Here is a 57,671-nt window from a genome sequence, read left to right as displayed (position 1 = left end):
AGTGCCATGGACAACGCGGTGCTGACCGGTACCGGCTTTTCCGGAGCCCTGCGCGCGCTCGAGCAGTCGTTTGGCCGCGACCCCGAGACGATGATCCCCGACGTCCGCTACACACCGAACCCGAACGATGCGCCCGGCGGGCCGCTGGTGGAAAGGGGCGATAGGAATTGCTGACTCCCTTCATCAAACGCCAGTTGGTGCTGTTCGGCACCCTCACGGTGATCTCGCTGCTGGTGCTGGGCGTGTACTACCTGCAGATTCCGGCGCTGGTGGGTGTCGGTCGGTACACGCTCAAGGCCAACCTGCCCGCATCCGGCGGCCTTTATCCCACGGCCAACGTGACGTATCGCGGGATCACCATCGGCAAGGTCACCGACGTCGAGCCGACCGCGACCGGCGCCCAGGCAACGATGAGCATCGACACCCGCTACAAGATCCCGATCGATGCGACGGCCAACGTGCACTCGGTGTCGGCGGTCGGCGAGCAGTATCTGGACCTGGTGTCAACTGGTAATCCCGGGAAGTTCTTCTCGCCCGGACAGATCATCACCAAGGGCACGGTGCCCAGTGAGATCGGGCCCGCCCTGGACACGTCCAACCGCGGGCTCGCGGTCTTGCCGAAAGAGAAGATCCCGGTGTTGCTCGACGAGACCGCGCAAGCGGTCGGCGGCCTCGGTCCCGCGCTGCAACGGCTGGTCGACGCCACTCAGGCGATCGTCGGAGACTTCCGCAACCAGATCAACGACATCAACGACATCATCCAGCACTCCGGGCCCATCCTGGACAGTCAGGTCAACTCGGGGAGCGCCATCGAGCGTTGGGCGCACAACCTCAACATGTTGGCCGCGCAGACCGCGCAACAGGATCAGCATCTGAAGAGCATTCTGTCCCAGGCCGCTCCCACCGCCGATCAGGTCCACGAGGTCTTTACCGACGTGCAAGATTCGCTGCCACAGACGCTAGCGAATCTTGAGGTCGTGATCGACATGCTCAAGCGCTACAACAAGGGCGTTGAGCAGGTGCTGGTGTTCCTGCCGCAGGGCGCTTCCATCGTGCAGACGGTGGCCGCGCCCTTCCCGAACATGGCCGCGCTCGACATGGCGGTGGCGATCAACCAGCCGCCGCCCTGTCTGACCGGGTTCATCCCGGCATCGGAGTGGCGCTCTTTTGCCGACACCAGCTTGCAACCGTTGCCGAAGGGGACGTATTGCAAGATTCCGCAGGACACGCCGGCCAATAGCGTGCGCGGGTCGCGCAACATTCCCTGCGTTGATGTCCCCGGTAAGCGGGCGGCGACGCCGCGGGAGTGCCGGGACCCGAAACCGTACGAACCCTTGGGCACCAACCCGTGGTACGGGGATCCGAACCAGCTGCTGACCTGCCCGGCACCCGCGGCGCGCTGCGATCAGCCGGTGAAGCCGGGCCTGGTGATCCCGGCGCCGTCGGTAAACAACGGCTTAAACCCGGTGCCTGCCGACAGGCTGCCCCCGGGCGGGACGCCACCCCCGGTGAGCGACCCGCTGCAGCGACCCGGCACGGGTAGCGTGCAGTGCAACGGACAGCAGCCCAACCCGTGCGTCTACACCCCGGGCGGGCCTCCCACGGCGGTGTACAGTCCCCAGAGCGGCGAACTGGTAGGGCCCGACGGGGTGAGATACTCCGTCGAAAACTCGACCAAAACAGGAGACGACGGATGGAAGGAGATGCTGGCGCCAGTCGGCTGAACCCCATCGACGCGGATGATTCGTTGAGCACCGAGGTGACGACCGAGGATTCGTCGGAATCCGAGGTCGGAGCCGACCAGGACAGCACCGAGGTGACGACCGAGGATTCGTCGGAATCCGAAGTCGGAGCCGACCAGGACAGCACCGAGGAAGCCGGCGTGGAGGGTGTCGAGGAATCGGGATCGGAAGTCGGCGATGTCGCCGCGCGGACGGCTGTCGAGCGTCGCCCGCCGCGGCTACGTCGCGGCTGGCTGGTCGGAATCTGCGCCGCGCTGGTACTCGCCGCGGCTGGCATCGGGACCGGCGGCTACCTTGCGCTGCGGTCCAACCAGCAAGGCCAAGCTATCGCGCGCAACGACGCGGCGGCGCTGCAGGCGGCAAAGGACTGTGTCGCCGCCACCCAGGCCCCGGACACCACCGCCATGGCCGCCAGCGAGCAGAAGATCATCGACTGCGGCACCGACCAATACCGCTCCCAGGCGGTGTTGTATAGCAGCATGCTCGTTCAGGCCTATCAGGCGGCGAACGTCCACGTGCAGGTGTCCGACATGCGGGCAGCGGTCGAGCGCAACAACCCCGACGGTTCGGTCGAAGTGCTGGTGGCGCTTCGCGTGCGGGTGTCCAACGACCAAGCGCAAAATCAGGAAACGGGCTACCGCCTGCGCGTGCGGATGGCACCCGTGGAAGGCCAGTACAAGATTTCCAAACTCGACCAGGTGACGAAGTGACGGTGGTGGTCGAGGACAACCAGACCACCGAGCCCGTCCAAGACTCGTCCGAGAAACCCTTGGCCCCTTGGCATGTGCGTGCCGCTGCGTTCGCCGTCGACGTCCTGCCGGGTGTCGCGGTGGTGGTGACCCTGGCACTGGTCTCGTTCACCGTGCCGGCGGGCGGCGTGTGGTGGTGGGTATGCGTTGGCGTGCTCGGGTTTGTCGTGCTGGCAATGTCGGCCAACCGGCTGCTGTTGCCGCCCATCACCGGCTGGAGTTTGGGACGGGGTCTCTGCGGAATCGTGGTCACCCGGGGCGATGGTGCGGCCCTCGGCCCATGGGGGCTGCTGCTTCGAGACCTGGCTCACCTGCTGGATACCGCCGCGGTGCTGGTGGGATGGCTGTGGCCGCTGTGGGATTCCGAACGTCGCACCTTCGCCGACATGTTGCTGCGCACCCAGGTGCGGCGCGTGGCGCCAGACGGGCGGTTGCCCCACGCCCGGCGGTGGACGGCGGTGGCGTTGCTCACCGCCTCCGGGATGTGCCTTGCCGGTGCCGGCGTGAGCTATGCGGCGGTGTACTCCACGGACAGGGCCAGTGACCGAACCCGTGACGAGATCGCGGCGCAGGGGCCGAAAATCGTCGCACAAATGCTGACGTACGACCCAAAAACGTTGCGCGAGGACTTCGCTCGCGCGCAGTCGTTGACGACCGACAAATATCGCAGCCAACTGGCCGCCCAACAGGACACGGTGGCCAAGGGACACCCCGTGCTCCACGAGTATTGGGTGTCGGCGAGCTCGATCCAGTCCGCGACACCGGATCGGGCGACCATGCTGTTGTTCATGCAGGGCCGGCGAGGCGCGCTGCCCGACGTGCGCTACATCAGTGCGACCGTGCGGGTGAGTTTCGCCAAGGACCGGGACAACCATTGGCGCGTTGACGATCTCACGGTGCTGACGAAACCGAAACCGCCCGGGAATGCCCCATGAGTCCCCGTCGCAGGTTTGCACCGGGCGAAGGACGACTGCTCGTCGCGCCCCCACTACCGGCGCGGCGGCGGTGGGGTTTACCGGTTGTTGCCGCCGTCGCGGCGGTGGTCATGGTGGCGGCGATCACGGCATCGAGCCTGATGCTCGTCGCGCACACCTCGCGCGAGCACGCCGCACGGAAGGACCACGTGGTGGTCGACTACGTGAAATGGTTTATGGCACAGTTCACGTCCGTTGATCCCTACCACGCCAACGACTACGTCGAGCGGATATTGGCCCAAGCGACCGGCGATTTCGCCCAGCAATACCGCGAGAAGTCCAACGAGATCCTCCTCCAGGTCGCGCAAGCCGAACCGGCCACCGGCACCGTCCTGGACGCGGGGATGGAGCGGTGGAACGACGATGGCAGCGCCAACGTGTTGGTGGCTACCGAAGTCACCTCCAAGTCGCCCGACGGAAAGCAGGTGTTCGAGAACACCAACCGATGGGCCGCCACGGCCAAGCAGGAAGGGAATCAGTGGAAGATCAGCAACCTGCTGCAGGTGATTTGACCGGCGAGACCCGGTGTGACGAGACGGAGGTGGACGCCGCGGACGCGGCGGCCGCCGCCGCCGATGCTGCGCGGTCGGATGCAGCCGGCGAGACCGACCCCGGGCAGCCGGACGAGGGCGCCGATGACGATGCCCGCGACACCGAGACCTCCCAGGGTGTCGACCCGGCCGCGGGCGCGGGTTCCGAGCGCGGCGCTGCCGCCAAACGACCGGGCGGCACTCGGCTGGCCGCGGCTGCCGTGCTGGTTGCCGCGTCGCTGTTTGTGGGTTCTGCGGCGTTCGCGGGTGCCACCGTGCAGCCGTACCTGGCCGATCGCGCCGTCGTCGCAATCAAGCTGAAAGTCGCGCGGACCGCGGCCAATGCGATCACCACGTTGTGGACCTACACCCCGGAGAACATGGATAGCCTGGCCGATCGCGCGGCGACCTACCTCAGCGGCGACTTCGGCGCCCAGTACCGCAAGTTCGTTGACTCCATCGTGGCGCCCAACAAGCAAGCCCAAATCACCAACAACACCGAGGTCACCGGCGTCGCGGTGGAATCGCTGGATGGCCCCAACGCCATCGCCATCGTGTACACGAACACCACCACCACCAGCCCGCTCACCAAGAACATCCCGGCGTTGAAGTACCTGTCCTACCGGCTGATCATGAAGCGTGACCATGCCCGCTGGATGGTCACCCGGATGACGACGATCACCTCGCTGGATTTGACGCCGCGCCGGTAGCGCGCCCGGCGCCGGACCGCCGAAGGACACCCCATGGCCGTGAGCTCACCGGTGTATCACCGGCTGACGATCGCCGCGCTGCTGCTGCTGACCTTCGCCACCGGCTTGGCCGACGCGATCAGCGTGCTGGTGCTGGGGCACGTCTTCGTCGCCAACATGACAGGAAACGTGATCTTCCTGGGTTTCTGGTTCGTCCCGTGGTCGGGCGTCGACCTGACCGCGGCCGTCGTGGCCTTTGTCGGGTTTGTCACCGGCACCATCGTCGGTGGCCGGCTGACCCGCACGCTCGGTCGCCGCCCACGCCGCTGGATCACCGCGGCGCTGGGATTCGAGGTGTCGATGCTGGTGGTGTTGTCGATGCTGGCCGGCACCGGCGTGTTGCGCTATCACGACAACACCAAGCTCGTTCTGATCGGCGGGCTAGCGGTGACGTTCGGACTGCAGAACGCCACCGCTCGGGAATTCGGCATCCAAGAGCTCAGCACCACCGTGCTGACCTCGACGATCGTGGCCCTGGGCGTGGAGAGCAGGCTTGCCGGCGGCACCGGCCGCAATGAACTGCTGCGCTACGGCGTCGTCCTGGCGATGTGCAGCGGCGCGGTACTCGGCGCGACCATGTCGCGGGTCACCGTGGCGCCGGTGTTCGTGCTGTCCGCGGCCGTGATCTCGGTGAGCATGCTGATCTTCGGGTTCGGCCCGGCCGATCGCACCACGCCGCAGGCGCTGACCAGTTGACCGCGCTCAGTTGAATGCGAGCCAGCTGGGCAGCGCACGCTCGTGGGAGTCGCAGAGGACCTGACGGGTGTCGCAGGATCCCTTCGGCGAACCCGCACCGGCCCACATGCCCCCGGTGTCCCGGCGCAGCACAATCGCCGACGACCCGCCGCCGTCCAGCAGGATCGCCGTGTCGCTGCCCAGACCGCGGAACAGGTCCTGGATGTTGTCGGGGGTGTAGTTGCCGCCTTCGAAGACGTACATCTCGTCCTTCTGCTTGGCGTAGGCCAGCGCCGTGCGCGCCGCGCTGGGACCACCGTCATGAAGTTGTGCGGTGTTGCCGGGCGATAACAGCCCGATCCCGGCCACCGCGACGAACCTCGCATTCTTGTTGAGCAAGTCCTGGATCACCGGGGTGGCGATGTCGTAGTCTTCTCTGCCCTTGGGGCGCAGCACATATGGCGCGCCGCCGACGGGAATGATCATCGTGGTCAACGAGGTCCAGGTCTCGTTTCCACCCGACAGGCCTTGCTTGCCGGGATAGGCGACGGTGCCGGTGACCGCCTGGTTGGCGCGGCCCTGGCCGTGGGTGTTGTCCACAAAGGTGCCCAGCGGGGAGCTGCAGCCGGTCGACCGCCAGCTACCGCCCTTTTGCCCGCGCACGTCGAAGAAGTTGGCGTTGATCGCGATCGTCGGTTGTCCCATCCGCTGCCAGGCCCGCAGCGGCGGGTAGATCTCGGATGCTTGCCATAGCCCTTCGGCGGTACGCGCCCCCGGATTGTTCTCGCAGCGAGCCTGGTCGCCGGTGTGGGTGTCGACCAGCAGGTGCGGTTGCAGCCGTTGGGACGCATTCTTGACGATCATCAGATGGCCGCCGTTGTTCATCTCGTACCAGCCGCCACCGCCGTTGAGCAGCGGCATGGGATGCCCGGAGCCGAAGTTGTACACCAGGTACGAACCCCGGGTGTTGGCGATGGCGTGCTCGAGCATCTCGCGCCCGTCAGCGGCCCGGGCAACCGGCTGACCCGTGGTGCTCGCGAACGTGACGCACACACCCAGGGCAGCGCACCAAGCCGTCAGTCGGCGCAGGCCGGCGGATGGTGTCTGCACGGTAGCCCTTTCGGCCGAGACACGAATGCAACCAACCCAGCATTAGTCACATCAGTCACACTGTCAACTTAAGTAACAGGTCCGTGACGGTTTGGGCGCGCCGGAATTACGTTTGCTCGCTTGACCTTTCGCTCTCGGCTGCCGGCGTGCTGGCGCGCGCCCGCTCGCGCGCCTGGTATTGCGCTTGGTGTTCCACGGCGATCGCCATCTCGACGGCACCCGGTATCCGGTGAAATCCCTTGCGATCGTAGAGCCGCGTGCCGATCCCGCCCAGCAGCAACCCGATGACCAGGCCGACCGACGTCATCGTCAATGCCTGGGATAGGCCAGCGTCCGGGTGAGCGTTGAGATACAGCAGCGAGCGGACGCCCAGAAACACCTGGTGCATTGGCTCGAACTTGGCCAGCCAGCGAAAGAACGGTGGTACCGCTTCCAGCGGTACGGTGGCGCCCGCCGAGGGCAACCCCAGGATCACGAAGATCAGCAGGCTGACCAGCAGGCCCATGGATCCCAGCACCGCGATCAGCGAGCTCGACGTGACACCCACCGCGACAATCGCGAACACCCCGTAGAGCCACACCTGCCAGCCGTTCGGGATGGGCATGCCGAGACCGTGGGCTATCGCCAGGTAGACGGCCGACGTGAGCAGCGCCAGCACCACCATCATCCCCCACTTGACCAACAGGGTGCGGAATCGCGAGATGTTGACCTGCTCGGCAAAGCGGTACACCGGGCCGAACTCGGCCGGCACGTAGCCCAGCATCGAGTCCACCAGCGTGCTGACCACGATGCTGCCGGTAAACCCGGCCAGCAGCAGGAGGAGCGCGTAGTAAAAGGCCGACAGCCCGTTGCCGGTGCCGTTGGGCAGCGGGTTGTACACCGTTGCCTTGACGTCGATCGGACTGGCCAGCCCCAGCGTCGCCGCCCCGGTCAACGGGGCTCCGCCGGCCTGTGCTGTCACCTCCGCTGAAAGCCTTTCGCCCACTTTGCTATTCACCACGGCCATGGCCTGAGTCAGGGTCTGGCCTGCGATGCTGGCGCCCAGCGTGCCCGCCCGTGGGTTGGTGGCGATCGTGATCGTCGGCCGCTCCGCCCGGGTGGACGCCAGCGCGCTCGCCCCGAACTCCCGCAGGCTCGACGAAAAGGTCGGCGGTATCACCAGTTGGCCGTACACCTGGGCCCTGTCGAGCAGCCGCTTGGCCTCATCGCGGGATACCACCCGGATGTCGAACTTGTCCCCGTCCAATCCGGCGCCGTCGAATCCGGCGACCAGACCCTCGACGATCTGCTTGCCCGCGGGCCCGGCATCCTGGTTCACCACGGCGATGGGGAAGTGTCGCAGGTTGGTGATGGGGTTCAAGATGCCGCCCAGGTAGAGCGCGGCCAGCGCGGACATCAGCGCCACCGTGATGGCCAGCGGCGCCGTCCAAAACCTCACGGTCCGAATCGCTTTGATGTTCCGCTTAGGGTTCGGCACCGCGTGCCGCGGCGGTGATTGAGACATGCGGGCTCCAATCTGTCGTGGCCACTCTATGGTGCTGATCCACCCAGCTGTGCGTGCATCTCCCAAAGCAGCACCTCCGATGGCTCGTCGGCCGTCAGCCGCGGGCCGTCGGTGTCGGTGAACCGTACCGCGTCCCCCCCGCACAGCTCGCCGACCCCTTCCAGGGTGAGCCGGCCGCGCGGAACGAACAGGTGAAGGTACGGGGCGGCGGGCAAGCCGACGGAGGCCCCGCGTGACAGCCGCGCACCGTGCAGCGCGGCGGCCCGGTTGTGCACGGTGATGGCGGCGTCGTGCCCGGGGATGCCCGAGGCGATGGTGACCAGGCCGGCGGTCAACAGCTCGTCGTCAATGTGGTGTTGCTGGTAGCTCGGGGGGATGGCGGTCTCATCGGGGACTACCCACATCTGCACGAAATGCACCGGCTCCGTAGCGGAATCGTTCTTCTCCGAATGCAGGATTCCGCTGCCGGCCGACATCCGTTGGGCCAGGCCGGGATAGATGATGCCACGATTGCCGGCCGAATCTCGGTGTGTCAGTGCGCCGCTCAGCACCCAGGTGACGATCTCCATGTCCCGGTGTGGGTGTGTGGCGAACCCTGCTGCGGGCTTAACGATGTCGTCGTTGTTGACCAGCAGCAACCCGTGGTGGGTGTTGTCCGGATCGTAGTGGTCGCCGAACGAGAACGAGTGCCGGGATGTCAGCCAGGAGGTCGTGGTGACGGCCCGGTCGGCCGCGCGCCTGATCTCAGCGGGCATGCGCTCAGCGTGTCACAGCGAAGCCGGCAGGCCGAATCTCGGGAACAAGGTTCCATCCAGAAACGCCACCACATGCGACACCCGGTCGGCGCTCATGTCCAGCACATGCAACTGAAACGGCAGGTGCAGATCGCCGGAACGCAGGTACATGGCCGCGGCGGGCTGGCCGTTGGCGATCAACGGCAGCAGACGCAGGTCGCCGGGGGATTGCGCGGGACACTGCTGGTGAATCAGGGTGATGATGGCCTGCGGGCCCTGATACCAGCCCACGTACGGGGGCATCTCCCAGATCGCCTCCGCGGTGAATAGCTCCACCAGCCGATCGATGTCATAGGTCTCAAACGCCGCGATGTAGCGCGCCAGCAAGTCCTGCGCCTCGGGCGACTCCGGGGCGACCAGCCGGTCCTCGGCGCTGGGCCGGACGGCCTGAAGCTGGGACCGGGCCCGCTGCAGCAGGCTGTTGACGGCGATGGTGGACGCGCCAATCGCGTCGGCCACCTCGGCGGATTTCCATTGCAGCACATCTCGCAACAGCAGCACCGCCCGCTGTCGCGGCGACAGGTGCTGCAGCGCGGCCACGAACGCCAACCGCACCGATTCCCGCGACCCGACGATGACCGAAGGATCGGCCGGATGGTCGGTAAGCTCCGGCAGCGGCTGCAGCCAGGGCAGCTCGGCGCGTTCCTCCAGGTCCGCGGTCGGATCCGAGCTGGGTGCCCCCAGCCCGGTCGGCAACGGCCGGCGCTGGCGGCCTTCCAGCGCGCTCAGGCAGGTGTTGGTGGCGATGCGGTGCAGCCAGGTCCGCAGCGAGGACTTGCCCTCGAAGCGGTCGTAGGATTTCCAGGCCCGCAGCAGCGTCTCCTGCACGAGATCCTCGGCGTCGTGCAGCGACCCGGTCATTCGGTAGCAGTGCGCGAGCAGCTCACGCCGGTAGGGCTCGGCACGGGCGGAGAAATCTCCACCCCGGGCGCCGGCGGGCTCGCGCTCGGAGTTGTCGGCGAGCACACTCACGAGACCGAGCCTACGCAGCGCCGCTGACGGGGCGGCCGCAGGAGCCATTACGCTGCCACGTGATGACTACCCGCACCGAACGACATTTCACCGGCGTCGGCGATGTGCGCATCGTGTACGACGTGTGGACTCCGGACACCCCGCCGCGAGCCGTGGTCGTGCTGGCCCACGGCCTCGGGGAGCACGCCCGCCGCTACGACCACGTGACGCGGCGGTTCGGCGAGGCCGGGTTGGTCACCTACGCGCTTGACCACCGCGGCCACGGCCGCTCCGGCGGCAAGCGGGTGTGGGTGCGCGACATCACCGAATTCACCGCTGACTTAGACACCCTGGTCGGCATCGCCACCCGGGAGAACCCCGGATGCCAGCGCGTGGTGCTCGGGCACAGCATGGGCGGCGGGATCGTGTTCGCCTACGGTGTCGAACGCCCGGACAACTACGACCTGATGGTGCTGTCCGCGCCGGCGGTGGCGGCGCAGGATCTGGTGCCGGCGGTGGTGGCGCTGGCCGCCAAGGTTCTGGGGGTGGTTCTGCCCGGCCTGCCGGTGCAGCAACTCGACTTCGACGCGATCTCGCGCGACCCCGCGGTCGTGCAGGCCTACAACGCCGATCCGCTGGTCTATCACGGACGGGTTCCGGCCGGGATCGGCCGTGCGCTGCTGCAGGTCGGTGAGACCATGCCGCGGCGGGCCCCGGCGTTGACGGCTCCGCTGCTGGTGGTGCACGGCACCGCTGACCGGCTGATCCCCATCGAGGGCAGCCGTCGGCTGGTCGAATGCGTGGGGTCCACCGACGTCGAATTGACCGAATATCCCGGGCTGTACCACGAGGTATTCAACGAGCCGGAGCGCGGCCAGGTGCTTGACGATGTGGTCTCCTGGATCTGCAAGCGGCTGTGAATCGCGAAGGCTTGTCGTAGGGCTGCAGTAGTTTGGCGCCATGACCGACGACAAGACGCTAGCGCGCATCGCCGCCCTGCTGCGCCAGGCCGAAGGCACCGATAATCCCCACGAGGCCGACGCGTTCATGAGCGCCGCACAACGGTTGGCCACGGCGGCATCCATCGACCTGGCGGTGGCCCGCGCGCACGCTGTCACCCGGTCGGCGGCGCAGGCGCCCACGCAGCGCACCATCACCATCGGGACCGCGGGCACCCGCGGGCTGCGGACCTACGTGCAGCTGTTCGTGGTCATCGCGGCGGCCAACGACGTGCGCTGCGATGTGGCGTCGAATTCGACGTTCGTCTATGCCTACGGGTTCGCCGAGGACATCGATGCGACCCATGCGCTGTACGCCAGCCTGGTGGTCCAGATGGTACGGGCGTCGGACGCCTACCTGGCTACGGGCGCGCACCGACCGACGCCGACGATCACCGCCCGGCTCAACTTCCAGCTGGCGTTCGGCGCCCGCGTCGGTCAGCGCCTGGCCGAGGCCCGAGAACAGGCCCGGCGGGAGATCACCGAGGACCGTGCCCGGGCACCGGGCACCGCTGTCGCGCTGCGGGACAAGGAGATCGAGCTGCGCGACTACTACCGCACCGCGTCCAAGGCGCGCGGTAGCTGGCGAGCCAGCAGCGCCACGGCCGGGTACTCGGAGGCGGCTCGGCGCGCGGGTGATCGCGCTGGGCGGCGAGCACGCCTCGGCACAAGCCCCGAGCTGCCCGGGGCACGGGCCGCGCTGGGCCGGTGACCCGGGCGGATGCCCAGTATCTGTCCAGCCGGGATTTCCAGCGGGCCAGGGTTTACGCGGCCGAGGAATTCGTGCGGACACTGTTTGACCGCGCTGCCGACCATGGCTCGCCCAGTGTGGAGTTCTTCGGCACCCAGCTGACGCTGCCACCGGAAGGACGGTTCGGGTCGGTGGCATCCGTCCAGCGCTATGTGGACGAGGTGCTCGCGTTGCCGGCCGTGCGGCGGCGCTGGCCGGCGGTGACGGCGCCGCACGTGCGGGCGCGGCGGGCGGCCACCGCGGCGCACTACGAAAACCACGACGGCGCGGGCATTATCGCCGTTCCCGGCCGGGACGGCGCCGGCTGGGCGATGCGCGAGCTGGTGGTGCTGCACGAGGTGGCGCATCACCTGTGCCGGGTGCCGCCGCCGCACGGACCAGAGTTTGCGGCGACGCTGTGCACGCTGGCGGAGCTGGTGATGGGACCAGAACTTGGTCACCTGCTGCGGGTCGTCTACGCCAAGGAGGGGGTGCGGTGGACGAGGTAGCCGCCGACGTCCGTGCCCGCGAGGTCGAGGCCCAGATGACCGACGACGAGCGGTTTTCGCTGCTCGTCGCCGTGATGGGGGCCGGCGAACTGTGGCCCGTGCGCGATGACCGAATCCCGCCGGGCGTTCCGATGAGTGCCGGGTACGTGCCCGGAATTCCCCGGCTCGGGGTCCCGGCGTTGTTGATGAGCGATGCCGGCCTCGGCGTCACCAACCCCGGATACCGCCCCGGCGATACCGCCACGGCGCTGCCGGCCGGGTTGGCGCTGGCCGCCAGCTTCGCTCCGGGGCTCGCCCGGGCCGCGGGTGAGGTGATCGGTCGGGAGGCGCGCAGCCGCGGGTTCAACGTCGTGCTCGCGGGCGCGATGAATCTCGCGCGCGACCCGCGCAACGGCCGCAACTTCGAATACCTTTCCGAGGATCCACTGTTGAGCGCCACCATGGCCGCGGAGTCGATCATCGGCATACAGCGACAGGGCGTCATCTCGACGACCAAGCACTACTCGCTGAACTGCAACGAAACCAATCGGCACTGGCTGGACGCGGTCATCGACCCCGACGCGCATCGCGAATCCGACTTGCTGGCCTTCGAGATCGCCATCGAACGGGCCCGGCCGGGCGCCGTGATGGCGGCCTACAACAAGGTCAACGGCGACTACGCCGCGGCAAACCCGGCGCTGATCACCGACATCCTCAAAGGCGCCTGGGCGTATCGCGGCTGGGTCATGTCCGATTGGGGCGCGACACCGGGCTGGGAGTGCGCGCTGAGCGGTCTCGACCAAGAGTGCGGTGCGCAGATCGATGCCCTGCTGTGGCAGTCGGAGGCGTTCACCGGCCAGCTGCGCGCCGCCCACCGCGACGGCAGGCTGCCCGCAGAGCGGTTGTCGGACATGGTTCGCCGGATCCTGCGGTCGATGTACGCCGTCGGAATCGACCGGTGGGAACCCGCTCCCGCACCGGATATGGCCGCGCACAACGAGATTGCGTTGCAGATCGCCCGGCAAGGAATCGTGCTGCTGCAAAACCGAGGGTTGCTGCCGCTGGCGCCCGACTCGGCCGCGCGCATCGCCGTCATCGGCGGCCATGCGCAGCTGGGTGTGCCGGCGGGCTACGGTTCGAGCGCCGTCACGCCCCCGGGCGGCTATGCGGCAGTGATCCCGATCGGTGGGTCGGGCCTGGAATCAGGGTTGCGCAAGCTCTACCTCGTGCCGTCGAGCCCGCTTGCAGAGCTGAAAACGCTGCTGCCCCGGGCGCGTGTCGAGTTCGACCCCGGCGTCAGCCCGGCGGAGGCGGCGCGGGTGGCGCGCCGCGCCGACGTCGCCATCGTGTTCGCGGTCCGGGCAGAGGGCGAGGGCTGCGACGGCGTCGACCTGTCGCTGCCGTGGGGTCAGGATGCGCTGATCGCGGCCGTCGGGGCCGCCAACCCGCACACCGTCGTGGTGCTCGAGACCGGCAACCCGGTGACCATGCCCTGGCGAGACGCGGTGAACGCCGTCCTGCAGGCTTGGTATCCCGGCCAGGCGGGTGGGCGGGCCATTGCGGAAATTGTGACCGGCCAGGTGAATCCCTCGGGCCGGCTACCGATCACATTCCCGGTCGATCTTGCTCAGACGCCGCGCCCGGAGTTGCCCGACCCCGCCGCCGGGTGGGGGACACCGACCACGATCCACTACTTTGAAGGAGCCGACGTCGGCTACCGGTGGTTCGCACGGACGGGCCAGCACCCGATGTTCGCGTTCGGCCACGGCTTGTCGTACACCAGGTTCGAATACCGCGACCTGGTCGCGACGGGCGGCGACACCGTCACGGTCAGCTTCCATGTCGTCAACACCGGCGACCGCCGGGGGGCCGACGTTGCGCAGCTGTATCTGACTGGCGCGCTGGGTAAGCCGCTGTTGCGGCTGCTGGGCTTCGAACGGGTCGACCTCGACGTCGGTCAGGGCACCCGCGTGACGATCACGGCGGAGCCGCGACTGCTGGCCCGCTACGACGGGGTGGCCGGCTGTTGGCGCATCGCGCCCGGAGACTACACGGTGGCGGTGGCCGCTTCGGCGGCGGCGATGAAGTTGGCGGCCCGAGTCCAACTGTCCGGCCGTGCGTTCGGGCGGTGAGGCGCCGGGGGCCCGAGCGCACGACCGGCCTGTCACGGTTATTGGACAGGCGTCAGCTCGTCGCCGCAGGTGCAGCGGTAGGGCTGGCCGGCGCCAGCGCAGTTGCAGGGGACTTCGATACGGACACGACACCCGCAGCCTTCGTGGCCGCAGGTCAGCACGGTTCCGGCCGCATGTGTTGCCATTGGTATCACCCTCCTGATCGGGGACCGAAGTCCCGGCGGTCACTTGCACCTCGACTATACCCCATACGGGTATATGAGGGGAACCCGGGCTGGGGTGTCGGAATTCCGATCGGGGCACGTCGGCGTGGCGCGGCGGCCCGGGCCGGGAGGACGTCGCCGCGCGTCGGCATCGGGGCTTTGCGGGCGTTCGCCCAGGCGATCACGGCCGCCCGTGCCCGCGGGCTTGGACCTGCCCGTCGTCGCCCGGCGAGATCCCGGCCGCGGCACGCCGGAAGACCTGTCAAAAGCCCCTGAGAACGGCCTGGAGCACCCGGTGGCTGCCGGCCCGCTCGTCGTTGCTGGCGTCCGCTGAGCGAGCGTAATCTGGGAACAGATGGATGGGTTATCGAGAGCTTAAACCGCTTGCCGCATAACAGAAAGGTTGCAAAATGAGCACAGTCCATTCATCAATTGAACAGCACCCCGATTTGTTGGCTCTGCGGGCGAGTTTTGAGCGTGCCGCCGAGTCGATGAGCGCGTATGTCACCTTCGGCCTGACCCTGCTGGCTGGCCTGTATGTGGCCGCGTCACCGTGGATCGTTGGCTTCCACGCCACGAGCCGGCTTACCTGGTGCGACGTGATCGTCGGGATCGCGGTCGCGTACCTGGCGTACGGGTTCGCGTCGGCGCTGGACCGCACGCACGGCATGACCTGGACGCTGCCGGTGCTCGGTGTCTGGCTCATCTTCTCGCCGTGGATTCTGCGAGGAGTGACGGTGACCGCCGGCATGATGTGGTCGCACATCATCGCGGGGTTGGTGGTGGCTGGCATGGGCCTGACCGCTACCTACTTCGGGATGCGTACGCGCGCAGCGGCTACCCGCTCATAATTGCGAAGTCCGCAAAGCCATAACCGAATTCGGACACCCTTGGTCGCTGGACCGGGCCAGGGATGCGGCTAGCTTCCGGCTAGCCGCAGACCGCCCCGGTCGAGGCCGAGCCGACGAGTTTGACGTACTTGGCCAGCACGCCGGATTTGTAACGCGGCGGTGGAGGGGCGAAATCTTTTCGCCGAGACTCGAATTCAGCCGGATCCGCCAGCACGTCAAGAGTGCGACCGGCCACGTCGAGACGGATCCGATCGCCGTTGCACAGGAACGCGATGGGTCCGCCGTCGACGGCTTCCGGTGCGATGTGGCCCACGCACAGGCCGGTCGTGCCGCCGGAGAAGCGACCGTCGGTGAGCAGCAGCACGTCCTTGCCCAGTCCGGCACCCTTGATCGCACCGGTGATGGCGAGCATTTCCCGCATCCCGGGTCCGCCCTTGGGGCCCTCATAGCGGATTACCACCGCGTCGCCGGCGGCGATGGTGCCGTCCTCGAGCGCATCCAGCGCGGCCCGCTCGCCGTCGAAAACCCTTGCGGTGCCTTCGAACACCTCGGAGTCGAAGCCGGCCGATTTGACCACCGCGCCGTCGGGCGCCAGCGAGCCGCGCAGGATGGTGATCCCACCGGTCGGGTGGATCGGGTTGTTCAGCGCGCGCAGCACCTTGCCGTCTGGGTCGGGTGGGGCGAGGTCGGCCAGGTTCTGTGCCACCGTCTGCCCGGTCACCGTCAGGCAATCCCCGTGCAACAGGCCGGCGTTCAACAGTGCCTTCATCACCACCGGGACGCCGCCGATGCGGTCGACGTGGGACATCACGTGGCGGCCAAACGGTTTGACGTCGGCCAGATGCGGCACCCGCGAGCCGATCCGGGTGAAGTCGTCGAGCGACAGTGCGACGCCGGCCTCGTGGGCGATGGCCAGCAGGTGCAACACCGCGTTGGTCGAGCCGCCGAAGGCCATCACCACCGCGATCGCGTTGTCGAACGCTTCCTTGGTGAGGATGTCGCGGGCCGTGATGCCGCGGCGCAGCAGGTCGACGACGGCCTGGCCGCTGCGACGCGCGAGCCCGTCCCGGCGGCGGTCGGTGGCCGGCGGCGCCGCGCTGCCCGGCAACGACATGCCCAGCGCCTCGGCGGCGCTGGCCATGGTGTTGGCGGTGTACATGCCGCCGCATGCCCCCTCGCCGGGACAAATCGCCCGTTCGATGGCATCGACGTCTTGGCGTGGCATCAAGCCGCGGGCGCAGGCGCCCACCGCCTCGAACGCGTCGATGATGGTGACCTCGCGCTCGCTGCCGTCGGAGAGCTTGGCGACCCCCGGCAGAATCGAACCGGCATACAGGAACACCGCCGCCAGGTCGAGACGGGCCGCGGCCATCAGCATGCCGGGCAGCGACTTGTCGCAGCCGGCCAGCAGGACCGAACCGTCCAGCCGCTCGGCCTGCATCACGGTTTCGACGCTGTCCGCGATGACCTCGCGGGACACCAGGGAGAAATGCATCCCCTCGTGACCCATCGAGATGCCGTCGGAGACCGAGATGGTCCCGAATTCCAGCGGATAACCGCCCGCGGCGAACACGCCCTCCTTGACCGCCTTGGCCAGCCGGTCCAGCGAGAGGTTGCAGGGCGTGATCTCGTTCCACGACGACGCGACCCCGATCTGCGGCTTGGCGAAGTCTTCGTCGACCATCCCTACCGCCCGCAACATGCCACGGGCGGCGGCCTTCTCCAGGCCGTCGGTGACGTCACGGCTGCGGGGTTTGATGTCGGCTTGCGGCATCGTCCAAGTATGACGCGGAACCAGCTGCGCCAAAATCCGGGCTGATACCCTGATGAGGTATAGCAGAGGGTGCGGGCATCGGCGACGGGTCCGGCCCGGTCCGACCGGAGCCACTGCGTCACCCGGGTGGTGGCCGGGGGAGGCGTCGACGCCGACGGCAAGCTCGGGCGGCCACCGCACGCAGCGTTCGCTCCTGATCAACCGCGTGTTGAACCGCGAAAGAGCCCGATCGCCGTCGGGGTGGTGCGTACGGTAGAGGAGCGTGATCGTGCCGTCATCCCCCGCGTTGCCCGGCCGATTCCGCCTCCCACGCCATGACTGCCGAAACCGAAACCACCGCCCCCGCCGCGCGACCGTGGACGCCACGGACCGCCGCACAACTGGCGGTGCTGGCGGCGGCGGCCTTCATCTACGTCACCGCGGAAATCCTGCCCGTGGGCGCGCTGTCGGCGATCGCACGAAACCTGCACGTCAGCGTGGTTCTGGTGGGCACCCTGCTGTCCTGGTATGCGTTCGTCGCGGCATTGACCACGGTCCCCCTGGTGCGCTGGACCGCGCATTGGCCGCGACGCCGCGCCCTGGTGCTCAGCCTGGGCTGTCTGACCGCCTCACAGCTGATCTCGGCGCTGGCTCCCACGTTCGCGGTGCTGGCCGCCGGGCGGGTGCTGTGCGCGCTGACCCATGGCCTGCTGTGGTCGGTGATCGCCCCGATCGCCACCCGGCTGGTGCCGGCCAGCCACGGCGGACGCGCCACGACCACGATCTACATCGGAACCAGCCTGGCGTTGGTGGTCGGCAGCCCGCTGACCGCGGCCCTGAGCCTGATGTGGGGTTGGCGGCTGGCGGCGGTGTGCGTCACCGTCGCGGCAGCCGTGGTCGCCGTGGCGGCCCGGCTGACGTTGCCGCTGATGGTGCTCAGCGCAGACCAGCTGCAACATGTGGGGCCGCGGGCGCGCCACCATCGCAATCGAGGGCTGATCGTGGTGAGCCTGATCACCATGGTCGGCGTCACCGGCCACTTCGTCTCGTACACCTACATCGTGGTGGTGATCCGCGATGTCCTCGGCGTGCGCGGGCCGAACCAGGCCTGGTTGCTGGCTGCCTATGGGATCGCTGGGGTGATCGCGGTGGCCTTGGTGGCGCGACCGCTGGACCGCCGGCCCAAGGGGGCCATCATCGTGTGCATGACGTGTCTGACGGCCGCGTTTGTCCCGCTGACCGTGTTGGCCTTTGGCGGACAGCGCACCGCGACGACGGCCCTGATCGGCACCGGTGCGATCGTTCTGTGGGGCGCCATGGCCACCGCCGTGTCACCGATGCTGCAGTCCGCGGCGATGCGCAACGGCGTGGACGACCCCGACGGGGCCTCCGGCCTGTACGTCACGGCGTTCCAGGTGGGCATCATGGCCGGATCGCTGGCGGGCGGGCTGCTGTATGAGCGCAGTGTGGCGATGATGCTCACCGCGTCGGCCGGCTTGCTGGCCGCCGCGTTGTTGGGCATGGCGACCATGCGCCACCTGTTCGAGGCCGCCTCGGCGAGGTCACAAGAGAGCTAACACTGCAGGTCAGCGGGACGAATCGGGGCGCTGACCGGTCGCGCCGCGGTCGCTGAGGGGGTGACGAGCCGGCGCGCTATGCCACACTGGTGACCGGGAAGTGACGGAGGGATGCACGATGTCGCGCTGGACGAAGGGCTGGGCCTGGGCCTGCAGGACGGGGAGCCTTGTGGCCACTGTGATCGCGGCCGCAACGGTTGCGGTCGTGGTGCTGGGCGCCGGGCCGGCCGTGGCCGACCCGGATCAGGTGCCCAGCGATCCCGGGGCGGTCGCGCCCGCTGAACCGGCGCCGGTGGCGCCGCCCGACGCGGTGGCGCCCCCCGACGCGGTGGCGCCCCCCGACGTGGTGGCGCTGCCGCCCGCGCCCGAGGCGCTCGCACCGCCGCCGGATCCGCTGGCGGTCCCGACGGCGTTGGGGCCCGCCCCGGCCGGGCAGGACCCGACACCGTTCGTCGGCGAACCGCCTTTCCGGCCGCCGACGTTCAATCCGGTCGACGGCGCATTGGTCGGTGTTGCCAAACCGATCATCATCAACTTCCAGGTACCGATCGCCGATCGGGCGATGGCCGAACGGGCCATTCACATCTCGTCGATCCCGCCGGTGCCGGGCAAGTTTTACTGGATGAGCCCGACCCAGGTGCGCTGGCGCCCGCTGGACTTCTGGCCGGCCAACACCGCGGTGAACATCGATGCGGCCGGCACCAAGTCGAGCTTCCGTACCGGCGACGCGCTGGTGGCCACCGCCGACGACGCGACCCATCAGATGACGATTACCCGAAACGGGGTGGTGCAGAAGACCTTCCCGATGTCGATGGGGATGTCGGCGGGCAATCACCAGACCCCGAACGGCACCTACTACGTGCTGGAGAAGTTCCCGACGGTGGTGATGGATTCCTCGACGTACGGCGTCCCGGTGAACTCGCCGCAGGGCTACAAGGTGACGGTCACCGACGCCGTCCGGATCGACAACAGCGGCAACTTCGTGCACAGCGCGCCGTGGTCGGTCGCCGACCAGGGCAAGCGTGACGTCAGCCACGGCTGTATCAACCTCAGCCCGGCCAACGCGAAGTGGTTCTACGACAATTTCGGCAGCGGGGACCCGGTCGTCGTGAAGAACTCCGTCGGGATCTACAACAAGAACGACGGCGCCCAGGACTGGCAAATCTAACGGCTCGGCGAGCAGCAGACGCAGAATCGCCCTTTTTGCCGGCAAAAAGGGCGATTCTGCGTCTGTTCGTGGGTGGATACGGACGCCGGCTTGTCGCGAGCGATTATGTATAGCATCATACATAAAGCCGGTGTGCAGCACCTAGGGAGCGACGATGCCAAGCCCACGCGATCGGATGGTGGCATCCGCTGCGCTGCTGATCAGGGAGCGCGGCGCGCACGCCACCGCCATCTCCGACGTCCTGCAGCACAGCGGCGCGCCGCGGGGTTCGGCATACCACTACTTCCCGGGCGGGCGCACCCAACTGCTCTGTGAAGCGGTCGACTACGCCGGTGAGCATGTCTCGGCCATCATCACCGAGGCCGGGCCGAGCATCGAGCTGTTGGACACGCTGATCGACAAGTACCGTCAGCAGCTGCTGGCCAGCGACTTCCGCGCGGGCTGCCCGGTCGCGGCGGTGTCGGTGGAAGCGGGCCCGGCGGCCGAGCGGGACCGGATGGCCCCGGTGATCGAGCGCGCGGCGGCGGTATTCGACCGCTGGTCCGAGCTGATCGCGCGGCGCTTCGTCGGCGACGGCATCCCGGCGGATCGCGCCGAGGAACTGGCGGTGTTGGCGACGTCGGCGCTCGAGGGCGCCATCCTGCTGGCCCGGGTGCGCCGCGACCTGAGGCCCCTCGACGTTGTCCACCGCCAGCTGCACAACCTGCTGCTGGCCGAGTTGCCGGAAGGAACCCGCGATGACCTCCACTGATTGGCAGCCAACCGCGTGCATCCTGTGCGAATGCAATTGCGGCATCGTGGTGCAGGTCGACGATCGCAAACTGGCCCGCATCCGCGGTGACAAGGCGCATCCGGCGTCGCGGGGTTACACCTGCAACAAGGCGCTGCGGCTCGACCACTACCAGAATAGCCGCGGCCGGCTCACCTCACCGATGCGCCGAGGTCGCGATGGGAGCTATCAGGAGATCGACTGGGACACCGCGATTGTCGAGATCGCCGAAGGTTTCAAACGGATCCGCGACACCTATGGCGGGGACAAGATCTTCTACTACGGCGGTGGTGGGCAGGGCAATCACCTCGGCGGGGCATACAGCGGCGCCTTTCTGAAAGCCCTGGGCTCGCGCTACCGGTCAAATGCTCTGGCGCAGGAGAAGACCGGCGAAGCGTGGGTCGATGCCAAGCTGTATGGCGGGCACACCCGCGGCGAGTTCGAGCATGCCGAGGTGTCGGTGTTCGTCGGGAAGAATCCATGGATGTCGCAGAGCTTCCCGCGGGCCCGGGTGGTGCTCAACGAGATCGCCAAGGATCCGGCCCGGTCGATGATCGTGATCGATCCCGTCGTCACCGACACCGCCAAGATGGCCGACTTCCATCTTCGGGTGCGACCCGGTGCCGACGCCTGGTGTCTGGCCGCCCTGGCCGGTGTGTTGGTTCAGGAAGACCTTTGCGACGAAGCATTTCTCGCCGAGCATGTAAACGGCGCCGACACCGTCCGCGCCGTGCTGCACGGGGTTCCGGTCGCCGAGTACGCGCAGCGGTGCGGGGTGGACGAGGAGTTGCTGCGTGCGGTGGCCCGGCGCATCGGCACCGCCGACAGCGTGTCGGTGTTCGAGGATCTCGGAGTCCAGCAGGCACCCAACAGCACGCTGTGCTCGTATCTGAACAAGATGCTGTGGATTCTCACCGGCAACTTCGCGAAAAAGGGCGGCCAGCATCTGCATTCGTCGTTCGCTCCACTGCTCAGCACGGTCACCGGCAGCACACCCGTTACCGGCGCTCCGATCATCGGCGGGCTGGTGCCGGGAAACGTTGTGCCCGAGGAGATCCTGACCGACCATCCGGACCGGTTCCGTGCCATGATCGTCGAAAGCAGCAATCCCGCGCATTCCCTAGCTAACTCGGCTGCCTGCCGGGAGGCATTCCAGGCGCTGGAACTGTTGGTGGTCATCGACGTCGCGATGACCGAAACCGCCCGGCTGGCTCACTATGTGCTGCCGGCGGCCTCCCAATTCGAGAAGCCGGAAGCTACCTTCTTCAATTTCGAGTTTCCACACAACGGCTTTCAGCTGCGGCGGCCGTTGCTGGAACCATTGCCCGGAACTCTGCCCGAACCGGAGATATGGGCGCGGCTGGTGCGCGCGCTCGGCGTGCTCGACGAGGCCGAGCTGCGGACGCTTCGGGCGGCCGCTCAGCAAGGCCGCCAGGCCTATGCCGACGCGTTCTTCGCCGCCGTGGCGACCAATCCTACTGTGGCGAAACTGCTTCCGTATGTGCTCTACGAGACACTCGGGCCGACGCTGCCGGACGGCCTGGCCGGGGCGGCGGCGCTATGGGGGCTCGCGCAGAAGACCGCGATGACCTACCCCGAGGCGGTGCGGCGTGCCGGCCATGCCGACGGCAACGCGTTGTTCGATGCGATCATCGACAGCCCTTCCGGTGTCACGTTCACCGTGCACAACTACCAGGACGATTTTGCCCTGATCGGCCACGCCGATCACAAGATCGCGCTGGAAATCCCCGAAATGCTGGCGGAGATAAGGTGGTTGAACCGCCAGCCGCCCCAGCTGACCACCGCGGAATTGCCGATCGTGCTGTCGGTCGGGGAGCGCCGCGCCTACACCGCCAACGATATTTTCCGCGACCCGTCCTGGCGCAAACGTGATGCCGACGGGGCGCTGCGGGTCAGTGTGGAAGATGCCAAGAACCTTGGGCTGGTCGACGGATGCCGGGCCCGCATCACCACCGCAACCGGCACCGCCGAGGCCGTCGTCGAAGTGACCGAGACCATGCGTGCCGGACATGCCGCCCTACCCAACGGCTTTGGGCTCGACTACACCGACGACAGTGGCCACTTCGTCGCGCCGGGTGTGGCGCCCAATGAGCTGACCGCCACCCGCTGGCGCGATCCCTACGCCGGTACGCCCTGGCACAAGCACGTGCCCGCCCGCATCGAACCATGCCGAGCAGACACAAAAGCCCCCGTTTAGTGGCGTGTCGAGGGGCTTTTGTGTCTGCTCGCGGGAATCAGTTCCAGATGCGCACCCGGCTGGCCGGATCCAGGTACAGCGCGTCGTCCTCGGCGACGTCAAAGGCTTCATAGAACGCATCGAGGTTGCGGACGACACCGTTGCACCGGAACTCCGGCGGCGAATGCGGATCCACCGCGAGCCGCCGGATCGTCTCGGCCTCACGCGATTTGGTTCGCCAGACCTGAGCCCAGCCGAAGAACACCCGCTGCACCCCGGTGAGGCCGTCGATCACCGGTGCCGGCTGGCCGTTCAGTGACAGCTGGTAGGCCAGCAGCGCGATGGACAGCCCACCCAGGTCGCCGATGTTCTCACCGACGGTGAACGCGCCGTTCACCCGGTGGTCGCCGTCGAGCGCACGCGGCGTATAAGCGTCGTATTGCTCGATGAGAGCTTTGGTGCGGGCTGCGAATTCGGCGCGATCTTCGTCGGTCCACCAGTCGACCAGGTTGCCGTCGCCGTCGTACTTGGCGCCCTGGTCGTCGAAACCGTGGCCGATCTCATGTCCGATCACCGCCCCGATCCCGCCGTAGTTGGCTGCGTCGTCGGCTTCGGCGTCGAAGAACGGCGGCTGCAAAATTGCAGCCGGGAAGACGATTTCGTTCATCCCCGGGTTGTAATAGGCGTTGACGGTCTGCGGTGTCATGAACCACTCGTCCCGATCGACCGGTCCGCCGAGCTTAGCCAGCTCGCGATCGTGATTGACCGCGTGACCACGCTGGCAGTTGCCATAGAGGTCATCACGGTCGATGACCAGCTTCGAGTAGTCCCGCCACGTGACCGGATAGCCGACCTTCGCGGTGAATTTGCCCAGCTTGATCAGAGCGCGTTCCCGGGTCTGCGGCGTCATCCAATCCAGTTCGCCGATGCTGAGCCGATACGCCTCCCGCAGGTTGTCCACCAGGGCGTCGATGCGGGCCTTGGCCTCGGGTGGGAAATGCCGCTGCACGTAGAGCTTTCCGACGGCGTCGCCCATCAGGTTCTCCACCAGCGACACCGCCCGCTTCCAGCGGTCGCGGATCCGCTCGGCGCCGGTCAGCCTGCGGCCGTAGAACTCGAAGTCCTCGGCGACCAGTTCACCGGTCAGCAACGGGGCGCGGGCGTGGATCAAACGCCAGCGTGCCCAGCGCTTCCAGTCTTCGAGCTCAACGCTTTCCCACAGCGCGGCGAAGGCGGTGAGGTAGTCGGGTTGGCGCACAACCAATTCGGAGATTGCCTGCGGCGTGCTGCCCAGTGCGGTCACCCAGCCGGCCCAGTCGAAGCCGGTCGCTTCGGTCTGCAACTGGGCGAAGGTGCGCAGATTGTAGCCAAGCTCGGCGTCGCGACGTTTGACCACGTCCCAGTGCGCGGCGGCGAGCTTGGTCTCCAGCGCCACAATACGGGCGGCATCCTCGGCGTGATCGTCACCGCTACCCCCCAACACCAGAGCGAACATCCGGGCGATGTGCCCCGGGTAGGCCGCCAGCACGCCGGCGTGCCGCTCGTCGCGGAAATAGGATTCGTCGGGCAATCCGATCCCCGACTGAGTGACATGCACCAGGTAGCGGGTGGAGTCCTTGGAGTCGGTGTCCACATAGAGTCCGACGCCGCCGCCCATCCCGGTGCGTTGCAGCGCGCCGATGGTGGCGGCCAGCGCCGCGCGATCGCCGGCGTGATCGATCATGGCCAGTTCGTCGAGCAGCGGTTGCACACCCCTGCGCTGCACGGTCTGCTCGTCAAGGAAGCTGGCGTAGAGGTCGCCGACGCGCTGCTCGTCGGTGCCGCGCGTGGCGCCGGATTCACTGACCTCGGTGATCAGGTCGCGCACCTGCACTTCGGCCCGGTCGAACAGGCCACGGAAGGCCCCGTCGGTGGCGCGGTCCGCGGGTATCTGGTATTCGGCCAACCAGCGGCCGTTGACATGACCGAACAGGTCGTCTTGCGGGCGGGCATCGGTGTCGACATGGCTCAAGTCGATTCCCGAGCGAGTGGCGGCATACGTCACCCCGCCATCCTTCCATCCGATTTCGGGTGCAACGATCGGGCCATGTCAGACGACGACGATTCGACGGGTGACTCCGGGGCGAAGGCCGGGTCACGGTCCGAATCCGCAGGCGGTGCGGTGTTCTCGAGTTACGGCGTCGCGTCGGCCTTTCTTGGCGTGTTGTCCGTCGCTGCGCTGGTGTTCGGTGTGCTCATCTGGTCGGCGCGCCGCGACGACGTCGGCGAGCGTGCCTATCTGACCCGGGTCATGCAGGCCGCCGCCGAATGGGCGAACGTGCTGATCAACATGAACGCCGGCAACGTCGACGCCAGCCTGCAGCGGCTGCACGAACAAACGGTCGGACAACTCAGCACCGACTTCGAGGCTGCCATGCAGCCCTACCGTCAGGTGGTGGGCAAGCTGCAGACGCACAGCACGGGTCGGATCGAGGCGGTGGCGATCGAAACGGTGCACCATGACCTGGACACCCAGCCCGGCACCGTGCGGCCGGTGGTGACCACAAAACTGCCGCCCTTTGCCACCCGCACCGATTCGGTGATGCTGGTCGCGACGTCGGTCGCCGAGAACGCCGGGGCCAAGCCGCAGCAGGTGCACTGGAACCTGCGGCTCGAGGTCTCTGATGTGGACGGCAAACTGATGATCTCCAAGCTGGAGTCCATCCGATGAGGAACGCGTGGCGGGTTGCCGCGTTCGACGTGATGGCACCGGTGGCGACGATTGCCGGGCTGCTGGCGATCGGGGTGGTGCTCGGCTGGCCGCTGTGGTGGGTATCGGTGTGCTCGGTGTTGGTGCTGCTGGTCGTCGAAGCGGTGACGATCAACGTCTGGCTGTTTCGACGCGATGCGGTGACCGTCGGCACCGACGATGACGCCCCCAGGCTGCGGTTGGCGGTGGTCTTCCTGTGCGCGGCCGCGCTCTGCGCGGCGGTGCTGACCGGCTACACCCGCTGGACGACGCCGGACCGGGAGTTCAAACAGGATGCCCGCACGGTGGTCCAGATCGGCTCGGGCATGGCCGAGGCGGTGGCGTCATTCTCACCGGGGGCCCCCCGCGCCGCGATGGACCGCGCGGCGGCGATGATGGTGCCGGAACGGGCGGGCGCATTCCGGGAGCAATACACCAAATCCAGCGCCGACCTGGCGCAGCGCACGGTCACCGCCCAGGCCACCACCCTGTCGGCCGGGGTCGAGGCCCTGGGTCCATCGGCGGCCAGTGTGGCGGTGATCCTGCGGGTTACCCAGACCGTGCCCGGTCAGCCCGCCAGCCAGGCGGCGCCAGCCGTGCGGGTGACGTTGACCAAACGTGGCGGTGACTGGTTGGTGCTCGACGTCACGCCGCTGGGCTCCCGTTAGCGGCAGCGCTCGCCGACATAACCCTGGCCCGGTGGGGTGGATACGTCGTTTCTGCTCGGGGCCAGGCGCCGGCCGCCGCCGGCGGCCACGCCCACTACACCAAACCGTTCGAACCGTTCTGACCGATCAACCGACCTCCAGCGCCGCCCATGCCGACGCTGCCCGGCACGGTGCCAGCGCCGGCGTTACCGCCGTTACCGCCATTACCGATCAACTGCGCGTCGCCGCCATTGCCGCCATCACCGCCGGAGGCTCCTGAATCGGTCTGTCCGCCAGCGCCGCCGTCACCGCCGGAGCCGACGAGCCCGGCCCTACCGCCAGCCCCGCCATCACCCCCGATGTTGAAGCCGGTACCGCCGTTGCCGCCGACCCCACCGTCACCGAGGAGCATGCCGGCGTGGCCACCGGCTCCGCCGCGACCTCCCCCGCTGACGCCGGCCCCGCCGGAGCCGCCGTTGCCGAACAGCAGCCCGCCGGCCCCGCCGGCGCCGCCAGCACCCCCATCTGCGCCGAACGCACCGGTGCTGCCGGTGCCACCGGTGCCGAACAGCCCGGCGCGCCCGCCGGCCCCGCCGGCACCCCCGGCGGAGTCGAGCCCGGAGCTGATTCCGCCGGTGCCGCCGGCACCGCCGGCGCCGAACAGCAACCCGCCGGCTCCGCCAGTCCCACCGGCCCCGGCGGCCACACCGGTAGCGGCGACCCCGCCGGCTCCCCCGGCGCCACCGATGCCGAACAGCCCGGCAGCCCCGCCGTTGCCGCCTTTTTGGCCGGTCGCACCGGAGCCACCGGCACCACCATTGCCGATCAAGATCCCGCCAGGCGCGCCGTCTTGCCCGGTTCCGGGGGCGCCGTTGGCGCCATTGCCGATCAGCGGACGCCCCAACAACGCTTGTGTGGGAGCGTTGACCAGGTTCAGCGCCTGCTGCAGGGGGGCGACGTTGGCCGCTTCGGCGGCCGCATATGAGTCCGCACCGGCGGTCAAGACGCGGACAAACCGGTCATGAAACGCCGTCGCTTGGGCGCTGGCCGCCTGATAGGCGTGCGCATGCACACCAACAGCGCGGAAATGGCCGTCGACACCTTGTCGGCGCCCGCGGCCAACAGCCGCGTCGTTGGGACGGCCGCGGCGGCGTTGGCCGCACTAATCGCCGAACCGATTGCGGCCACCTCCGAAGCCGCCGTGATCAGCGCCTCCGGCGCCGCGATGACAAACGACATATTGCGCACTTCTGAACTCACCGAACCCGGACCACCGACGCGTCAACGCCGATAAATTTCATCAGCGGATGATATCGAGGTCTGATCGGCAGATGCGGTGATTGGCGAAATCTGGGTTGGTTTGATTGATCGCCGACGGAACTGACAATGGCGCCCCGGCCGTCAGGTTCCGGGTAGTTCTGCCACCGTCGGCGTTTGCATGCCAGATCAATGGGATTGTGCCGAACGGGTGTTCTTCACCCGCACGAACCGGTCCGACAGCCGTCGCATCCGGATCATCAACGAGGCCGACGGGCTGAGGGTGCCGTTGAGGTAGGCGGCCAGGTCTTCGGCGCCAACGCCGATCCGGGACGCGAACTCCTGCTGGCCCAGGCCGGAGCGGTCCACGAGCAGCCGAACGTGGCGGGCCACCTCGGCTCGTTCGTCGGCCTCCAGCTGGGCGCGGGCGCGCTCCAGCACCTCCCACAGCGCCTTGGCGATGCCATACCGGGCGCCCTGGATGACCTCCTCGACCTGGCGGGCCGTCCGGCCATACGGGTCGCGTTTCAACGCGGCGGCGATGTTTTTCCAGGTGGCGATGTCGCCGCCCTCCAGCGCGACGCGGACGGCCGCGGTGGACCAGAACTCCACCGGCCGGTCGGGGTCGGGGTCGCCGGGCCGGTGCGGCGACGCGGACCGTCGATCGGCCGCCAACGTCACCTCGCCTCCTCCAGCATCGCTACGGCCACCGACAGGCAGCGCCGCCTGACCCCTTCCCAACCCGCCTTGGCATCGGAGCATTGCTCGTCGAGGTCAACCGGACGCGGATCCGCCAGCCGGCGAACCAGTTGGGTGGCCATCCAATGGCGGTTGGGTGGTTGACAACTGTAATACCTATCCATCCCGGCCAGCACCACCGCGGCGGTCTCGGGTTCCATCGTCTCGACCATGTCGGCGAATTCGGCAAAGTCCCGGCTGCTGTTACGGCACATGATCAGATAGCCCTTGAGGCGAAGCGTTTCCGCGCCGGTCGGAATCAACAGCCGGTCGCCGGTGGGCAGTTGGACGGTGCTGGTTTCCACCGGGCTGCGCCGCCGGCACGTCGAAGCCTCGGTCTGCAGCGCATCCAGGGCGACCGAGAGCCGCTCACGCCACACGGTGACCGGGTGAAGCCTGCGCTCACTCCCCGACAACGCCCGGGCCATCCCCTTGCGATGCGCCAGACCCACGACCTTGCTGGCCAGCGACCGGCGGCCGGTGCCGGTCGGCTCGCCCGCGGGGGCGGAGGCCGGCGCAGCCGCGGCCTCGCGTCGGCATCCGCTGAAAGCAAGCGGATCCGGGACGCAAACGGCGTCCGGCGCCAGGTGTTTGAGCTTGGCCGCCGACTTGAGCACCACCCGCAAATCCGCACCGGGGGCCGGCGCGGCGCGGAGATCGTCGGGAATGACCACCACATCGGCGAGGTTGGCCTTGGGAAGAGGCCGGTCGAAGTCGACCGATGGCAAGACGCGGGCCAGCCATCCCGGCAGCCACCAGTTCCACTTGGCGAACATCGCCATCAGCGCCGGCACCAACACCAGTCGCACGATGGTGGCGTCGACGGCGATCGCGACCGCGCAGGCCACACCGATCTCGGCGACCAGCGGCATACCGGCGAAGGCGAATCCGCAGAACACCGCGATCATGATCAGGGCGGCGCTGGTGATCGTGCGCGCGCTGGTGCTCACGCCATAGCCGACCGCGTCGCGGGTGTGGCCGGTTTGCAGGAAGCGTTCCCGGATTCGGGTGAGCAGAAAGATCTCGTAGTCCATGGACAACCCGAACGTCATCGCCAGGACCAGCGGGGGCACGGTGCTGTCGATCGAACTCAGCATCGGGAACCCGAGCCGCTCCCCCCAGCCCCACTGGAACACCATCACCAGGCCGCCGTAGGCGGCGGCGACCGACAGCAGGGTCATCAATACGCCCTTGAGCGCCAACAGGGCCGAGCGGATCGAGAGCAACAGCATGAGAAAGGCGATCACCGCGATGTAGGCCAGCACCAGCGGCTCGGTCGCCGACACCCGGTCATCGAAATCCTTGATCAGCGCGGTGGAGCCGCCGACAGATATCTGGGCGGAGCCAATGTCGGGAACCCTGGGTAGCTGGGTCCGCATCCAGTCCACGGTGTGCCGGGCGGCCAGGTCCTCGGGGTCCACCGATAGCACGGCGCTGAGCAGGGCGCTGCGGTTGTCGTCGGCGAACTTCGGCGGTGCCACCGAGGCGACGTCGGGTCCCGTCGTCATCAACTGGCGGATCGCGGCGAGGGTCTGGGCGTGTCCGGGCGAGGAGGAGTTGCCGTCGGGGAAGGTGACCAGTACGTGAACCGGACCCAACGCGCCGGGGCCCAGCGCCTGGGCGGCCGCCGCCACCCCGCCACGGATCTCGTGCGACGAGTCGAACTGGCGCAGCAGGCTGTTGCCCAACACCATCGACGTCGCCGGTGTCGCCATGGCGATCAGGATGGTGGACGCGGCGAACGCCGAAATCCAGGGCCGGCGCATGACCCATTCGACCCAGCGCATCCAGAACCGGGATTGGGTGCTTTCCGGCCGTCGCGACCAGTGCAGCAGCGCCGACCTCTGGGCCACCGCCCGGGAGAACGTCGCCAGCACCGCCGGTGTCAGGGTGGCCGACGTCAGCATCGCGACCGCGACCGCGAGAATCGCTCCGGTGGCCATCGACCTCAGGGCCGGGGTGTCGATCAGGTAGATACCGGTGAGTGAGGCGATGACCGTCATGCCGGACAGCACCACGGCGAGTCCGGAGGTGGCCATGGCCGCGTCCGTGGCTTCCGGCGGCTGACGGCCGCAACGCAGCTCCTCCCGGAAGCGCATCAGGATGAACAGCGAATAGTCGACGGCGAGCGCGATGCCGAACATCGACACCGTCGACGTGACGAACACCGACATCGTGGTGTGCATCGACAGCAGATAGACCAGCCCCATGGTGACCGCGACCGTGCACACGCCCAGCGTCAGCGGGATCGCCGCGGCGGCCAGCGAACCGAACACCGCGAGCAAGACGATCAAAATGATCGGCAGATTCCAGCGCTCCGCGTCGGCGATGTCACGCTTGGTGTTTGCCGCCGCCGCGGCCGAAAGGGCACCCTGACCGATGACATAGAGCCGCACGCGTCCGTTCGCCGTCTGCCCGGGCCGTTCACCGCGGACACCGACCCGTTCGCGCAGCTTCTTGGCTACGTCGCTGGTGCCGGCGTTGCGGGCGTCCAGTCGAAGCGACACCACATACGGCCGGTCGGGTTGCGGTGGACGCTGGGTGGGGTTGGGCGCTTCCGAGACGCCGGGTAGTTCGCCGGCGACCCGTCGCAGCTGCGCCACCGCGTCGTTGATGTCCTGGTAGCTGGCGTCGGCGCGGGGGGCCGCCACCAGGGCCAGCGTTGACGCGCCCAGGTCGGGGTATTGGGCCACCAGCTGATCGTGCACCAGCAGCGACTGGGATCCGGCGACCTCGAAGCCGCCGCCGGTCAAATTTCCCGATTGCGTCGCCGCCAAATAGATCGCCGGAACGAGCGCAAGCAACCAGCCTGTGAAGACAAACCAGCGGAACCTGCGCAGGCTGCGGCTCAGGCGCATCATGAACTGCTGGATCTCGTTCTCCCCGGATTCTCACGCAGTGGGCGCTGGCGAGCCTACCGCAGCGTGATGCGGCGTGGGTCGGCTCAACGGTTGCTGACCTGCAACGACTTGTTATCGACGACCGGGTGGATCGCTGGTTGGGAAGATCAGGCCGCGAACACGATCTGGTGCAGCGCCGAGAAGTCCAGTGGCTTGGTCAAGTAGCCATGGGCGCCGAGTTCGGCAGCCCGCCGGGTGTAAAAAGCACTGTCGTAGGCGGTGACGAGGTAGACCCGCATGGTAGGCCACCTGGCTCGCACCCGCTCGAGCAATTCCAGCCCATTCATCTCCGGCATCTCGATATCGCTGAAGATCAGCACGACATCGGGATCTTCCGTTTCGAGCACGTCAAGTGCCGCTCGGCCGGTCACGGCGAACCGCATGATCAGCCGGCCCGACCGGAGTTCACGGCGAAACCGCTGGCGGAACAGCGCCTCCATGTCGGCTTCATCGTCAACGATGAGCACATGAATCGCTTCTCCGGCAACCACCGCAACGTCGTTTCGGTACATACCTGGTCGGGGAACCGGTGTCCGCGGCGGGGCCGGTGCGCCCGTTCTCCTTCCTGATCTGCGATTGCTGGTCTGTGATTGCGACCCCAAAACGCTGGGAGCCGGGTGAGCGAATCGTTTTGCTGATGCGGTCAACCGTGTGCGGCGACGGTTCGGAAAGTGTGCGCCAATCGTGAAATGGCCTAGTCGCCGGCGTTTGGCAACGCGATCCCGAGTCGGCCCGCACCAGCCGGCGGCGGGCTAGCGGCTCGTTCGGTCGTCGCCGTCGCGCTCCGGGTCAGGCGGCCCTAGTGGAGGCAGCGGGCCCTGCAGGGCCGTATCGGCCGGATCACCGGCGGCCTCGCCGTTGGGTTGGCCCACCGGACGCAATCCTGGGTCGGTGGGCGGATCGTCGTTGTCCGAATCGGAGATGCTCTCGGTGCGGAACATGACGAAGAACACCGCCCAGCCAATCGCGGCGATAAACAGCCAGCTGATCAACCGGTAGATCAGCATCGCCGAGATGGCGTTCGGCAGGGCCATGCCGGCCGAAACCAGGCCCGGCACCAGCACCGCCTCCACCACCAGCAGACCGCCCGGCATGAGCGGAATGGTGCCGACCGCGCGAGCGGCCGCATAGGCGACGGTCAACCCGGCGACCGAGGCATGGTCGCCGGCGGCGTAGGCGGCAAAGCCTAAACATGCCACGTCGGCGATCCAATTGAACAACGACCAACTGAACGCCACGCCCAGGTCACGCCGGCCGAGGCTGACCGACTCCAGCTGAATGAGCGTCTGGCGCCACCTTTCCAGGCCGGTCTCGGCCGCCCTGCCGCGGACCGAGTTGACCCACGACAAGACCCGCCGGCCGATCCCTTCGATCAACTCCGGCCGCGACGCCACCGCCTGGGCCAGCAGCAACAAGGCGACGAACCCGCCCAGGGTGAACAGCAGCGAGAACGGGTTGTTCTTCGCGCCCAGGAAGAACGCGCCCCCCAACCCGAGCAGGGCCAATCCCACCGCCTGCAGCACACCCGACATCACCAGCTGCCAGGACGCCACCACCGTCGAGGCACCCCAGAGGCGTTGCTGACGCAGCAGGAACGTGGCCGACAACACCGGCCCACCGGGCAGCGTGGTGCTCAGCGAGTTGGCGGCATAGAAGGCGGCTTCCGACCGGAGTTGCTTGACGTGCACACCCGCGGACTTCAGCAGCGTGCGCTGGATCTGAGCGAAGCTATGCATCGAGGCGGCGGCGGTCAGCGTGGCAGCGACCAGCCACCACCAGTTGGCGTGCCACAAACTCGTCCAGGCCTTGGCCAGCTGGTCCCGCACCAGCGCCACCTCGACCGCCAACACGATCGCGACGATGCCCAGGACCACCCACCGCAGCCACCAATACTTGCCGCGCGGTACCTCCGCGCGCTGGCGCAGAAGTTTGCGGACGGCGGCATCATACGACACGTGGTTCAGGGTAACTGCGCAGGTGGCGCCGCGATCGCCGCGTGTCGCCGACTGTGTCGGCGTCGTGACCGGATTGTGCCAGCCACCGCGAATCCAACCCAGCCTGCCGCGATCCGGCGCCGGTGGTTGAGCCATCCGCGAGGTGCCGACCCCTCCCGGCTACGCTTGCCGGATGTCGATCGGTCTCGACGACGCTTCGGTGTCCCCCCTGGTCCGCAAGACCGCGGCGTGGGCATGGCGGTTACTGGTCATTCTGGCCGCCGTGCTGGCCCTGTTGTGGGTCGTCGACAAGCTCGAAGTCATCGTCGTGCCGGTGTTGCTGGCGTTGATGTTGAGCGCGTTGCTGGTGCCCGTGGTGGACTGGTTGGACCGACGGGGTTTGCCGCGTGCTGCCGCGGTTGCGTTGGTCTTGCTCGGTGGGTTTGCGATCCTCGGCGGGATCCTGACGTTCGTCGTGAGCCAGTTCATCGCCGGGTTACCCGAATTGGTTCAGCAGGTCGAGCACAGCATCGACGCCAGCCGCACGTGGCTGATCGAGGGGCCCGCCCATTTGCGCCGCCAACAGATCGACAACGCCGGAAACGCCGCGATCGCCGCGCTGCGCAACAACCAGGCGAAGCTGACCAGTGGTGCGCTGTCCACCGCGGCCACCATCACCGAGCTGGTGACCGCGGCGGTGTTGGTGCTGTTCACGTTGATTTTCTTGCTGTACGGCGGACGCGCCATCTGGCAGTACGTCGCCAAGATCGTCCCGGCCCACGTCCGGGACCGGGTGCACGCGGCGGGCCGCGCCGGCTACGGGTCGCTGATCGGGTACGTGCGGGCCACGTTCTTGGTCGCACTGGTCGACGCCGCCGGCGTGGGCGCGGGGTTGGCGATCATGGGCGTGCCGCTGGCCCTGCCGCTGGCCTCGCTGGTGTTCCTGGGCGCCTTCATCCCACTCATCGGCGCCCTGGTCGCCGGCTTCTTCGCGGTGGTGGTCGCCCTGCTGGCCAAGGGGCTCGTCTACGCGCTGCTCACCCTAGGTTTGCTGGTCGCGGTGAATCAACTTGAGGCTCATTTGCTGCAGCCGCTGGTCATGGGTCGCGCGGTGTCGATTCACCCGCTGGCGGTGGTGCTGGCCATTGCCACCGGCGGCGTGCTTGCCGGGGTCGTCGGCGCCTTGCTGGCCGTCCCGACGGTCGCGTTTTTCAACAACGCGGTGAAGGTATTGCTGGCCACGGATTCGGCCCCCGCAGCCGAGCGGGGAACGACCCCGGCGGCCAGCGTCGCGGCGAAACCCGACAACGCCGAGGACGCCGCTCGGGCTGCGTCCGAGGACTAGCGGCGCTTACGGGCACCGCTACAGGCGTCCCTCCCGGCGCAGCAGGTCCTGGGCGGACAGGCCGCCGCCCCCGCGGCGGCGCTGCCGGGGGGGCTCGGCCCCGGGGCCACCCGGTCCGCCCCGGGCGTTGAGCTTTCGGGTGGCCGCCTCGGAGTCGTCGTCCTCCGAGCGCTGGATCGGCAGGGCGGCGGTCTTGTCGGCCGGATCCGGTGCGGCGCCGGACTGGTTCCCGGGAAGCGGCATCGCCCGGGTCTGACCGGCGGACGGCGGGGCCGGTGATGCCGGGGGCGGCCCGGGTGGGGCGGTCGGTGGCATCGGTGTCGGCGGCCGCGTCGGAGCCGAGGAGGGCGCCGACACCACGGCGCCGCCCGGGCCGCGAGCTTCCGACGTTGGGGGCCGATTCCGCGCGCCGGGGTTGGCCGGCACCGCGAGTCGAGTGGTCGGCGCCTCGGTAGCGGGGCCGGGCCCGGCCGGGATCTGTCTGGTGTTCGCGCTCGACGGGCCGTTGCGAGCCGACCTGGTCGTCGGTGCGCTGCCCGAGCCGGAGCGGGTCGGGCGCGACGACTCGGGTGCGACCGGGTGAGTCGGGTCGCGCGGTGCCCGTGGGCCTCCGGCGGCAGTTGTGGCCACCAGCCCCGCCGTGACCGGGGGCCGCGCCGAACGCCCGTTGTCCGCGGGCCGCTTGCGTTCGTCGGGCAGGTTGATCTCGCCCAGCCCTATGCGGGTCTGCAGGCGTCGCATCCAGCGCGGCGCCCACCAGCAGTCGTCACCGAGCAGCTTCATCACCGACGGCACCAGGAACATCCGCACCACGGTCGCATCCAGCAGCAACGCCGCCATCAACCCGAAGGCCAGGTACTTCATCATCACCAGGTCGGAGAACACGAATGCGCCCGCGACCACGGCGACGATCAGCGCCGCGGCGGTGATGATGCGTCCGGTGGCGGCGGTGCCGATCCGGATGGCCTCCTGGGTGGACATGCCGCGTTCCCGCGCCTCGACCATCCGGGACACCAGGAATACCTCGTAGTCGGTGGACAGGCCGAAGACCAGCGCGATGATCAGCCCGATCACCGGGGCCGTCAGCGGTGTCGGGGTGAAATTCAGCCAGCTCGCGAAGTGCCCGTCCACGAAGATCCAGGTCAGGATCCCCATGGTGGAGCCCAGCGTCAGCACGCTCATCAGCGTCGCCTTGATCGGCAGCACCACCGAGCCGAACGCTAGGAACATCAACACAATGGTCGTGGTCAGCAGGATGAGCACCATCAGTGGCATCTTGGCGAACAGTCCGTGGATGGAATCCAGCTCCAGCGCCGGCGTGCCGCCGACGAACACCTCGATCCCCTTGGGCGGGGTGATCGCGCGGAGCTCCTCGAGCTTGCGTGCCGCGTCGGCCGGGTTGTTCAGCCCGTTCTGCAGCACGCGAACGGATGGGTCTTTGGACGCGCCCAGCGCGTAGGCGCGCTCCTGCCACATGTTCTCCGGGTTGTTGTCGGGCTCGATGAACCCGCTGATCGTCATCGCCTTGCTGCGGATGTCGGCCAGCTGCGCGTCGGTGACCGGCTGATGGTTGCTGGTCAGGATCACCAGTGTCAGCGGGTTGGTGCGGTATCCGGGGAAGAGGCTGTCGAACTGTTCCTGCGCCTGACGCACCGAGTTGGTCGGCGGCAGGTATTTCTCACTGATCCCGCCCAGGGACAGCTTGCCCACCGGGATGATCAGCAAGATCATGATGATGACGATCGGGGCGGCGAACAGCACCGGCCGCTTCATCACCCGGTTGACCAGCTTGCCCCAGAAGCCGGCCTCCACCTCTTCGCGGGTCTTGGTCCGCTGCAGACGGTCGGCCAGCCAGTTCAGGCAGGTGGCCGAGACCGTCCAGGTGCGCAGGAAGGGCACCCGGAACAGGGTCCGCACGCCCAACGCGTCGACGTGCTTGCCCAGGATCGCCAGGCAGGCGGGCAACACGGTGATGGACAGGATCGCCGACAGCATCACCGACGCGATGGTGGCATAGGTCAACGACTTCAGGAAGCCCTGCGGGAAGAGCAGCAACCCGATCGCCGAGGCGACGATCAGCACCGCCGAGAACGTCACCGTTCGCCCGGCGGTGATCACGGTGCGCCGGACCGCGGTCTCGGTGTCGTAGCCTTCCGCGATCTCCTCGCGGAACCGGCTCACGATGAACAACCCGTAGTCGATGGCGATCCCCAGACCGATCAGCGAGACGACGGGCTGGGCGAAGTAGTGCACCGGACCGAAGATCGCGATGAACCGCATGATCCCCAGCGCGCCGGCGATACACAGCCCGCCGACCATCACCGGCAGGCCGGCGGCGATCACCCCGCCGAACACGAAGAACAGCACAATCGCCACCAGCGGCAGCGCCAGCACTTCCATGCGCCGCTGGTCGGTGGCGATGGTGCCGGTCAGGGCCTCGGCCACCGGCTCCAGCCCGGCAAGCTTCACCGTGCCGCCGTCGAGCCGTTGCAGATCGGGTGCGACGGCCTTGTAGTTGTTGAGGATGGTGTCGTCGTCGTCGCCCTTGAGCGGGATGGACACGAACGTGTACTTCTTGTCCGGGGTGGTCATGCCCTGGACGACCGCGCTGGTGGTGTCGGGCGCCCGGAGGTAGCCGGCCCAGCCGAGCACCTCGTTGGGGTGGTCTTGCTGGAACCCGTTGAGCTCGTCGGTGATCTTCTTCGACCACGCCGGGTCGTTGACCGTCTTGCCGTCCGGGGCCTTGAAGATCGCGACGATGTGACCGGTTCGGTCGCGGCCGTAGACCTGGTCGCCGAGCACCGACGCCTTGACCGATTGACTGCCGTCGTCGTAGAAACCGCTCTGCGTGACGTGCTTGCCCAGGCTCAGCCCGAAAACCCCGCCGCCAAGGCACAGAGCCACCATGACCCCGATCACGATGAACCGGTAGCGGTACACAGTTCGACCCCACCAGGCGAACACGTGAACTCCTTACTGGATCGTTAGCGACCCGCGCAGTGCTGTTCGGTTTTCTCCACCCGTCGGTTGTCACACACGCGCGGTCAGCAGCGAGGACAACGGCCGGAACGGCTGCAGCCACGCCCCCTGCTCAGGTAGCGAATCAAGGCCGATTCGCGGGAGCGGCTCCCGGAAAACACCGGCAATGTCTTCCAGGTCGACGAACTCCAAGCTATCCGACGCTAGCGCCCAACTGGCGTGTTCACGAAATCCAAGCACTTGAACTGGGGTTCCGCCACGAGCGACGTCTTCGAGCGGTTGGCGGAATGCCTGACCGTCGGCTGAGGCCACCACCAGCGCCGCGAGCCCCTCGTTGTACCGCAGTTGGATATGCTGAACCATGTCGCGGTCAACGTCGCTGCCCTCGTCGATCTTCGGTTTGGCGAAAACCGCGAACCCGACGTTGCGCAGCGCGTCCACCCACGGCCGGACCACCTCGGCGCTGCCCGGGGCGATGTTGGTGAAGACGGTGGCCTCGGGTTCGACCGAAACGCCTGGACGGGCGGCCGCGACCTCCGCGGTGCGAGCCAGCAGCCAGCGGCCCAGGGCGTCGAAACGTGGTCGTTCCAGCGCGGTGGGCCGGCGGCCCAGGATCGAGCCCAGGCCCATGTCCAGGTTCGGGGCATCCCATACCAGCAGGACCCGTCCGATCGGAGTGGCGAAGCCGCCCAGGGCGTCCCCGGAAAGGACCGACGGCACCGCCGGTCGGGTCAGCGGGTCAGGGGTCGTGGTCACGTCTTCCGTCAGGCTCATGGGGTCGGTTATTTCTCTGTTCTTTTCCAGATCAACTCGGTGACGACGCTGCCCGCCTCCCGGGCTTTTGTCTCGTACTTGGTAGGGGGGCGGACGACGGAGATCGGCAGCGGCTCGGCTGCTGGGTCGACGCGCACCAACCGGGGCTCGGCGTCGCCGGCGGCGGCGATCTGCTCGGCGTAGCCGGGGTGGTCGGTCGCCGCATGCAGCACACCACCGGGGCGCAGCCGGTCGGCGATCAGCCCGATCGTGGCCGGTTGCAGCAGGCGGCGCTTGTGGTGGCGCGCCTTGGGCCAGGGATCGGGAAAAAACACCCGAACACCGCACAGCGAACCCGACGTGATCAGGGTTTGCAGCACGTCGACCGCGTTGCCGTGGATCAACCGAATGTTGCTCACCTGCTGACTGTCGATGGCACACAGCAGCTGCGCCAGCCCCCGCCGATAGACCTCCACGGCGATCACGTCGAGGTGCGGCTCGGCCTGCGCCATCACCAGCGTCGAGCGGCCGCTGCCGCAGCCGATCTCCAGCACCAGCGGCGCATCCCGGCCGAACCAGGTGCGGGTGTTCAGCGGTCCATCGCCCTCGGACCGGGCCGGCGTCGCGATGCCGAGCTTGGGCCACAGCCGCTGCCAGGTCTGGCGTTGGGCATCGGAGAGAGCGGCACGCCGGGTGCGAACGCTCGTGGTGGGCGGATACCCCGACCTGTCCCCGGACCTGTCGGGCCGAACCGCCATTCCGGGTTGCGCACGCATTGGTCCATGGTGGCCCATGAACGCCGGGTGTAGCCGCGTCTGGTCCAGATTGATACCCAACAGTTGCCTTCGGCTGGTAGCAGATAACTGCCTGGCTCGCGCGCCGGCGAGGCAAGTCCCATCATCGTGAGTGGACCAATCGACCGCCGGGCTGATCGGATGGGAGCGGGCAGGAGAGAGGGGGAGCAGATTTTCGTTGACGAGCTGGCACAGTTCGCCGGCAGGGTCGCTGACCGGCGGGTGCGGGAGCTGGCCGAGCGGGCCGCCGAACCGTTACGCGTGGCGGTTCACGGCCGGCCGGGAACGGGTTGCAGCACGGTGGCGCGCGCCTTGAACGCTGCGGGAACTTCGTCGGGCATCACGGTGACACCGCCTGGCTGCGCAGCCGATGTCGAGGTGTATGTCACCGTCGAGGTGATCAAACCCGAGGACCGCGACGCCGTGGCAGCTATCGCGGGCCAGGCCGGGCATCCCGTGGTGGTGGTGCTCAACAAGGCCGACCTGGCCGGTTTCGCCGGGACCGGGCCAATGGCGGCGGCGCACGCCCGCTGCGCGCGGTTCGCCGCGCTGCTGGGGGTACCCGTCGAGCCCATGATCGGGCTGCTCGCCGTCGCCGCGCTCGACGATGTCGATGGCTGCCTGGGCAAGGATTCGTGGGCCGGGCTGCGGGCGTTGGCCGCCCATCCCGGGGCCTCCGGCTGCCTGGACGGATCCTTTGACGGCTTCCTGACGGCGCAGCTTCCGGTGCCGACCACGGTCCGGCTGCGCTTGCTGGACACCCTGGACCTGTTCGGCATCGCGCTTGGTGTGGCCGCGGTCTGCCGGGGCGGGACCGCCGAGCAGCTGCGGGCGCTGTTGCGCCGGGTCAGCGGTGTCGACGCCGTCGTCGACAAGGTTGTTGCCGCCGGCGCCGAGGTGCGCTACCGCCGGGTGCTGGAGGCGGTTGCGGAGCTGGAGGCGTTGGCGGTCGCCGACCGGCGGCTCGGCGACCAGATCGGCGAGTTCCTGGCCAGCGACGACACCGTGCTGGCCCGGATGGCCGCCGCCGTCGACATGGCGCGCCTGGCGGGGCTGCAGCCCGAACCGGACACGGTGTCCGATGAGCCGGTCGTACATCTGGAGCGGGCGCGGCGATGGCAGCGCCACAACCTGGAAAACGGCGGGAGCGGTCCGGTGAGCGATGTGCGCCGCGCGTGCGGCGCCGATATCACCAGGGGATCGCTTCGGCTCTGGGCGCGGGCCGGCGGGGCCGGCAGGTCGCAGTCGGGGGAGAGGCGGTGATCGGCGCGGACCGTGATGATCCCGCCGCCCGGGTTGATGCGCTGGTGGCAGCGGTCGGGCCACGGCTGGGTGTGCCCGCCATCAACCGCCGCGAGGTGGTCCTGGTGACCGGCCCGTGGCTGGCCGGCGTCAGCGGTGTGCACGCCGCGCTGCGGGAACGGCTGCCGCAAGTCACCGTCGTCGAGGCGCAAGATCTGGCACCCGGCGACGCGCCGGTGGCGGTGGTGTTCGTGGTGTCCGCGGCGGCCCATCTGACCGAATCCGACTGCGCGCTGCTGGACGTCGCCGCCGAACACACCGACGCGGTGGTCGGCGTGGTGTCCAAGATCGACGTGCACCGCGGCTGGCGTGATGTGTTGGCCGCCAACCGTGACCGGCTGACCGCGCACGCGCCGCGTTACGGCCGGGTGCCCTGGGTGGCCGCGGCCGCGGCGCCCGACCTGGGCCAGCCGCGGGTGGATGAGTTGGTCGCGACCGTGCGGGAACGGCTCGCCGACTCCGACATCGCCCGGCGAAACAGGCTGCGGGCGTGGGAATCCCGGCTGCACGCCGCTGCGCAGCGGTTGGAGCGGGACGCCCGGGGCGCCGGTCGGCGCGCACGGGTGGACGCGTTGCGTGAGCAACGCAGCACGGTCCTGCGGCAGCGACGGCGGTCGAGGTCGGGACGCGCCATTGCGCTGCGGGGTCAGATCCGGGCGGCCCGGATCCAGCTGTCCTACTTCGCGCGCGACCGATGCGGGTCAGTGCGCGAGGAGCTGCAGCACAACCTCGCGGGTCTGTCCCGAAAGGCAGTGGCCGGGTTCGAAGCCTACGCCCGTGACCGGCTCGACGATGTGGTCGCTGAGGTGGCCGAGGGCGTCGCCGCACGCCTGGCCGACGTCGCTGGGGCGATGGGTGTGCCAGCGGAGTTACCGCCGCCGGGCACGCTACCGACGGTGGCCGTCTTCGCCCCGCCGCTGCAGTCACGGCGGCTCGAGACGCGGCTGATGGTGCTGTTGGGCGCCGGGTTCGGGTTGGGTGTCGCGATGAGCCTGAGCCGGCTGGTGGCCGGTGCGGCCCCGCGGCTCGCCCCCGGGCTGGCTCCCGCACTGGTCGCCGCCGGGATCGTGGCTTGCGTGGTGATCGGTGTGGTGGTGACCGCGGTGCTGGTCCGCATCCGCGGCCTGCTGCATGACCGCGCCGCGCTGGACCGCTGGGTGGGCGAGATGACCGCGGCGCTGCGGTCGGTGACCGAACAGTTGGTCGCCAGCCGGGTGCTGGTGGCCGAGTCGGTGCTGAGCACGGCGCTGAGCGCGCGCGATGAGGCCGAGCACGCGCGGGTGGCCGAGCAGGTCAGCGCGATCGACGGCGAGTTGCGCGCACACGCCGTCGCCGCGGCGCGCGCCGCGGCGCTGCGTGACCGGGAGATGCCGACGGTCCAGGCCGCGCTGGACGCGGTGCGTGCAGAGCTCGCCGAAACGGGTACCCCCAAGCGTGGTGTGGCTACCCGGGCCAACCCCGCGCCGACAGGGCAGCCAGGCATCGGCCGTATCGGCCAATCGGGCCCGCAGGGTCGCCCCTTGTGACCGTTTGCGAACTCTTCTGAATCGGTCCTGTGAGCAGGCTTATACCCGCCCGAGCCTTTCGTGCCAAGTGAGGCACGATAACCTGGACAAAAGCTGAACGTGTCAACGGTTGTGCGGGCGAATGCCTACGCGACACCTATCCGACCACCGATACCTAGCCGATAGCTACGCAGAAGAATTCAGGAGAGTTCGATGACCTCGACGACCATCCCCGGTTTGGACACCGCGCCGACGAATCACCAGGGGCTGCTGTCTTGGGTGGCCGAGGTTGCCGAGCTCACCCAGCCCGACCGGGTGGTGTTCACCGACGGTTCCGACGAAGAGTTCCAACGGCTGGCCGACCAGTTGGTGCGGGCCGGCACCTTCACCCGGCTCAACCCGGAAAAGCACAAGAACTCCTACCTTGCGCTGTCCGACCCCTCCGACGTCGCCCGGGTGGAATCCAGGACGTTCATTTGTTCCGAGCGTGAGATCGACGCCGGCCCCACCAACAACTGGATGGACCCGGGCGAAATGCGCTCCATCATGACAGCGCTGTACCGCGGCTGCATGCGTGGCCGCACCATGTACGTGGTGCCGTTCTGCATGGGCCCGCTGGGCGCCGAGGACCCCAAGCTCGGGGTGGAGATCACCGACTCCGAATATGTCGTGGTCTCGATGCGCACCATGACCCGCATGGGCAAGGCCGCCCTGGAGAAGATCGGCGACGACGGGTTCTTCGTCAAGGCGTTGCACTCGGTGGGTGCCCCGTTGGAGCCGGGCCAAAAAGACGTTCCCTGGCCCTGCAACGAGACCAAATACATCACCCATTTCCCGGAGACCCGCGAGATCTGGAGCTACGGCTCGGGTTACGGCGGCAACGCGTTGCTGGGCAAGAAATGCTACTCGCTGCGGATCGCCTCGGCCATGGCTCACGACGAGGGCTGGCTGGCCGAGCACATGCTGATCCTCAAGCTGATTTCGCCGGAGAACAAGGCCTACTATTTCGCGGCGGCGTTCCCGTCGGCATGCGGCAAAACCAACTTGGCGATGATTCAGCCGACCATCCCGGGTTGGCGTGCCGAAACGCTCGGCGACGACATCGCCTGGATGCGGTTCGGCAAGGACGGCCGGTTGTACGCGGTCAACCCCGAGTTCGGCTTCTTCGGGGTGGCGCCGGGCACCAACTGGCACTCCAATCCCAACGCCATGCGCACCGTCGCCGCGGGCAACACGGTGTTCACCAACGTCGCGCTCACCGATGACGGTGACGTGTGGTGGGAAGGACTGGAAGGGGATCCGCAGCACCTGACCGACTGGAAGGGCAGGGAGTGGACGCCGGAGTCCGGCGAGAAGGCGGCGCACCCGAATTCGCGGTACTGCACGCCGATGTCGCAGTGTCCGATCCTGGCGCCGGAATGGGACGATCCGCAGGGCGTGCCGATTTCGGGGATTTTGTTCGGCGGCCGCCGCAAGACGACGGTTCCGCTGGTCACCGAGGCGCGTGACTGGCAGCACGGCGTGTTCATTGGGGCCACCCTGGGCAGCGAGCAGACCGCCGCGGCCGAGGGCAAGGTCGGGGCGGTACGGCGTGACCCGATGGCCATGCTGCCGTTCCTGGGCTACAACGTCGGTGACTACTTCCAGCACTGGATCAACTTGGGCAAGAACGCCGACGAGTCCAAGCTGCCCAAGGTGTTCTTCGTCAACTGGTTCCGCCGGGGCGACGACGGCCGCTTCCTGTGGCCCGGCTTCGGCGAGAACAGTCGGGTGCTGAAGTGGATCGTCGACCGCATCGAGCACAGGGCGGGCGGCCGGACCACCCCGATCGGCACCGTTCCCGCCGTCGAGGACCTGGACCTGGACGGGTTGGACGTCGACCCCGCCGATGTGGCCGCGGCGCTGACGGTCGATGCCGAGGAGTGGCGGCAGGAACTGCCGCTGATCGAGGAGTGGCTGGAGTTCGTCGGCGAGAAGTTGCCCACGGGTGTCCGCGACGAGTTCGCCGCGCTGAAGGAGCGCCTGGCCGTGTAGCGTCCGCAGCCGGCTACAGCCCGCCCCGGGCCACAAGCTGTCGGGCGATCACATTGCGCTGAATCTCGTTGGTGCCTTCGCCGACGATCATCAGCGGCGCGTCGCGGAAGTAGCGCTCCACGTCGTACTCGGTGGAATAGCCGTAGCCGCCGTGGATGCGCATGGCGTTCAGCGCGATCTCCATCGCGACCTCGGAGGCGAACAGCTTGGCCATGGCGGCCTCCATGTCGCAGCGCTGGCCGCTGTCATAGCGCTCGGCGGCATAACGGGTCAGCTGCCGGGCGGCGGTGAGCTTGGTCGCCATGTCGGCCAGATAATTGCCCACGGCCTGATGCTTCCAAATGGGCTGGCCGAAACTCTGCCGCTGCTGGGCATAGGCGAGCGCGTCTTCGAGCGCGGCCGTGGCGACCCCAAGGGCGCGGGCGGCCACCTGGATCCGGCCCGTCTCAAGGCCCTTCATCATCTGCGAAAAGCCTTCGCCCACACGGCCGCCCAGCACCGCCGCCACCGGCACCCGGACGTCGTCGAACGACAACTCGCAGGCCTCGACGCCCTTGTAACCCAACTTGGGCAGATCCCGCGACACCGTCAGGCCCGGCGCGTGCTCGACCAGCACGATCGACATCCCCTTGTGCGGCGGCGTGGCGTGCGGGTCGGTCTTGCACAGCAACGCGATCAGCCCGGAATGGCGTGCGTTGCTGATCCAGGTTTTGGTGCCGTTGATCAGCAACCCGCCGGAGCCGTCCGGGAGCGCACTGGTCGACATGTTCTGCAGGTCGGAGCCCCCGCCCGGCTCGGTCAGCGCCATGGTGGCCCGTAGCTCGCCGGTGGCCATCGCCGGCAGGTACGCCCGTTTCTGCCGCTCGGTGCCGAACAGCGTGAGCAGCCGGGCGACGACGGTGTGTCCGCCCATCGCGCCGGCCAGGCTCATCCACCCGCGCGCCAGCTCCTGGGTGACCTGCGCATAACACGGCATCGACACCGGCGAGCCGCCGTACTCCTCGTCGATGGCCAGGCCGAAGATGCCGATGCGCGCCATCTGCTCGATCCACGCCTGCGGGTAGGCGTTGGCATGCTCGACCTCGCGGATCGTTGGTTTGACGTCGCGGTCGATGAACGCCCGCACCGTGGCCACCAGCATCGCTTCGTCATCGTTGAGTTGACCGCTCACCATTGCCATTGTGATCGACGGCCTGCCAGCATGGGGCGTTGTGGCGAGCGGGTATGCGGGCATCCGCGCGGGCGGGCCCTACTTCGATGACTTGGCCAGGGGCCAGGTGTTCGACTGGGCGCCGGCGGTGACGCTGTCGTCGGGGTTGGCCGCCGCCCATCAGGCGATCGTGGGTGATCGGCTGCGGCTGGCCCTGGACGCCGACCTGTGCGCCGCGGTGACCGGCGCCCCGGCGGCGCTGGCGCATCCGGGCCTGGTGTGCGATGTGGCGATCGGACAGTCGACGCTGGTGACCCACCGGGTCAAGGCCAACCTGTTCTACCGCGGCCTCAGGTTTCACCGCTTCCCGGTGATCGGCGACACCCTGCGCACCCGCACCGAGGTGGTGGGGCTGCGGGCCAACGCGGCCAAGCCGGGCCGTGCGCCGACGGGTATGGCGGCGCTGCGGATGCAAACCATCGACCAGGCCGATCGGCTGGTGCTCGACTTCTACCGCTGCGCCATGCTGCCCGCCAGCCCGCACTGGCGTGCCGAGGTCGACGCCGCCAGCCGCACCGACGAGCTGTCCACCATCGGCGCCGACGCGGCGCCACCGGCGGCCGATCCGACCGCGCACTGGGACGGCGAGGCCTTCCGGAGTCGGGTGCCCGGTCCGCATTTCGCGGAGTTGGCCGACGGCATTGCCGGCTCGGTGCTGCCCAGCACCGCCGACCTGGTCAGCAGCGCGCCCGAACTGGCTCGACTGACCCTGAATATCGCTGCCACCCATCATGATTCGCGGATCGGCGGCGGACAACGATTGGTCTACGGCGGGCACACCATCGGGCTGGCGCTGGCGCAGGCGACCCGGCTGCTGCCCAACCTGGCGACCGTGTTGGCCTGGGAGGCCTGCGACCACACCGGGCCGGTGCACGAGGGCGACACCCTCTACAGCGAGCTGCGCGTGGAGACCGCCGAGACGCGCGCCCATGGGGGTGTGCTGGGGTTGCGGTCGCTGGTGTACGCGGTCAGCGGCTCGCCGGACGGACCGGACCGGCGGGTGCTGGACTGGCGATTCAGCGCGCTGCAGTTCTAACCCCGTGGTGTCCCGAGCACAATGGGGGTCGTGAGCCCGGCCCAATCGGTTGAGCGGGCCCAGACCGCGCGCAAGTGGGGCAGCAGCGGGCTGGCCTATCTGACCGGCCTGCCCGGCGGACCCCCCGACTTCTCCCGCGCCAATGTGCTGGCTCACGCCGAGCGGATCGCCGCCGATGCGGCCACCCTGCTGACCGGGCGGGCCGGTTTGCTCGGACTGACCCCAGGCGGCCGGATCTCGGCCAGTGGTCGCACCCGGCTGCTGGCGGCGGCGGATGGTTGGTGTGCGATTACGCTGTCTCGCCCCGACGATGTCGCCGCCATCCCCGCGCTGCTGGCCGCCGACGAGGTGCCCGAAGACCCCTGGCCGATGCTGCAGCGTTGGGCCGCAACACGTCTGGTCGCCGCGATCAACGAGCGTGCCGAACCGCTCGGCCTTCCCGCGGCCGCCCTCGGCGAAGCCGCCGCGGTGCCACCGCACATCCGGCGCAGGGGGTTGCGGGGTTCCCAGCGTGGGCCGGTGGGCCTGTTGGTCGCCGACTTGTCGTCGATGTGGGCCGGCCCGCTGTGTGGGCGGCTGCTGGCCCGGGCCGGCGCCACGGTCGTCAAGGTGGAAAGCCCGGCCCGGCCCGATGGCGCCCGATCCGGTAATCCCGCGTTCTTCGACTGGATCAACAGTGAAAAGCTGTCCTACTGCGTCGATTTCGACCGTGACACCAACGAGCTGCGCGCGCTGTTGGCGACCGCGGACGTCGTCATCGACGCGTCGCCGCCAACCGCGCTGGCGCGGCTGGGACCCGACCACATTGCGCCGCGGCCCGGTCGAATTTGGTTACGCATCAGCGGACATGGTGAGCGTTCCCGACGGCCGGTGTGCGGTGACGACGCCGCGGTCGCCGGCGGCCTGGTTGGTACCAGCACACAAGGCCCGGTGTTCTGCGGGGACGCCATCGCCGACCCGCTGGCCGGCCTGGAAGCCAGCCGAGAGGTGGCCGAATCGCTGCGCCGCGGGGGCGGCGAACTGATCGACGTCTCCATGGCGGCCGTCGCCGCGACCTACGCGGCGCTGCCGACGGGGCCGTCGGTATCGGTGTACCCGGCCGCGCCACCGCCGGCGCCACCGCCGACCAGGCCGGCGGCCGCGCTCGGTGCCGACAACGCCGCCGTGCGCCGGTTGATCGCCGAAAGACGTTGCTTCTCATGCTGATTCGGCGGGCCACGCTACTGGACGGGACGAGAGCCGATATCCGCGTCGGGGCGCAGATCGAAGAGGTGGCCCGCGTGCCCCACGGCCTGGTCTCCCGGGTCGGGGAGGGCGTGCTTGACGCGGGCGGTGGAACCGTGCTGCCCGGGCTGCACGACCACCACGTGCACCTGCGCTCGGCGGCGTCCGTGCTGGATTCGTTGTCCGTCGGACCGCCCGCGGTGCGCACCAAAGAGCAACTGGTGCAAGCCCTGTCGAACGCCGTGCCGGGCCCCGACGGGTGGATTCGCGCCGTCGGCTATGACGAGTCGGTGGCCGGCGAGCTGGACCGGGCCGCCCTGGACGCGGTGGTGCCCGACATCGCGGTGCGAATCCAGCACCGCAGCGGCACAAAGTGGATCCTCAATTCCGCCGCCCTGGGCCGGGTCGGGCTCGCCGACCATCCCGACGGGAGGCTACGCAGCGCCGACCCCGGCTGGTCGGACGCGCTGACGCGGCGGGAAACCCACCTGGCAGAACTAAGCCGTCGAATCACCGCCACCGGCGTCACCGGCGTCACCGACGCAACCCCCGATCTGGACGCCGGCGAGCTGGTCTGGCTGATGGTGGCCCACCGCCGCGGCGAGTTTCGGCCCCGCGTGCGCCTGCTGTCGCCGGGAAAGAAGATCCTGCGCGATGACCGGCTCGACGTGGACGCGCTGACGGGCTGGATCGCCGACCAGCACGGCGCCGGCCGGCCGGTCGCCGTGCACTGCGTGACGGCACCCCAACTGGCGGTGACCATCGCCGCCCTGCGGGCCGCCGGCAGCCATCCCCTCGATCGCATCGAGCACGCCGCCGTGGTGCCCGACGACAACCTGGCCGACCTGGCCGAGCTGGGCGTCACCGTGGTCACCCAACCCAACTTCATCACCGAGCGCGGCGATCAGTACCTCGCCGAGGTTCCCGCCGCCGAGCACGGCCAGCTTTGGCGGGTGGCGTCGCTGCTGGCCAGCAATGTCCCGGTGGCGTTGTCGACCGACATGCCGTTCGGCCACGGCGACCCGTGGGCGGCGATGCGCGCCGCGGTGTCCCGCACCACCCGCGGCGGAGCCGTCCTCAACGGAGGCGAACGGGTCTCGCCGCGAGCGGCTTTGACGATGTTTCTGGGCTGGTCCGATCGGCCGGGTCGGCCGCGCACCGTCGACATCGGCGAGCCCGGAGATCTGTGTGTGCTGACCGAGCCACCGGCGGTGGCGCTGGCCGAGCTGGACGCCGCCATGGTGGCCGCCACCGTCATCGGCGGTGAGCTCGTCTACTTCGCGATGTGACCCGGCCGGGCCGCCGGGGCCAGCGCGGCGCGCAACGCGTCGCACTGCTTGTCGAAGAACTGTTGTGACACTTGAGCCTTCGGCGCCACCAGATCGAACGCGTGAAACACGCCGTTGACCAGTTCGACTCGACATGGCACCCCGGCTGCACGCAGCCGACGGGCGTAGTCGAGATCCTCGTCGTGGAACAGGTCGTGGGTACCGACACCGATCCACGCCGGCGCCAGCCCGCGCAGGTCGGTGCGGCGCGCGGGGACGGCGACCCGCGGGTCCGCCGTGCCCAGATACGCAGACCAGCCAAAGCGATTGGCGCGCGTGTCCCACAGCCGGTAATGCGGTTGGCCCGCCGACAGCGAACTGCGGTCATCAAGCATCGGGTAGACCAGCAGCTGAAAAGCCGGTGCCAACTCGGCCCGGTCACGAGCCAGCAAGGCCAGCGCCGCCGCGAGGCCGCCGCCGGCGCTGGCGCCGCCGATCGCGACCCGCCGCGGGTCCACCGCGGGCAGGCCGGCCAGCCAGGTCAACGCCGAGTAACAGTCCTGCAGCGGCGCGGGATACGGATGTTCGGGTGCCAGCCGGTAGTCCACCGATGCGACGGTGATGCCCAGCCTCGTGCTGAACCGACGGCAGAGCCGGTCGTCCTGTCGCGCGCTGCCCATGACGTATCCGCCGCCGTGGATCCACAGCAAGGCCGGCGCCGGTCCGGTGCTGCCGGCCGGCCGGTAGAGCCGGACACCGACGCCGCAGGCCAGGGTGAGCACCTCGACACCGCCGGGCGTGCGGCGTCCCGTCAGGTCCATAAGTGCCCGCACCAGGGGCAAGGTTCGGGGACCGACCAGGCGCCGCGGCGCGAGGCGCGCGATCAGGCGTAGGTCGGGGTGAACGGTGTTGCCCGCCGGCACCACACTATTATCCAGGGCGGTGTCAGCCGCCCCGCCATGCTTGCCGCGCACATCGGTCTCACCCTGACCAGCGTCAACCTCCTGGGAGCTTGCCAGTGAGCGATTCCACCAGCGACCCGCCGCAACACGACCACGCCTACGGCTTTCCCGCCGGGCTATGGCGCGCCGTGGAGCGTCATCAGCCGCCGGGTGCCGGGTTGCTGGTCCGGTTTTCCAGCCCGCTGCGGGGCCCCTGGCTGACGTCGGTGTTCGGCCTTGTGCTGCTGCTGGCGCTGCCGATCGTGGTGCTCACCGGGCTGCTTTCCTACATCGCGTATGCGCCGCAGTTCGACCAGGCCATCCCGGCCGACGTCGGCTGGTTGCGGTTGCCCGCGTTCACCTGGCCCACCCGTCCGTCGTGGCTGTACCGGCTGACCCAGGGTGTGCACGTGGGGCTGGGCCTGGTGCTCATCCCGGTGGTGCTGGCCAAGCTGTGGTCGGTGATCCCGAAGTTGTTCGTCTGGCCACCGGCACGTTCGATCTCCCAACTCCTGGAGCGGCTGTCGCTGTTGATGCTGGTCGGCGGTGTGCTGTTCGAGATCATCACCGGTGTGCTCAACATCCAGTACGACTACGTTTTCGGATTCAGTTTCTATGACGGGCACTACTTCGGCGCCTGGGTCTTCATCGCCGGCTTCCTGATGCACATCGCCGTCAAGCTTCCGCATATGATCACCGGATTGCGGTCGCTGTCAATACGAGAAGTGTTGCGCACCAATACGACTGACACTCGTCCGGAGCCGCCCGATACCACCGGGCTGGTGGCCGCCCATCCGGGCGAGCCGACGATGAGCCGGCGCGGCGCGCTGGCCCTGGTCGGCTCCGGGGTGCTGCTGATCGCGGTGCTGACGGTGGGCCAGACGCTCGGCGGGGCGGCGCGCGGCCTGGCCCTGCTGCTGCCGCGGGGCCGATCATCACCGGGGAGCGGTGGCTTCCCGGTCAACAAGACCGCCGCCGCCGCCGGGATCACGCCGGCAGCCGTCGGTGCGAGCTGGCGATTGATCCTGCGGGGCGGGCCGTCGGAGGTGGTGTTGGACCGCGCCGCGCTGGCCGCCCTGCCGCACCACACCGCGCGGCTGCCGATCGCCTGCGTCGAGGGTTGGTCGACCGTGCAGACCTGGAGCGGCGTGCGGCTGGCCGACCTGGCCCGGATGGCCGGGGTGCCGGCCGCCCGCTGCGCGCGTGTGGCATCGCTGCAAACCGGCGGCGCGTTCGGCGGGGCGATGCTGCAGGCCAACCAGATCAGCGATCCGGATGCGTTGCTGGCGCTACGGGTCAACGGGGAAGACCTGCCCCTCGATCACGGCTATCCAGCGCGGATCATTGTTCCCGCACTGCCGGGCGTGCACAACACCAAATGGGTGGCATCCATCGACTTCGAGCCCAGATGATAAGACTCGCAAAGCGTTTTGCGGTTCACTATGGTGCCCATCCGGTGCACCTGCTGACGATGGTGTCCGGCTTCGCGCTGGTTGGCTACATCGTGGCGACCTTCCGGCCGGTGACGCTGTGGAACCCGGATCGGTGGTGGCAATCGATCGCCGTTTGGTTCGCCGCCGCGGTCATCGGACACGATCTGGTGCTTTACCCGCTGTACACGCTGACCGATCGGGCCCTGACTCGGCAGCGGGCCCGAAGGCCCCGCGGTCACCCTCGAAAAGTCTCGGTCCGCAACTACATTCGGGTGCCGGCCCTGGGCGCCGGACTGACCCTCCTGATCTTCCTGCCGGGCATCATCCGTCAGGGAGCGGCGACCTACCACGCGGCGACCGGCCAGACTCAGCAGCCGTTCCTGGGCAGATGGCTGCTGCTCACCGCGGCGATGTTCGCCGCCAGCGCCCTTACCTACACCGTCCGAGTCGTCGTCGCGCGCCGTCAGCGAACAGATCGGTAGCCCTTGGTCCGGAGATTGGCCAGCCGAGCAGATGTCACCGCAACGGAGCGGGCGCTCCCACAACACCCGGTATGCCGTCTTGGCCTACCGCCAACCGGTAGAGGTAGGCTCCCCCCATGACGGCGAGTGGACCGACCAAGAAACCGTGCGGCAACAGGTTGCTTCGTGCCCGGCCCGCTGACTGCCTGCTGGCCCTGAGTGTCGCGGGTGCCTCGCTGCCGGTGGTGGGCAAGCACCTCGAGCCGCTGGGTGCCGTCACCGCGATAGGCGCCTGGGGCGCCCGGCTGGCACCGGAATTGGTGTCGGTGCGGGCACGGGAGTGGCTCACCCCCGGCATCAACGAGGTCCGCCGACGGGATCGCGCCAGCACCAACGAGGTGTCGGTGGCCGCCCTGCGGGGTGTCGTGTCGGCCGCCGACCTGGCGGCCGAATGGCCGGCACCGGAGCGCATGCCGCCGGTGTCGGGAGCGCTACGTCACCGCCGCTACCTGTACCGCCGCCGCGTCCACTACGGGGACAACCCGGCGCAGCTCCTCGATGTCTGGCGCCGCACCGACTTGCCGGCGCAGCCCGCCCCGGTGCTGGTCTTCGTCCCGGGCGGGGCATGGATCCACGGCAGCCGCACGATCCAGGGGTATGCGCTGATGTCACACCTGGCCCGGCTGGGATGGGTATGCCTGGCGATCGACTACCGGGTGGCGCCGCATCACCCGTGGCCTCGGCACATCCAGGATGTCAAGACCGCGATCGCGTGGGCCCGGGCCAACGTCGACAAATTCGGCGGCGACCGCAACTTTATCGCGGTGGCAGGTTGTTCGGCCGGCGGGCATCTGTCGGCGCTGGCCGGGCTGACCGCCAACGTCCCCCGATTCCAGGCCGAGCTGCCGGAAGGCTCCGACACCTCGGTCGACGCCGTCGTCGGGATCTATGGTCGCTACGACTGGGAGGACCGGTCCACCCCGGAGCGCGTCCGGTTCGTCGATTTCCTGGAGCGCGTGGTGGTCAGGCGCACGATCGACCGCCACCCAGAGGTGTTCCGCGACGCCTCGCCGATCGCCCAGGTTCATCAGCACGCCCCCCCGTTCCTGGTGATTCACGGCAGCCGCGACAGCGTCATCCCGGTGGCGCAGGCTCGCAGCTTTGTCGAGCGGCTGCGCGCGGTGTCCCGATCGCAGGTTTGCTACCTGGAGCTGCCGGGCGCGGGCCACGCCTTCGACCTGCTCGACGGCGCTCGTACCGCCCCGGTGGCGCACGCAATCGCGTTGTACCTCAACCAGATTCACCGCACTCGCACACAATTGGCGAAAGAGGTCATCTGACACCGGAGCGCGAGGAGTAGGGGGCTGTGGTGAAACGGCTCAGCGGCTGGGATGCGGTACTGCTGTACAGCGAGACCCCCAATGTGCATATGCACACCCTCAAGGTCGCCGTGATCGAACTCGACCCCGACCATCGCGGGTTCGGCATCGACGCGTTTCGCGCGGAGATCGGCAGTCGGCTCCACAAACTCGAGCCGTTCGGCTATCAACTGATTGATGTCCCGTTCAAGTTCCATCACCCGATGTGGCGGGAGCACTGCGAGGTCGATCTCAGCTACCACATCCGGCCCTGGCGGCTGGCCGCACCGGGCGGCCGGCGCGAACTGGACCAGGCGATCGGCCAGATCGCCAGCACCCCACTGGACCGCGCCCACCCGCTGTGGGAGATGTACTTCGTCGAGGGGCTGGCCAACCACCGGGTCGCGGTGGTGGCCAAGATTCACCACGCGCTCGCCGACGGGGTCGCGTCGGCGAACCTGCTGGCCCGCGGCATGGACCTGCTGCCGGGGCCCGAGGACGGCAGGTATGTAGCCGACCCTGCGCCCACCAGGCGGGAGTTAATGGGTTCGGCGTTTGTGGACCACCTACGCCACCTTGGGCGGATCCCCGCGACGATCCGCTACACCGCGCAGGGCCTGGCGCGGGTGCGACGTAGCTCGCGGAGGCTGTCGCCGGAGCTGACCCGGCCGTTCACCCCGCCGCCGACCTTCATGAATCATCTGCTCACCCCGGAGCGCATGTTCGCCTCCGCCACACTGGCATTGGCCGACGTGAAGGAGACCGCCAAGTTGCTCGGGGTGACGATCAACGACATGGTGCTGGCCATGTCCACCGGGGCGCTGCGCGGCTTGCTGTTGCGCTATGACGGCAAGGCCGAGCCGCTGTTGGCCTCGGTGCCGGTGAGTTATGACTTCTCGCCGGAGCGGATCTCCGGAAACCACTTCACCGGAATGCTGGTGGCGTTGCCGGCCGACCGCGACGACCCGCTGGAACGGGTGCGCGCTTGTCACGACAACGCGGCCGCCGCCAAGGAGAGCCACCAGCTGTTGGGCCCGGAACTGATCAGCCGCTGGGCGGCCTATTGGCCGCCGGCGGGTGCGGAAGCCCTGTTCCGGTGGCTGTCGAGCCGTGACGGGCAGAACAAGGTTCTCAACTTGAACATCTCGAACGTTCCCGGTCCCCGGCAACGCGGCCGGGTGGGCGGTGCCCAGGTCACCGAGATCTACTCGGTGGGGCCGCTGACGGCCGGCAGCGGGTTGAACATCACCGTGTGGAGCTATGTCGAGCAGCTCAACATCTCGGTGCTGGTCGATGGTGCCACCGTGCAGGACCCGCATGAAGTGACCGCGGCCATGATCACCGACTTCGTCGAGATACGTAGGGCGGCTGGGCTTTCTGAGAAACTGACGATCGTCGAGGCCGCGATGGCTCAGGCGTGATCGGAGGGTGAACCGCTCCGCCTGCCCCGAGCAGACGCAAAAGCCCCCGAAAACCGTGGTTTTCGGGGGCTTTTGCGTCTGCTCGCGGTACTAGCCGACGGTATAGCCCATCGGCATCAGCACACTCTTCTGCTGGGTGAAGTGCTCCACGCCCTCCGGCCCGTTCTCCCGGCCGATCCCGGAGTTCTTGTAGCCGCCGAACGGACAGCCGGGATCGAAGGCGTACCAGTTGATTCCGTAGGTCCCGGTGCGGATCTTCTCCGAGATCTCGATGCCCTTCGGTATGTCGGTGGTCCATACGCTGCCGGCCAGTCCGTACACCGAGTCGTTGGCGATCTTGATCGCGTCGTCTACGGTGTCGTATCCGATGATGCTCAGCACCGGCCCGAAGATCTCCTCCTGGGCGATCGTCATCTTGTTGTCGACGTCCGCGAACACCGTGGGCTGCACGAAAAAGCCGCTGTCCAGGCCCTCGGGACGACCGCCCCCGCACACCAGCCGGGCCCCCTCTTCGATGCCCTTGGCGATGTAGCCTTCGACCCGGGCGCGCTGCTTCTCCGAGATCAGCGGCCCGACCTGGACGGCCGGGTTCGACGGCGGCCCCACCGGTAGCGATTGCACGAAAGCGCTTACCGCATCCACGATTTCGTCGTAGCGAGAGCGCGGCGCGAGGATGCGCGTCTGGTTCACACAACCCTGCCCGGCGTTCATCACCCCGGAGAAGACCATCATCGGGATCGCGGCGGCCAGGTCGACATCTTCGAGGACGATGGCCGCCGATTTGCCGCCGAGCTCCAACGTGCAGGGCTTGAGCAGATCCGCGGCGCGCCTACCGACCTCCCTGCCGACGGCCGAGCTGCCGGTGAAGGTGAACATGTCGACGTCCGGGTTAGCGGTCAGCGCTCGTCCGGTCTCCACGTCGCCCGGCACCACCGACAGCACCCCCTCGGGCAGCCCGGCTTCGGCGAACACCTCAGCCAAAGCATTCGCCGTCAGCGGGGTTTCGGCGGCCGGTTTGAGCACCACCGGGCAGCCGGCCAGCAGCGCCGGGCCCAGCTTGTTGACCGCCAGGAACAGCGGCACGTTCCACGCTATGATCGCGCCCACCACCCCGACCGGCTCTCGATAGACGATGGTCTGCCCGTAGGAGCCGGTGCGCGTCTCCTTCCACTTGACCTGGTCGACGGCGGCGTTGGCGAAGAAGTTCAGCGCCCCCATCGAGCCCATCCAGTGCATCGTTTCGATGATGGTCGGCGGCTGACCGGTCTCGTCGGTGAGCAGCTTGGTGAACAGCTCCTTGCGATCCTCCATCAACTTGGCCGCGGCCGCCAGCACGGCGGCGCGCTGCTTCGGCGGGGTGGACGGCCAGGCACCGGTGTCGAATGCCGCCCGGGCCGCGGCGACCGCGGCGTCCACGTCGGCCGCGGCGGCCATCGGCACCTTGCCGATGTACTCGCCGGTGGCCGGGGAGTGCACCTCGATGACCTCCGAGGTCGACGGCTCGGTCCACGTGCCGCCGATGAAAAGCTTGTCGTACTCGGTCGTGTGGCTGTCGGTCATGACGTGTCGCTCCTTCTCATCGCTTCGCAATGCATCGTCGCCGTCGGTCGCGGCGCTCTCCCCGCAAGCGGGACGCGGCGCTCCTGCTCGTCGCTTCGCTCTGCAACCTCGCCGGCGGTCATGGCGTCACCCTACCCAAGCCAAAGCAAAACGAGAACATGTTCCATTATTGCGGTTGCAGCACCAGCACCAGATTGCTCACCAGGAACTCGCGCAGCACCGGCACGGACGTCAGCCACCACGCCCATCGTGGGTGGTAGCGGGGAAATGCGGCTACCGCCGCGCCGGTGCTGGCGGCCCAGCTCAGGCCCTCGGCGACCGACACGGCGAACAACGACGACCCGTAGTTATTCTTTGCCGGATGGCCGTGTTTGCGGGCGTAGCGGGCCGCGGCGCGGGCACCGCCGAGGTAGTGGCTCAGGCCCATCTCGTGCCCACCGAACGGGCCCAGCCAGACGGTGTAGGACAGCACGGCCAGCCCGCCCGGCCTGGTCACCCGCAGCATCTCGCCACCGAGTTGCCAGGGCCTCGGCACGTGCTCGGCGACGTTGGACGACAGGCAGATGTCCACCGAGTCATCGGCGATCGGCAGCGCCATCCCCGAGGCCCGGACGAACGTGGCCGGTCGCGGCGCACAAGCCGTCCCAGCGGCATGCATTTCGTGAGGATCCGGCTCGACACCGATATAGCGGACGCCGGCGTCGGCGAACGCCGACGCGAAGTATCCGGGGCCGCCGCCGACGTCCAGCAGTGTACGGCCGGCCGGGGCTTCACCGCGCATTGCCAGCCACAGATCGCCGACCATCGCCACCGTGTCGGCGGCCAGTGCGCGGTAGAAGCGCGCCGGGTCCCGCCGCTCGTAGCGGAACTCCGACAGCAGCCGCAGCGACCGGGCCAGGGTCGCCCGCCGCGCGAAGATATCGGTCACCGCCACGGGCCACACCGTACGCAGTCGCCGCAGCGACCACTAGCCGGCACCGTCTAGGCTATTGGCCAATGTCTGCTCTGCGCTCGGTGCTGCTGCTGTGCTGGCGCGACACCGGGCACCCGCAGGGCGGCGGCAGCGAAGCCTATCTGCAGCGCATCGGCGCGCAGCTGGCCGCATCCGGCATCGCCGTCACGTTGCGCACCGCGCGCTATCCGGGATCCCGCCGGCAGGAAGTCGTCGACGGCGTCCGGATCAGCCGCGCCGGCGGGCGCTACTCGGTGTACTTGTGGGCGCTGGTCGCGATGGCCGCAGCGAGAATCGGCCTCGGCCCGCTGAGCCGGGTGCGCCCCGATGTCGTCGTCGACACCCAGAACGGCTGGCCCTTCCTCGCCCGGCTGCTCTACGGCCGGCGGGCGGTGGTGCTGGTGCACCACTGTCACCGCGAGCTGTGGCCGGTTGCCGGGCCGGTGATCTGCCGGCTGGGCTGGTATGTCGAGTCGACCCTGTCACCACGGCTGCACCGACGCAATCAGTACGTGACGGTGTCGCTGCCGTCGGCCCGGGATCTGGTCGCGCTCGGCGTCGACATCGACCGGATCGCGGTGGTGCGCAACGGCCTCGACGAGGCGCCGGCACGCTCGCTGTCCGGCCCGCGCGCGGCCACACCCCGAGTGGTCGTGCTGTCCCGGCTGGTTCCGCACAAGCAGATCGAGGATGCGCTGGAGGCTGTCGCCGAGTTACGGTCGCGGATTCCGGGTCTGCACCTCGACATCGTCGGCGGCGGGTGGTGGCGGCAGCGACTGGTCGACCATGTGCAGCGGCTCGGCGTCGCCGACGCGGTGACCTTTCACGGCCATGTCGACGACGTGACCAAGCACCATGTGCTGCAACGCGCATGGGTGCACGTGCTGCCCTCCCGCAAGGAGGGATGGGGTCTTGCGGTCATCGAGGCGGCTCAGCACAAGGTGCCCACCATCGGGTACCGGTGTTCCGGGGGTCTGTCCGACTCGATCATCGACGGGGTGACCGGCATCTTGGCCGCCAGCCGAGCCGAGCTGGTGGATCGGCTCGCAGAACTGCTGTCCGACCCGGTGTTGCGGGAACAACTGGGGGCCAAGGCGCAAGCGCGCAGCGTGGAATTCTCGTGGCGGCAAAGCGCCGACGCGATGCGCACCGTGTTGCAGGCCGTGCAGGCGGGTGACCACGTCAGCGGCGTGCTGTGAGCGCGCACCAGACGTTAATCCTCGGCGATGCTCGCCGGCGTGTCGTGT

The 57,671-nt window shown here is 68.5% G+C and carries 48 protein-coding genes and 2 pseudogenes (2 of these 50 only partly in view); 30 read left to right on the top strand and 20 right to left on the bottom strand.

Going from position 1 to position 57,671, the window contains the following annotated elements:
* The 7 genes in view from G6N20_RS16320 to G6N20_RS16290 are tightly spaced (at most 33 nt apart) and all read left to right on the top strand, a layout consistent with a single transcriptional unit that may run on beyond the window.
* Positions 1 to 174, top strand: the final stretch of a protein-coding gene (locus G6N20_RS16320; RefSeq protein ID WP_142271811.1) for a virulence factor Mce family protein. The gene continues 924 nt to the left of window position 1, outside the view; 174 of the gene's 1,098 nt are visible here — the last part of the coding sequence; the start codon falls outside the window, past its left edge; the stop codon is at positions 172 to 174.
* Positions 168 to 1,724: a virulence factor Mce family protein gene (locus G6N20_RS16315; RefSeq protein ID WP_083045805.1), complete on the top strand. Its 1,557-nt coding sequence runs from the start codon at positions 168 to 170 to the stop codon at positions 1,722 to 1,724. The genes G6N20_RS16320 and G6N20_RS16315 overlap by 7 nt, the downstream gene beginning before the upstream one ends.
* Positions 1,694 to 2,452 (top strand): Mce protein, encoded by a 759-nt coding sequence (locus G6N20_RS16310; RefSeq protein ID WP_083045804.1) that lies wholly within the window; start codon positions 1,694 to 1,696, stop codon positions 2,450 to 2,452. The genes G6N20_RS16315 and G6N20_RS16310 overlap by 31 nt, the downstream gene beginning before the upstream one ends.
* Entirely contained in the window at positions 2,449 to 3,426 is a 978-nt protein-coding gene (locus G6N20_RS16305; RefSeq protein WP_083045803.1) for an RDD family protein, read from the top strand. Before G6N20_RS16310 ends, G6N20_RS16305 begins: the two co-directional genes overlap by 4 nt.
* The gene (locus G6N20_RS16300) at positions 3,423 to 3,977 is read left to right on the top strand and encodes a mammalian cell entry protein (protein WP_083045802.1); all 555 of its coding nucleotides are present in this window, start codon (positions 3,423 to 3,425) and stop codon (positions 3,975 to 3,977) included. The genes G6N20_RS16305 and G6N20_RS16300 overlap by 4 nt, the downstream gene beginning before the upstream one ends.
* Positions 3,944 to 4,705, top strand: a complete 762-nt coding sequence (locus tag G6N20_RS16295; RefSeq protein WP_083045801.1) for a mammalian cell entry protein — start codon at positions 3,944 to 3,946, stop codon at positions 4,703 to 4,705. Before G6N20_RS16300 ends, G6N20_RS16295 begins: the two co-directional genes overlap by 34 nt.
* A 33-nt stretch (positions 4,706 to 4,738) precedes the next feature.
* On the top strand, positions 4,739 to 5,440 hold the full coding sequence (locus tag G6N20_RS16290; RefSeq protein WP_083045800.1) for a YoaK family protein: 702 nt from the start codon (positions 4,739 to 4,741) through the stop codon (positions 5,438 to 5,440).
* 6 nt (positions 5,441 to 5,446) lie between these two features.
* Here the strand turns inward: G6N20_RS16290 and G6N20_RS16285 are convergent, their stop codons facing one another.
* The 4 genes and pseudogenes from G6N20_RS16285 to G6N20_RS16270 form a co-directional block, all read right to left on the bottom strand.
* Complete coding sequence (locus G6N20_RS16285; RefSeq protein WP_142271804.1) at positions 5,447 to 6,556, bottom strand: phosphodiester glycosidase family protein; 1,110 nt, start codon at positions 6,554 to 6,556, stop codon at positions 5,447 to 5,449.
* A 79-nt stretch (positions 6,557 to 6,635) separates the two neighbouring features.
* Positions 6,636 to 8,033, bottom strand: a complete 1,398-nt coding sequence (locus G6N20_RS16280; RefSeq protein ID WP_083045798.1) for a YhgE/Pip domain-containing protein — start codon at positions 8,031 to 8,033, stop codon at positions 6,636 to 6,638.
* 26 nt (positions 8,034 to 8,059) lie between these two features.
* A complete protein-coding gene (locus tag G6N20_RS16275) occupies positions 8,060 to 8,788 on the bottom strand; it encodes a pirin family protein (protein ID WP_083045797.1) in 729 nt (242 codons plus the stop codon).
* Between the two features lie 12 nt (positions 8,789 to 8,800).
* A pseudogene (locus G6N20_RS16270) lies at positions 8,801 to 9,911 on the bottom strand (sigma-70 family RNA polymerase sigma factor).
* Between G6N20_RS16270 and G6N20_RS16265 the strand changes: the two are divergent.
* From G6N20_RS16265 to G6N20_RS16250, 4 genes are read left to right on the top strand one after another with little or no spacing between them, the layout of a single operon-like run.
* Entirely contained in the window at positions 9,862 to 10,698 is an 837-nt protein-coding gene (locus G6N20_RS16265; RefSeq protein ID WP_083045795.1) for an alpha/beta hydrolase, read from the top strand. The pseudogene G6N20_RS16270 and the gene G6N20_RS16265 sit on opposite strands and share 50 nt — an antisense overlap.
* 40 nt (positions 10,699 to 10,738) lie before the next feature.
* On the top strand, positions 10,739 to 11,488 hold the full coding sequence (locus G6N20_RS16260; protein ID WP_083045794.1) for a DUF2786 domain-containing protein: 750 nt from the start codon (positions 10,739 to 10,741) through the stop codon (positions 11,486 to 11,488).
* Between the two features lie 20 nt (positions 11,489 to 11,508).
* Positions 11,509 to 12,015, top strand: coding sequence for a TIGR04338 family metallohydrolase (locus G6N20_RS16255; RefSeq protein ID WP_179961564.1), 507 nt, complete (start codon positions 11,509 to 11,511; stop codon positions 12,013 to 12,015).
* A gap of 35 nt (positions 12,016 to 12,050) precedes the next feature.
* Positions 12,051 to 14,126, top strand: a complete 2,076-nt coding sequence (locus G6N20_RS16250; protein ID WP_083045834.1) for a beta-glucosidase — start codon at positions 12,051 to 12,053, stop codon at positions 14,124 to 14,126.
* Positions 14,127 to 14,164: 38 nt separating this feature from the next.
* On the opposite strand, the gene mymT is transcribed toward G6N20_RS16250, so the two are convergent.
* Entirely contained in the window at positions 14,165 to 14,311 is a 147-nt protein-coding gene (gene mymT, locus G6N20_RS16245; protein ID WP_083045792.1) for a copper-binding metallothionein MymT, read from the bottom strand.
* A 428-nt stretch (positions 14,312 to 14,739) separates the two neighbouring features.
* On the opposite strand from mymT, the gene G6N20_RS16240 reads away from it, so the two are divergent.
* Positions 14,740 to 15,180 carry an SPW repeat protein gene (locus tag G6N20_RS16240; RefSeq protein ID WP_083045791.1) on the top strand — a complete coding sequence of 147 codons (441 nt, stop codon included), beginning with the start codon at positions 14,740 to 14,742 and terminating at the stop codon, positions 15,178 to 15,180.
* 79 nt (positions 15,181 to 15,259) lie between these two features.
* Here the strand turns inward: G6N20_RS16240 and ilvD are convergent, their stop codons facing one another.
* On the bottom strand, positions 15,260 to 16,954 hold the full coding sequence (gene ilvD, locus G6N20_RS16235; RefSeq protein WP_083045790.1) for a dihydroxy-acid dehydratase: 1,695 nt from the start codon (positions 16,952 to 16,954) through the stop codon (positions 15,260 to 15,262).
* A gap of 314 nt (positions 16,955 to 17,268) precedes the next feature.
* On the opposite strand from ilvD, the gene G6N20_RS16230 reads away from it, so the two are divergent.
* From G6N20_RS16230 to G6N20_RS16215, 4 genes are all read left to right on the top strand, one after another.
* Positions 17,269 to 18,510 carry an MFS transporter gene (locus tag G6N20_RS16230; RefSeq protein ID WP_083045789.1) on the top strand — a complete coding sequence of 414 codons (1,242 nt, stop codon included), beginning with the start codon at positions 17,269 to 17,271 and terminating at the stop codon, positions 18,508 to 18,510.
* 118 nt (positions 18,511 to 18,628) lie between these two features.
* On the top strand, positions 18,629 to 19,678 hold the full coding sequence (locus tag G6N20_RS16225) for a L,D-transpeptidase (RefSeq protein ID WP_083045788.1): 1,050 nt from the start codon (positions 18,629 to 18,631) through the stop codon (positions 19,676 to 19,678).
* A gap of 154 nt (positions 19,679 to 19,832) precedes the next feature.
* On the top strand, positions 19,833 to 20,429 hold the full coding sequence (locus tag G6N20_RS16220) for a TetR/AcrR family transcriptional regulator (protein WP_083045787.1): 597 nt from the start codon (positions 19,833 to 19,835) through the stop codon (positions 20,427 to 20,429).
* A complete protein-coding gene (locus G6N20_RS16215) occupies positions 20,416 to 22,665 on the top strand; it encodes a molybdopterin-dependent oxidoreductase (RefSeq protein WP_083045786.1) in 2,250 nt (749 codons plus the stop codon). The genes G6N20_RS16220 and G6N20_RS16215 overlap by 14 nt, the downstream gene beginning before the upstream one ends.
* Before the next feature lie 37 nt (positions 22,666 to 22,702).
* Here G6N20_RS16215 and G6N20_RS16210 read toward each other — a convergent pair whose 3' ends face one another.
* Complete coding sequence (locus G6N20_RS16210; protein ID WP_083045785.1) at positions 22,703 to 24,688, bottom strand: M13 family metallopeptidase; 1,986 nt, start codon at positions 24,686 to 24,688, stop codon at positions 22,703 to 22,705.
* 42 nt (positions 24,689 to 24,730) lie between these two features.
* On the opposite strand from G6N20_RS16210, the gene G6N20_RS16205 reads away from it, so the two are divergent.
* Both G6N20_RS16205 and G6N20_RS16200 read left to right on the top strand, forming a co-directional pair.
* The gene (locus tag G6N20_RS16205; RefSeq protein ID WP_083045784.1) at positions 24,731 to 25,354 is read left to right on the top strand and encodes a hypothetical protein; all 624 of its coding nucleotides are present in this window, start codon (positions 24,731 to 24,733) and stop codon (positions 25,352 to 25,354) included.
* Positions 25,351 to 26,040, top strand: a complete 690-nt coding sequence (locus G6N20_RS16200) for a hypothetical protein (RefSeq protein ID WP_083045783.1) — start codon at positions 25,351 to 25,353, stop codon at positions 26,038 to 26,040. Before G6N20_RS16205 ends, G6N20_RS16200 begins: the two co-directional genes overlap by 4 nt.
* 103 nt (positions 26,041 to 26,143) lie before the next feature.
* On the opposite strand, the pseudogene G6N20_RS20800 reads toward G6N20_RS16200, so the two are convergent.
* The 5 genes and pseudogenes from G6N20_RS20800 to G6N20_RS16170 all read right to left on the bottom strand — a co-directional run.
* Positions 26,144 to 27,258: pseudogene (locus G6N20_RS20800) on the bottom strand (PE family protein); the annotation flags it as partial.
* A gap of 207 nt (positions 27,259 to 27,465) precedes the next feature.
* The gene (locus tag G6N20_RS16185) at positions 27,466 to 27,957 is read right to left on the bottom strand and encodes a transcriptional regulator (RefSeq protein ID WP_083045782.1); all 492 of its coding nucleotides are present in this window, start codon (positions 27,955 to 27,957) and stop codon (positions 27,466 to 27,468) included.
* Positions 27,954 to 30,875 (bottom strand): MMPL family transporter, encoded by a 2,922-nt coding sequence (locus G6N20_RS16180; RefSeq protein WP_083045781.1) that lies wholly within the window; start codon positions 30,873 to 30,875, stop codon positions 27,954 to 27,956. Before G6N20_RS16180 ends, G6N20_RS16185 begins: the two co-directional genes overlap by 4 nt.
* A gap of 146 nt (positions 30,876 to 31,021) precedes the next feature.
* Positions 31,022 to 31,405 (bottom strand): response regulator, encoded by a 384-nt coding sequence (locus G6N20_RS16175; RefSeq protein ID WP_197745482.1) that lies wholly within the window; start codon positions 31,403 to 31,405, stop codon positions 31,022 to 31,024.
* A gap of 261 nt (positions 31,406 to 31,666) precedes the next feature.
* Positions 31,667 to 32,869 (bottom strand): lysylphosphatidylglycerol synthase transmembrane domain-containing protein, encoded by a 1,203-nt coding sequence (locus G6N20_RS16170; RefSeq protein ID WP_083045833.1) that lies wholly within the window; start codon positions 32,867 to 32,869, stop codon positions 31,667 to 31,669.
* 172 nt (positions 32,870 to 33,041) lie between these two features.
* Between G6N20_RS16170 and G6N20_RS16165 the strand changes: the two genes are divergently transcribed.
* Positions 33,042 to 34,193, top strand: coding sequence for an AI-2E family transporter (locus tag G6N20_RS16165; RefSeq protein WP_083045779.1), 1,152 nt, complete (start codon positions 33,042 to 33,044; stop codon positions 34,191 to 34,193).
* An 18-nt stretch (positions 34,194 to 34,211) separates the two neighbouring features.
* On the opposite strand, the gene G6N20_RS16160 is transcribed toward G6N20_RS16165, so the two are convergent.
* The 3 genes from G6N20_RS16160 to trmB all read right to left on the bottom strand — a co-directional run bounded on the left by G6N20_RS16160 (position 34,212) and on the right by trmB (position 38,719).
* The gene (locus G6N20_RS16160; protein WP_083045778.1) at positions 34,212 to 37,157 is read right to left on the bottom strand and encodes an MMPL family transporter; all 2,946 of its coding nucleotides are present in this window, start codon (positions 37,155 to 37,157) and stop codon (positions 34,212 to 34,214) included.
* Between the two features lie 66 nt (positions 37,158 to 37,223).
* Positions 37,224 to 37,946 (bottom strand): NYN domain-containing protein, encoded by a 723-nt coding sequence (locus tag G6N20_RS16155; RefSeq protein WP_083045777.1) that lies wholly within the window; start codon positions 37,944 to 37,946, stop codon positions 37,224 to 37,226.
* A gap of 8 nt (positions 37,947 to 37,954) precedes the next feature.
* Positions 37,955 to 38,719 carry a tRNA (guanosine(46)-N7)-methyltransferase TrmB gene (gene trmB / locus G6N20_RS16150; protein ID WP_083045776.1) on the bottom strand — a complete coding sequence of 255 codons (765 nt, stop codon included), beginning with the start codon at positions 38,717 to 38,719 and terminating at the stop codon, positions 37,955 to 37,957.
* A gap of 141 nt (positions 38,720 to 38,860) precedes the next feature.
* Here trmB and G6N20_RS16145 point away from each other — a divergent pair, with 141 nt between their 5' ends.
* The 3 genes from G6N20_RS16145 (at position 38,861) to G6N20_RS16135 (ending at position 43,560) form a co-directional block, all read left to right on the top strand.
* Positions 38,861 to 39,982: a hypothetical protein gene (locus G6N20_RS16145; RefSeq protein ID WP_083045775.1), complete on the top strand. Its 1,122-nt coding sequence runs from the start codon at positions 38,861 to 38,863 to the stop codon at positions 39,980 to 39,982.
* Entirely contained in the window at positions 39,979 to 41,547 is a 1,569-nt protein-coding gene (locus G6N20_RS16140) for a hypothetical protein (RefSeq protein WP_232065362.1), read from the top strand. Before G6N20_RS16145 ends, G6N20_RS16140 begins: the two co-directional genes overlap by 4 nt.
* 192 nt (positions 41,548 to 41,739) lie before the next feature.
* Positions 41,740 to 43,560: a phosphoenolpyruvate carboxykinase (GTP) gene (locus G6N20_RS16135; RefSeq protein WP_083045774.1), complete on the top strand. Its 1,821-nt coding sequence runs from the start codon at positions 41,740 to 41,742 to the stop codon at positions 43,558 to 43,560.
* Positions 43,561 to 43,573: 13 nt separating this feature from the next.
* On the opposite strand, the gene G6N20_RS16130 is transcribed toward G6N20_RS16135, so the two are convergent.
* Complete coding sequence (locus tag G6N20_RS16130) at positions 43,574 to 44,734, bottom strand: acyl-CoA dehydrogenase family protein (RefSeq protein WP_083045831.1); 1,161 nt, start codon at positions 44,732 to 44,734, stop codon at positions 43,574 to 43,576.
* A 37-nt stretch (positions 44,735 to 44,771) separates the two neighbouring features.
* On the opposite strand from G6N20_RS16130, the gene G6N20_RS16125 reads away from it, so the two are divergent.
* The 3 genes from G6N20_RS16125 to G6N20_RS16115 are packed head-to-tail and all read left to right on the top strand — an operon-like array spanning position 44,772 to position 48,319.
* A complete protein-coding gene (locus tag G6N20_RS16125; RefSeq protein WP_083045832.1) occupies positions 44,772 to 45,806 on the top strand; it encodes a MaoC family dehydratase in 1,035 nt (344 codons plus the stop codon).
* Between the two features lie 21 nt (positions 45,807 to 45,827).
* Entirely contained in the window at positions 45,828 to 47,012 is a 1,185-nt protein-coding gene (locus tag G6N20_RS16120) for a CoA transferase (RefSeq protein ID WP_083045773.1), read from the top strand.
* Positions 47,006 to 48,319: an amidohydrolase family protein gene (locus tag G6N20_RS16115; protein WP_083045772.1), complete on the top strand. Its 1,314-nt coding sequence runs from the start codon at positions 47,006 to 47,008 to the stop codon at positions 48,317 to 48,319. Before G6N20_RS16120 ends, G6N20_RS16115 begins: the two co-directional genes overlap by 7 nt.
* On the opposite strand, the gene G6N20_RS16110 is transcribed toward G6N20_RS16115, so the two are convergent.
* Positions 48,304 to 49,221 carry an alpha/beta hydrolase gene (locus G6N20_RS16110; RefSeq protein ID WP_142271809.1) on the bottom strand — a complete coding sequence of 306 codons (918 nt, stop codon included), beginning with the start codon at positions 49,219 to 49,221 and terminating at the stop codon, positions 48,304 to 48,306. The two genes, G6N20_RS16115 and G6N20_RS16110, sit on opposite strands and share 16 nt — an antisense overlap.
* A gap of 95 nt (positions 49,222 to 49,316) precedes the next feature.
* Between G6N20_RS16110 and G6N20_RS16105 the strand changes: the two genes are divergently transcribed.
* The 4 genes from G6N20_RS16105 (at position 49,317) to G6N20_RS16090 (ending at position 53,912) form a co-directional block, all read left to right on the top strand.
* Positions 49,317 to 50,651, top strand: coding sequence for a molybdopterin-dependent oxidoreductase (locus G6N20_RS16105; protein WP_083045771.1), 1,335 nt, complete (start codon positions 49,317 to 49,319; stop codon positions 50,649 to 50,651).
* Positions 50,648 to 51,154 carry a hypothetical protein gene (locus G6N20_RS16100; RefSeq protein WP_083045770.1) on the top strand — a complete coding sequence of 169 codons (507 nt, stop codon included), beginning with the start codon at positions 50,648 to 50,650 and terminating at the stop codon, positions 51,152 to 51,154. Before G6N20_RS16105 ends, G6N20_RS16100 begins: the two co-directional genes overlap by 4 nt.
* Before the next feature lie 116 nt (positions 51,155 to 51,270).
* On the top strand, positions 51,271 to 52,473 hold the full coding sequence (locus G6N20_RS16095; RefSeq protein ID WP_083045769.1) for an alpha/beta hydrolase: 1,203 nt from the start codon (positions 51,271 to 51,273) through the stop codon (positions 52,471 to 52,473).
* Positions 52,474 to 52,502: 29 nt separating this feature from the next.
* Positions 52,503 to 53,912: a WS/DGAT/MGAT family O-acyltransferase gene (locus G6N20_RS16090; RefSeq protein ID WP_083045829.1), complete on the top strand. Its 1,410-nt coding sequence runs from the start codon at positions 52,503 to 52,505 to the stop codon at positions 53,910 to 53,912.
* 90 nt (positions 53,913 to 54,002) lie between these two features.
* On the opposite strand, the gene G6N20_RS16085 is transcribed toward G6N20_RS16090, so the two are convergent.
* Positions 54,003 to 55,472 carry an aldehyde dehydrogenase gene (locus G6N20_RS16085; protein ID WP_083045768.1) on the bottom strand — a complete coding sequence of 490 codons (1,470 nt, stop codon included), beginning with the start codon at positions 55,470 to 55,472 and terminating at the stop codon, positions 54,003 to 54,005.
* Between the two features lie 166 nt (positions 55,473 to 55,638).
* The gene (locus G6N20_RS16080) at positions 55,639 to 56,406 is read right to left on the bottom strand and encodes a class I SAM-dependent methyltransferase (RefSeq protein ID WP_083045767.1); all 768 of its coding nucleotides are present in this window, start codon (positions 56,404 to 56,406) and stop codon (positions 55,639 to 55,641) included.
* 62 nt (positions 56,407 to 56,468) lie between these two features.
* Here G6N20_RS16080 and G6N20_RS16075 point away from each other — a divergent pair, with 62 nt between their 5' ends.
* Positions 56,469 to 57,623, top strand: a complete 1,155-nt coding sequence (locus G6N20_RS16075; protein ID WP_083045766.1) for a glycosyltransferase family 4 protein — start codon at positions 56,469 to 56,471, stop codon at positions 57,621 to 57,623.
* Between the two features lie 14 nt (positions 57,624 to 57,637).
* Here G6N20_RS16075 and G6N20_RS16070 read toward each other — a convergent pair whose 3' ends face one another.
* A protein-coding gene (locus tag G6N20_RS16070) for a hypothetical protein (protein WP_083045765.1) crosses the window boundary here: on the bottom strand, positions 57,638 to 57,671 show its final stretch. Its footprint extends 1,703 nt past the window's final position; only the last 34 of its 1,737 coding nucleotides appear in the window; its start codon lies beyond the right edge, outside the window; its stop codon occupies positions 57,638 to 57,640.

The organism is Mycobacterium shinjukuense, assembly GCF_010730055.1.
GTDB lineage: Bacteria > Actinomycetota > Actinomycetes > Mycobacteriales > Mycobacteriaceae > Mycobacterium > Mycobacterium shinjukuense.
Note: the sequence above shows the minus strand (reverse complement) of the source record. Positions and strands in the feature narration are given on the sequence as shown.

What these genes read in the sequence shown, in the direction of transcription:
- G6N20_RS16310 (WP_083045804.1), top strand. Translation starts at nt 1,694, where the DNA reads ATGGAAGGAGATGCTGGCGCCAGTCGGCTGAACCCCATCGACGCGGAT.
- G6N20_RS16300 (WP_083045802.1), top strand. Translation starts at nt 3,423, where the DNA reads ATGAGTCCCCGTCGCAGGTTTGCACCGGGCGAAGGACGACTGCTCGTC.
- G6N20_RS16290 (WP_083045800.1), top strand. Translation starts at nt 4,739, where the DNA reads ATGGCCGTGAGCTCACCGGTGTATCACCGGCTGACGATCGCCGCGCTG.
- G6N20_RS16280 (WP_083045798.1), bottom strand. Translation starts at nt 8,033, where the DNA reads ATGTCTCAATCACCGCCGCGGCACGCGGTGCCGAACCCTAAGCGGAAC.
- G6N20_RS16275 (WP_083045797.1), bottom strand. Translation starts at nt 8,788, where the DNA reads ATGCCCGCTGAGATCAGGCGCGCGGCCGACCGGGCCGTCACCACGACC.
- G6N20_RS16265 (WP_083045795.1), top strand. Translation starts at nt 9,862, where the DNA reads ATGACTACCCGCACCGAACGACATTTCACCGGCGTCGGCGATGTGCGC.
- G6N20_RS16260 (WP_083045794.1), top strand. Translation starts at nt 10,739, where the DNA reads ATGACCGACGACAAGACGCTAGCGCGCATCGCCGCCCTGCTGCGCCAG.
- G6N20_RS16250 (WP_083045834.1), top strand. Translation starts at nt 12,051, where the DNA reads ATGACCGACGACGAGCGGTTTTCGCTGCTCGTCGCCGTGATGGGGGCC.
- mymT (WP_083045792.1), bottom strand. Translation starts at nt 14,311, where the DNA reads ATGGCAACACATGCGGCCGGAACCGTGCTGACCTGCGGCCACGAAGGC.
- G6N20_RS16240 (WP_083045791.1), top strand. Translation starts at nt 14,740, where the DNA reads ATGAGCACAGTCCATTCATCAATTGAACAGCACCCCGATTTGTTGGCT.
- ilvD (WP_083045790.1), bottom strand. Translation starts at nt 16,954, where the DNA reads ATGCCGCAAGCCGACATCAAACCCCGCAGCCGTGACGTCACCGACGGC.
- G6N20_RS16230 (WP_083045789.1), top strand. Translation starts at nt 17,269, where the DNA reads ATGACTGCCGAAACCGAAACCACCGCCCCCGCCGCGCGACCGTGGACG.
- G6N20_RS16225 (WP_083045788.1), top strand. Translation starts at nt 18,629, where the DNA reads ATGTCGCGCTGGACGAAGGGCTGGGCCTGGGCCTGCAGGACGGGGAGC.
- G6N20_RS16220 (WP_083045787.1), top strand. Translation starts at nt 19,833, where the DNA reads ATGCCAAGCCCACGCGATCGGATGGTGGCATCCGCTGCGCTGCTGATC.
- G6N20_RS16215 (WP_083045786.1), top strand. Translation starts at nt 20,416, where the DNA reads ATGACCTCCACTGATTGGCAGCCAACCGCGTGCATCCTGTGCGAATGC.
- G6N20_RS16205 (WP_083045784.1), top strand. Translation starts at nt 24,731, where the DNA reads ATGTCAGACGACGACGATTCGACGGGTGACTCCGGGGCGAAGGCCGGG.
- G6N20_RS16200 (WP_083045783.1), top strand. Translation starts at nt 25,351, where the DNA reads ATGAGGAACGCGTGGCGGGTTGCCGCGTTCGACGTGATGGCACCGGTG.
- G6N20_RS16180 (WP_083045781.1), bottom strand. Translation starts at nt 30,875, where the DNA reads ATGATGCGCCTGAGCCGCAGCCTGCGCAGGTTCCGCTGGTTTGTCTTC.
- G6N20_RS16165 (WP_083045779.1), top strand. Translation starts at nt 33,042, where the DNA reads ATGTCGATCGGTCTCGACGACGCTTCGGTGTCCCCCCTGGTCCGCAAG.
- G6N20_RS16155 (WP_083045777.1), bottom strand. Translation starts at nt 37,946, where the DNA reads ATGAGCCTGACGGAAGACGTGACCACGACCCCTGACCCGCTGACCCGA.
- trmB (WP_083045776.1), bottom strand. Translation starts at nt 38,719, where the DNA reads ATGGGCCACCATGGACCAATGCGTGCGCAACCCGGAATGGCGGTTCGG.
- G6N20_RS16145 (WP_083045775.1), top strand. Translation starts at nt 38,861, where the DNA reads ATGGGAGCGGGCAGGAGAGAGGGGGAGCAGATTTTCGTTGACGAGCTG.
- G6N20_RS16135 (WP_083045774.1), top strand. Translation starts at nt 41,740, where the DNA reads ATGACCTCGACGACCATCCCCGGTTTGGACACCGCGCCGACGAATCAC.
- G6N20_RS16130 (WP_083045831.1), bottom strand. Translation starts at nt 44,734, where the DNA reads ATGGTGAGCGGTCAACTCAACGATGACGAAGCGATGCTGGTGGCCACG.
- G6N20_RS16120 (WP_083045773.1), top strand. Translation starts at nt 45,828, where the DNA reads ATGGGGGTCGTGAGCCCGGCCCAATCGGTTGAGCGGGCCCAGACCGCG.
- G6N20_RS16115 (WP_083045772.1), top strand. Translation starts at nt 47,006, where the DNA reads ATGCTGATTCGGCGGGCCACGCTACTGGACGGGACGAGAGCCGATATC.
- G6N20_RS16100 (WP_083045770.1), top strand. Translation starts at nt 50,648, where the DNA reads ATGATAAGACTCGCAAAGCGTTTTGCGGTTCACTATGGTGCCCATCCG.
- G6N20_RS16095 (WP_083045769.1), top strand. Translation starts at nt 51,271, where the DNA reads ATGACGGCGAGTGGACCGACCAAGAAACCGTGCGGCAACAGGTTGCTT.
- G6N20_RS16085 (WP_083045768.1), bottom strand. Translation starts at nt 55,472, where the DNA reads ATGACCGACAGCCACACGACCGAGTACGACAAGCTTTTCATCGGCGGC.
- G6N20_RS16075 (WP_083045766.1), top strand. Translation starts at nt 56,469, where the DNA reads ATGTCTGCTCTGCGCTCGGTGCTGCTGCTGTGCTGGCGCGACACCGGG.